Raw genomic sequence first — 47,180 nt, forward strand, 5'->3', positions numbered from 1 at the left:
AGGCATTTTTAGATTGTAAGAACATTGAGAATTTTATAAATATTAGATAACTTTTTTAATTAAAATACATTTAATTAAAATACAGTTACTTAATATTTGTTAACTTGTTCCAAATTTTTAAAGAACTTAAAGAGTCAAATGTAACCATTTAAATTTTTGGCGTCCCCTAGGGGATTCGAACCCCTGTTGCCGCCGTGAAAGGGCGATGTCCTAGGCCTCTAGACGAAGGGGACCACACAATTCATGTTGTTTTTATATTCGCTTGAATTTTTCTGAATACTATTCCTTTTTTATAACTTAGTCAAGTATTTATTAAATAAATCCTTGTTTTCTTATTTGTTGAAAAAAATTAGTAAAAATTTTTACTTGCTCCCAATCAGTATATTCAATATCACATTGAGAATTTGTTTCTCCGCCTGTTATGAACATAATGATTTTAATCATAGCCCTATCTAGCCAATGATATCTTGAATATTGTAATGCACCAGCAAAAACAGCACAACAATCAGGTTTCCATGGAGAACTAACTAAAAATTTATAAGTATACGAATTAGTATGTGGAGAACTTTTTTCATATTTACGCGCTGTAAGATTAACAGAAAAAAAACCACTAATTAATTTCTTTAAGGCTAAAAGGTTACTTTTTATAAATATATCAACTATAGGGTTGAAATAACCATAATAAATCGAAGCACCAATTAAAATACGATTATATTGTTTCCAATCAAAATTTATATGTATAGCATCTCTAATATTTACTAAATCACACAACTGATTAGTTCTCATATGATCTGCTATATAGGAAGCGATTTTTTTTGTCTGTCCATTACGACTATAAAAAATAATTAACGCCTTCATTATAATCCTTGTAAAGAAACATTAGTATTGTATTTTATAATTTATAAAAATAAAATTATGTAATGTCTTGTGTTCTTATTCTTTAAGTATAATCTTAAAAATAAGAAAAAATATCTTTAATATTTATTTTTTTAAAATTATAGCGTCTTTCTGCGATCAAAGTTTAAATTTACATATTTTTTATCAAACTTACTTTGATTAATTTTATTTATAATTCATTATTAATCATTTGTTATTTTAGGGTTTTTCTTTTAATGATTGGTATTTAAAATAGTGATGAGAAAAAAATAAACCAACTTCAAAAAGTAAATACAGAGGAATAGCAAGTAAAATTTGAGATAAAATATCTGGTGTTAATAACATACCAATAATAAAAGTAGCAACAAAAATATAAGGCCGATTTTTTTTAAGATTTACCGTATCAGTAATACCTATCCAGCATAGTAATATTATTACCACTGGTATTTCAAAAGAAATACCACATAAAATAAATAACCATAATGTGAAATCTAAATAATTATTAATATCTGTAGCTAAAGTAACTCCCTTAGGTAAAGTATTAATAAAAAAATTAAATACCATGGGTAAAATAATAAAATAAGCAAATAAAACACCACAATAAAATAAAAAAGTTCCAAAAAATGCTATTATTATTAATAAATTACGTTCATGCTTATAAAGAGCAGGAGCTATAAAAGCCCATATTTGGTACAGAATTATTGGAATTGAAAGAAAAATTGAAACAATAGCTGTAAGCTTAATGGGAGTAACAAATGGAGAAGTGACATCTGTCGCAATCATTTTTGCACCAGCAGGCATTTGCTTCAGTAATGGCAGTGCTACTAAACTATAAATATCATTTGCAAAATACACAAGTGATAAAAAAATTATAATAACTGTTATGATACAAATCAGCAGACGTTTACGGAGTTCTATTAAATGATCAATTAAAAGTTGATTATTTTCTTCAACAATCATTATCGTTTATCACTTTTATCAAAAGAATCATTCTTATAAGAACTAATGTTCTTGTTTTTATATGTTAAGTTTTGAAATTCTGAAAGAATTTTTTTATTAAAATTTATACTCTTTTTATTTATTTTATGAATTATTGTTGATAATTTATAAATGATTCTATTAATATTTTCAAATATCTTAATTGAACTAATACTAAAATTTAATCGTTCAATATCATTCTTGTTTGTGCAATTTTTTATTATCAAATATTTGATATTATTGATTTCTTCTAATATGTTATTGATTTTGAATTCCCAATGGTTTTTATCGTTTTGAATCATACCAATATTCTCTCTTAAATTTGATCTAATTAGAGAAATAATTTTATATTTTATAGTTGTTAATAAGTTGTTAAAAATTTTTATTAGACATTGAGTAGATTGTATAGTAATAACTAATTTTTTTGGTCCTAAGATAATTAACCCAATAATCAGTGTTAATGTTAATTCTCCAAAACTAAAATTTAGCACAAATTATATCCTAATCATTTTTTTCATTATTTGTTTTTTCATCTTCACATAAATTTTTTGATCTATCTATCATGATATTTTTATTAATTTCATCATCTCGTTCTTTTGATATATCATGATCATCATCTTCATTCATAGCTTTCTTAAAACCACGAATAGAAGAACCCAGATCTGAACCAAGATTGCGCAACTTATCAGTACCAAATAATAGTACAACTATCATAGCAATAATTAACAATTGCCAAATACTAATTCCTTCCATTAAGTACCTTCTAAATATATTAAATAATTAAATATTTTTAATATAAAAATAATCAATTTAATTTGATATTAATTATATTAAAACCAATGAATATAAAATAATAAATATGATATTTGATAATAAATTAAAATACAAAAAAAATAATACAATAACTTTTATAATTTAAAATCATATCTAAATATGGAATATTACTAATAATATCAAAAATAAAGTTAATCATAATTCTAAAAAATAATTTAGTTATTTTGTATGTTATTGAATATGAATATAAAAATATATATAAAATTATTTTATATATTATTTAAATAATTATTTTTATTAAAAAAATAATTATTTACTAAAAGTATATACACTAAAAATCGGTAGTAGTACTTATGATAAGTTTAATTATTTGTAAATTGTATTTAATTAAATTAATTTACAAATTGATATTATTTTATTGATATTAAGATACAATCTATTGGTTAACTTAAATAAATAAATCTAAAAATATTAATCAATAAAACACCACTATAAGTATCATTAGTGATACTATCATATTAGCACGTATATAATCTGAATAATAATAGACATTATTCATTTAATATGAGTTTTAGTCAAGAAAGTTCTATATTTTATAATTTTTTCAATTTATCCTTATACTATTATAAATTCTATCTAGGCTATTTCCTATAATGCTGATTGACTCAAAAATCACTGATTTTTATAGGATGCTAATTCTAAAACTAAAATTAAGATAATGTTTTTTGAAGTTTGTTATGAGAATTTAAAAGTGTTTATTAAGGTTAATAAATTTTTAAGTTAATTTAAATGTAAATTATTTTAACCATTGAATTTTTCTTATAACGGATTGATGAAATCATTCATAATTTTTATCTTTCTTTTATTGTTTTTATTAACAGTATCCTTAATATAATTTTCGATTATTTTTATTTTTAATAACTAACTGATTTGAAAACAAAATTTTATTTAATGACTTTGTTTCATTATTATTTTTTACATTAATATATTTTTTTAAATAAAAATTGTCAAATTAAAGATTATATTTTATGTCGAATAATTAAAAATTTTCTTGAAAATTTGAACTAATAAAGATATGGAATTAATTGGATAATATCAATCTATTTTTTAGTAATATATAAAATAAATATTATTCATGAATATAAAAAAGATGAAAATTTTTAATTTATTATGAGTTATAAGTAATAAAATTATATCAATGTTTTATTATGATACCAATTACTTAAAGTAAAATATAATCATCACTGTTTAATGTAATATAGTGTTAAAATACAGCTTTAATGATGAAAAATTAAATATTTTAATATTATGTGAATTTATTTAAGATAGTATCATACTTTACGTAAAATCATTGCTGCTTGAACCATATTTTTTAATGATTGACGTACTTCAGTCCAGTTGCGAGTTTTTAAACCGCAATCAGGATTAACCCATATTCTGTCTACTGGAATATATTTAGACGCTTTCTTTAATAATGATACTATAGATTCTGTACTTGGTATAGTTGGTGAATGAATATCATATACTCCAGGTCCAATGTCATTAGGATATTCAAATGATTCAAATGATTTCAATAAATCCATATTCGAACGTGATGTTTCAATTGTAATAACATCTGCATCTAAAGCTGCTATAGAATGCATTATATCATTAAATTCACAATAACACATATGAGTATGTATTTGAGTATTATCTTTTACAATCGATGAACTAATATGAAAAGCATTAATAGCCCAATCTAAATAATGTTTCCACTTGGATTTATGAAGAGGCAATCCTTCTCGTAAGGCAGGTTCATCGATTTGGATAATTCCAATTCCAATTTTTTCTAAAGATTCAACTTCATCCCTTAGTGATAGGGCTATTTGCTTAGCTATAATATCTCTTGATATATCCTCTCTTATAAATGACCAACAAAGAATAGTTATAGGACCTGTCAGCATTCCTTTTACTGGTTTTTTAGTTAATGATTGTGCATATTTTGCTAATTCTACAGTAATATCTTTTGGACGGGAGACATCACCTATAATTACTGGAGGTTTTACACAACGGGAACCATAACTTTGTATCCAACCATTTTGTGTAAAAACAAAACCATCTAAATGTTGACTAAAATATTCAACCATATCATTTCTTTCTGCTTCACCATGAACTAGTACATCTATACCTAAAAGTTCCTGTTCTTTTATAGTATTTTTGATATTATCAAAAATATAATTTTGATATTGTTTTTTATCTATTTTTCCTTTTTTAAATTTTAGACGTAAACAACGAATTTCATCAGTTTGTGGAAAAGACCCGATAGTAGTAGTAGGCCATGTTGGCAAATTAAATCTTGTACGTTGTTTTTTAATACGATCTTTATATGAAATTTTGCGTTTCATGTTCTTTTTTAAAATACTTTCAACACGTTTTTTTACAACAGGATTAACAACTCTTTTTGAAAAACTATGAGTTTTAATAAATGCACTCCAATTTTCTAATAGTGATTTATCATTATTATTTAAAGCATCTCTTAATAAAGAAAGTTCTGTACATTTCTGTAATGCAAATGAAAACCAACTTTTTACTTCTTCATCTAAGTTTTTTTCAAAATTTAAATCAATTGGAGTATGTAATAATGAACATGAAGTACCAATCCATAAATTTTGACGTTGATTGATTAATGGTAGTAAACGATCGAACCAAAGATTTAAATCACTACGCCAAATATTACGTCCGTTAATTACACCTAGAGATAAAATCCATGATTCTGGAAGTTGATTGTTTACAGACTGGATATTATCTTTTCCATAAATTACATCAATATGAAGACCTTTGATAGGAAGTTGACGAATTAATTCTATATTTTGGCCTATACTATCAAAATAAGTAGTTAGCAATAAATTATTTTTTGATTGCAATATATCATATGATATTTTGACGGCTTTACGCCATTCTTCAGTAAGTTCTAACGATAGTATAGGTTCATCAATCTGAATAAATTTAACGCCCCTTTTCACTAGTTCAAATATAATTTCTTTATAAACTAGTGAAATATTTTCTACTAAAGTAAGACGATTGAAATCGTCACCTCTTATTTTGCCTAACCATAAATAAGTAAGCGGACCGAGTAGCACAGTTTTTATATTATAATTTAATAATAAAGCTTCATTGACTTCATCGAATAGTTGAGTCCAGGTAATTTTAAATTTTTGATTCTTTTCTAATTCAGGTACTATATAGTGATAGTTAGTATTAAACCATTTTGTCATTTCAGAAGCAAGAGCAGATTTACCATTGCAAGAAACACCACGAGCTATGAAAAATAACGTATCTAAATCTACAATATTATTTTTATTTTGATGACGTTTTGGTATATTCCCTAGAAGTAAACTAGTACTTAATACATGATCATACCATGCAAAATCACCTACAGGTATAAAATCTATGCCAGCTTCTTTTTGTTGTTGCCAATGACGGCTACGTAATTTATAACCTACTTTTAATAATTCTTTTTGATTGATATTACCAGACCAATAATTTTCTTGTGCCTTTTTCAGTTCTCGATGTAAACCAATACGAGGAAAACCAAGAGTATGGTTTATAATAGTCATTTTATTTCTCCAAAAAAATTTATTATATTTTAAATTTTCAATAAATATACAAGATATAAATCTTGTTATACATATTTAATTAAAATTTATCTTTTAATTGGTAACTTATGAGAGAGGAGTTATGTTTATTGTTATTAAATTTTATCAATATTTCTTATATATTTTAGAACTTCATTAGACTATAATATCTAATGTTTTAATTAATCAGTATTATTATAAATAATTTAATTAAAAATATTATATCGAAAATTTATATAATAAGAATAATTAAAAAATACTATAATAATTCACAAAAAAATGCTTTTATTTTTATAAACATAGTAGCTATATATTTATAATTATTAAACATCCTAGCATAATAATTTGAGTTTAATTAATAAGATATATATCTTATGTTATAGCCAATTTTTATGTTTAAAGTAAAGGTAGGGTGCTACTCCAACTATAATCATTAAACAAATTGCTGCTGGGTAACCAAATGTCCACTTTAGCTCAGGCATGAATTTAAAATTCATACCATAGCTTGATGCTAAAAGAGTAGGTGGTAAGAACATTACTGAAACAACTGAAAATATTTTAATTATACGGTTTTGTTCAATATTTATTAATCCCATTGCTGCTTGCATTAAGAAATTTACTTTTTGAAACAACGATTCATTGTGAGGTAATAAAGATTCTATATCTCTAAGTATTTCACGAGCTTGTTCTAGTTGATTTGTAGGTAAACGACCTTTTCTTAATAAAAAATTAAGTGCTCTTTGAGTATCCATAAGACATAATCTGACTTTCCAGCTTACGTCTTCTAATTCAGCTAAACATGAAAGTGATGAATCATACTCTTCACCTTGTTTCCCTTTCATTACAACTCTACTGAGTTTTTCTAATGCACTATAAATACTTTCAATTTCATCAGCTAATTGTTCAATTTTAGTCTCAAATAAGTCTAGTAATAATTCAAAAGCATTTCCATCAATTAATGTTTGGTTACGTGCTCGCATACGATATAAACGAAAAGCTGGCAATTCTCTTTCGCGTAAAGTATATAATCTGCCTTCTCTAACAATAAACGCGACCGTAGAATTACCGGCATGATCTTCAGCATCTTCATAAAAAAAGAAGGAATGAATATGTAAACCATCGTGGTCTTCAAAAAAACGAGCTGATGCTTCAATATCTTCTAATTCTGGTCGAGTTGCTAAACTTTGTCCTAATTCAGATTGTACTAATGTACGTTCATTTTCTTCTGGTTCAACAAGATCTACCCAAATTGATGATATTAATTGATCATTTTTATTTTCAAGTTCTAGTCTTGTAAGACGACCAGCATCTAATCTAAATGCATTTAGCATACTAATCTCACATATTGAATTGAAATTTTATTAATTAGATTACATAATTTTAAAAAATAACAATTTAGCTAATTGTCTTTATAATTGTTAATTAAAAAAATAAGCAAACTATTTGTATTATAAGTATAAAAAATTTTAAATGCCTATTAAATATATTTTGTTAATAATCATTAATTTATAAATGAAAATAATTTATTTTTTAGATTGTTACATGACCATTGAATCATTCTAATATCTATACTGATGATAAATAATATATATTACAAACTAAAAATTTTATTATTTCAATAGTTAATTTATTTTTTATATGTATATATTTTTTCTATGCAATCAAAAGGTAACTCTTTAATAAAACGAGATGGACGACAATAAATTTCTTTACCATATAGGCGGCGAGTTTTAGTATAAGTTAATGTAAGTTTAGATATAGCCCTAGTAATTCCAACATAAGCTAATCGACGTTCTTCTTCTATCATATTATTTTCACTCATGGACATCCTAGTTGGTAACATTCCTTCCTCCATACCAACAATATAAACATGATAGAATTCTAACCCTTTTGCTGCATGTAATGTCATAAGTTGTACTACATTATTTTTACATTTGTTAATTTGATTTTTATCCTCTTCTAATATAGAATAAGCCAAAAAAGCTTGTAATGGAGTTAAATTTTCATCATCATATCTAAATTGTTGAGTTGCATTTACTAATTCTTTTAGATTCTCAATACGATCGTGAGACTTTCCTATTTCTTGTTCATACATTGACCATAATCCAGAATCTTTAATAACCTTATCTGTTTGCATATATAAGGACAAACCGGTAGTAGTTGTTGTTAAATGATGTATTAAATCAAAAAAACATACTAATGATAATGATGCACGTTTTGTTAATGATTTAGATTCTATCAGAATATTAGCAGCCTGCCACAAAGTTAATTTTTGTTTTTTGGAAAATTCACGTATGATATTCATAGTACGTTCACCAATACCACGCTGTGGAGTATTAATTATCCTCTCAAAAGCAATATCGTCATTATTATTATCAATAATTCGCAGATATGCAATTACATCTTTGATTTCCTGCCGTTCAAAAAATCTCATACCGCCATAAATTATATATGGAATTTTCTTATATAATAGTGCTTCTTCTAAAACACGAGATTGGGCATTACTACGATAAAGAATTGCACAATTACTTTCATATAGTGATTTTATAGAATTTGTTACGAAATTAGCTTCGTCCATTTCATTAACAGCACAATAAATATATACTGGAGCACCATCTTTACTATCAGTCCATAATTTTTTCCCTAAGCGAACACTATTATTAGCAATTAAAGTATTAGCTGTTTGCAAGATTTTATTAGTAGATCGATAGTTTTGTTCAAGTCTGATAATTTCTGGATTAGGAAAGTCAATTAAAAACCGTTGTATGTTTTTAACTTGTGCACCTCTCCAACCATAGATAGACTGATCGTCATCACCTACTATTATTACACTACTATTTTTACCTGCTAATACACGAGTCCACTCATATTGAATATTATTAGTATCCTGAAATTCATCTACTAAAATATTGCTAAAACGTTTTTGATAACTTAAAAGAATATTAGGTTGATTTAGCCATAGTTCATAACTACGTAAAATTATTTCTGCAAAATCAACTAAGCCTATACGATTACATGCTTCTTGATATTCTTGATAAATATGAGCCCAAATTCTATCTTTTAAATTACTTTGATCAATACTATTTGGACGTAATCCTGCATCTTTTTTACTGTTTATATACCACATAGCTCTATTAGCTGGCCATTTCTTTTCATCAAAATTCATATTTTTTATTAAAGATTTAATAAAACGTAATTGATCTTCACTATCTAAAATTTGAAAATTTCTAGGTAAATGAGCTTCTACATGATGAATACGAAGAATGCGATGAGCTAAACTATGAAAAGTTCCTATCCACATTTGATTTTTAAAATCAATTAATTTATTTATACGGTTTTTTATTTCCATAACAGCTTTGTTAGTAAATGTTACAGCTAGAATTGAATTTGGAGAACAATGATCTATTGAAATTAACCAAGCAATACGATGAACAAGTATTCTTGTTTTACCACTACCTGCACCTGCTAATATCAATAAATTACTTCGTGGTGCTGAAACAGCCTCACGTTGTTTATTATTTAAACCTTCTAAAATTTTATTACTTTCCATTATTGCATTGCTAACAAATTATTAAAATTTATGAAAAAATGAATTATATAAAATATATTATAAATTATTTGTATAAACATTTATTATTAATTTATAGAATTTATATTCAATGTAATATAAAACATATTTACTTATTATTCTAATGTTGAAATTTATTTATAAAATAACAGTAATAAAATATTACTATGTGATATATATTTGACCATCAAATACATGTGTAGCTGGTCCTGTCATATAAATTGATTGACCCTTTCCATTCCATGATACATATAATGTACCTCCAGGTAAATCTACACGTATCTGTGGTGCTTTTAATATACCTTGTTTAATACCATATGCTACAGAAGCACATGCACCACTACCACATGCATAAGTTTCCCCAGCTCCTCGTTCATATACACGTAAACGGATATGTTCAGAATTTACTACTTCCATAAAGTTAACATTTATTGATTCTGGAAAATAATGATGTTTTTCTATTATAGGTCCTAATACATTTATTTTAGTGGTTGTTATGTTTTTTATTGGAATAACACAATGTGGATTGCCAATAGAAACTAAGCCAAACTTAAAATATTCTCCAGCTATTTTCATAAAAAATTTTTTAGATTCATCTATTTTAAACGGTATTTGATCAAGGTCAAATATTGGTTCATTCATATCGACACGCACCATATTATCATGAATTATTTTTAAGATCATAGTTGTCGTTTTAGTACTTATTTGAATCCTATTTTTGTCTGTTAAACCTTTCAATCGAACAAAAAGAGCAAAACATCTAGCTCCATTACCACATTGAAAAACCTCACTACCATTAGGATTAAATATCCTATAATTAAAGTCAATTTCAGGTTTATAAGATGGTTCAACAACTAACAACTGATCAAATCCAACTCCTAAATGACGATCAGACATTTTATTAATTAGTTTTGGAGATAAAGTAAATTTTTGATTGATATTTTCTAATATCATAAAATCATTCCCTAAACCATGCATTTTAGAGAATCGAATTTTTTTCTGTTCCATATATGTACTATACCTATAAATAAATTATCAATAATTTTATCTATGTTAATCAGTAATTACAAATTATAAATTTAAAAATTAGTGTTTTTATAACTTTCTGTAATAAATCATAAAACATAAAATATGAAACTTTATTCTTAATACTTAAAATTTTAATTAAACATGTAATCCCTTAAAATTTATAGTAAATAGCCAATTTTATAAACGTATAAATTATTTATTAATTTAAAAATTTGTTTTTGTAGACACAAAAACAGTTAAAAATAATTATTTTTTTAAAATAAAACATGATTCTTTAAACTAGAGTAGTAATATAAATTCATTAAAATAAAATTGGATTTATAATATTACAATTTATCTTTTATAAAAGAATTTATTATTTAGTTTTTTTATATGTCAAATTAGTTATTTAGCTTGTTTTAACTAAATTTTATAGTTTAAGTTATTACAATATGATTGATTGTATAATCCGGTTGATTGTTAAAAAATGATTATTTAATTATATAAATCATAATAATATTTACTATTTAGTGATTTGAGTATACGATTAAAACTATATGTTATAAATATTAATCAGTATTTATATACATATTAAACTTAATAATTCTTAATATATATATTAAATTTAATTTAAAAGCATTCTGAATTCGATTTATTAAGAATAAAATAAATAAGCTATCATAAAAAATAATTGATTATATGTCACATAGAAAATATTTAAAAATTGCAACTAGAAAAAGTCCTCTTGCTATATGGCAAGCAACGCATATAAAAAATCTTATTAATAATATACATCCACATTTGAGCATTAAATTAGTTCCAGTAATTACTAAAGGCGATATTATACTTGATAAAATAGTATTAAATATAGGTGGTAAAAGTGTTTTTGTTAAAGAACTTGAACAATTAATACTAAAACGTCAAGCTGATTTAGCTGTACATTCAATAAAAGATCTACCTGCATATTTCCCTGAAGGTTTAGGTTTGGTTTCTATTTGTAAAAGAGACATTCCACATGATGTTTTTGTATCTAATAACTATTGCTCTATTGAAGACTTACCAAATGGTGCAATTATTGGAACCTCAAGTCTTCGTAGGAAATGTCAAATTATTTCCTATCGTCCAGATTTGTTAATTCGGTCAATAAGAGGTAATATTGGGACAAGACTCAATAAGTTAGACGAGGGAGAGTATGATGCAATAATTCTTGCAGCTGCCGGATTAAAGAGACTAGGTTTAGAAAATAGGATTAGTCAAATATTACCCACTAATGTTTTATTACCAGCAGTTGGTCAAGGTGCAATAGGTGTTGAATGTTGTTTGGATGACAGCTATTTAATAAATTTGCTACAATTATTAAATCATGAAGATACTGCAGTATGCATCAAAGCAGAACGTGCTATGAATACTTATCTTCAAGGAGGATGTGAATTACCTGTTGCTAGCTTTGCAATTCTAGAGGGCAATGATATATGGTTACGAGGATTGATTGGAAAACCGGATGGAAGTATGATAATTAAAAAAGAAGTACGAGGTTCTAGATTAAAATTTGAAGAAATAGGAATTTCACTAGCAAAAAAACTGCTTATTTCGGGTGGAAAAGATTTTTTTGAACAAATTATTTTCAAATACAATATATAAATGACTATTTTAATAACTCGTCCTGAAATAACTGCTAAAAATCTTATTTCAAATTTAGAACAATTGGGAAAAAAAGTTTATAATTTGCCATTAATAGAATTTATACCAGGAAAAGATCTATATCGCTTACCATATTTACTAAATAATTTATTGAGATCTGAAGATCTGGTTATTATGCTATCACAACAAGCAGTATATTTTGCTAATTTAACATTAAAAAAATTTAATGCATCATGGCCAGTCAACCTAAATTATTATGCAATTGGCTATGCAACAGCTTTATCCTTTCAAATCACCAGTAAATTAAATATAAATTATCCTAAAATTAAAGAAAATAGCGAAGAATTAATTAAATTATTTATATCAAAAAACCTAAAAGATAAAAAAATCATAATATGTGGTGGTAATCCGAGTAGAGAGCTTTTAAAAAATACTCTTTTAAGTTTTAACATATCAGTATTTTTTATAGAATGTTATAAATCCATAAAAAAAGAATATAACGGATATACCGAAGCAAAACGGTTACGTAAGCTTGGAGTTGATACTATAGTAGTAACTAGCGGTTACATGTTACAACAGCTATTTAATTTATTTTCAGATATTGATCGTCAAGAATGGCTACTTGATTGTAAGTTATTAGTAATCAGTGAGCGTTTATCAAAAATAGCTCAAGCATTTGGATGGAAAAATATTTATGTTACTGAAAAAGCTAATAACGACTCTATATTAAAAACACTCTTAAAAAAATAAACAATGGTCGGCGAGAGAGGATTTGAACCTCCGACCCACTGGTCCCAAACCAGTTGCGCTACCAAACTGCGCTACTCGCCGTAACTTGGGTGACTAGTGGGATTCGAACCCACGACAACTGGAATCACAATCCAGGACTCTACCTACTGAGCTATAGTCACCATATAACTAAATTATCATAATTCTATACTGTATTTAGAAAAATAGCAACGCGCCTGACAGGATTTGAACCCGAAATCTCTGTCTTCGGAGGACAGTGCTCTATCCAATTGAGCTACAGGCGCAAATTTTAATAGAAAATCATGTTGTGTTTTATATTATCGTAATATATTTTTATTTACTGTACTTGAAAAGTGTAATCAAATATTTATTAATTAATTTTTATATATAAGATAATAAACAATAATTAATAATGATTTTAATATAAAAAATCATTTTATAACTAGTAATTGATAATATATCACTTAAATAGTTTCTTAAATGAATTATAAAAATAAATATAAATATTTTTATTAAATATATTTTAAGAACGTCTCATCATATCAAAGAAATCGTCATTAGTTTTAGTCATAGCTAATTTATTGATCAAAAATTCCATCGCATCTATTTCTCCCATTGGATGTATTATTTTACGTAAAATCCACATTTTTTGGAGTTCCTCTTGTAAAGTCAACAATTCTTCTTTGCGAGTACCAGAACGGTTATAATCAATCGCTGGAAAGACTCTTTTCTCAGCAATTTTTCTTGATAAATGCAATTCCATATTTCCAGTACCTTTAAATTCTTCATAAATAACCTCATCCATCTTAGAACCAGTGTCTACCAATGCGGTTGCTATTATTGTTAAACTGCCACCTTCTTCTACATTTCTTGCAGCTCCAAAAAAACGTTTTGGACGATGTAACGCGTTTGCATCTACACCGCCAGTTAATACTTTTCCAGAAGCTGGAACTACAGTATTATAGGCTCGTGCAAGACGTGTAATAGAATCAAGTAAAACAACCACGTCTTTTTTATGTTCTACTAGACGTTTAGCTTTTTCAATAACCATTTCAGAAACTTGGACATGACGAGCAGCTGGTTCATCAAAAGTTGAAGCTATAACTTCACCTTTAACCAAACGTTGCATTTCAGTAACTTCTTCTGGTCGTTCATCAATCAATAAAACCATTAATACGCAATTCGGATAATTGTGTGCTAGACTTTGAGCAATATTCTGTAACAATATGGTTTTACCAGCCTTAGGAGGTGCTACTATTAAACCCCGTTGACCTAGACCAATTGGTGATGCTAAATCTAGCACACGAGTAGTTAAATCCTCAGTAGAACCATTACCTCGTTCCATGCGTAGACGATGATTTGCATGTAACGGAGTAAGGTTTTCAAATAAAATTTTATTACGTGAATTTTCAGGTTTATCATAGTTCACTTCATTGACTTTTAATAAAGCAAAATAGCGTTCTCCTTCTTTAGGAGGACGAATTTTACCTGATATAGTATCACCTGTGCGTAGGTTAAATCTACGAATTTGACTAGGAGATACATAAATATCATCTGGACCAGCTAAGTAAGAACTGTCGCCAGAACGAAGAAATCCAAATCCATCTTGTAATATTTCAAGTACTCCATTACCAAAAATATCTTCACCACTCTTTGAATGTTGTTTTAAAATTGAAAAAATGATGTCTTGTTTTCGCATACGAGCTTGATTTTCCAACCCCATTTTTTCGCCTAATTTAATCAATTCAGAAACAGGTGTATTTTTTAATTTGGTAAGGTTCATATTGATGGATTCTTAAAATCGAGGAAGGGAGTTAATAATACTAGCAATATTCTTTATGATAAACATGACAAATGACCTACGATAACTGATCTATCATTGATAGATTATTCATATAACATTCTCAAAACAAAGTTATCGAAAACGTTTAGAGTCAAATTTTTCAATTATCTGCATTAAAATGAAAAATTAATCTATTAAAAAATAACTTAGTCAATTCAATTACTATCAAGTGAATAAAATACCTAATAATACAATAATCTCTAATGTTAAAATCTTTTATTATAATTATTTATTTAAATTATCATCTAAAAATTCTTTTAACTGAGACTTAGATATAGAACCTACTTTTGTTGCTAGGATTTTACCATTCTTAAATAAGGATAGTGTTGGAATACCACGAATGCCATATTTTTGTGCTTTATTAGGATTGTCATCAACATTAAGTTTGGCAACAATTAATTTGCCATCATATTCTTCTGCAATTACATCTAGAATTGGAGACATAGTCTTACATGGACCACACCATTCAGCCCAAAAATCTACTAATGCTGTCACACCATCTTTTAAGATTTTTTCATCAAAATCACTATCGTTAAGATAAATAATCTTATTATTGCTCATTATTTAATACTCCGTTAAGTATATCTAAAAGGAAGAATAATACTGTTTATTATTTTTTATTGAATATTAAAATTAATTGATCTTGATTTTTTAAATGACTAAATCAACGGTAAGATGAATTTTCATTTATTACGATTGCTAACAGGTATGGTTTTAAAGTACTCCAAAAAGCTGTTTGATACTTACCGTAATAAATAATAATAAAAAAATCAAGAAAAACTGCTGGTTTAAAATATTTTTAATTTTTAAAAAATATGGATCAAATATTTTAGTAAAACACCAGTATTATATTTATGTTTGAAACTTCATCTTAGCCTAATTATTGCTAAAAGAAAAGCATCCGTTAATTAAACTTCAATTATCTAACCATTAGTACACATGAATGTTATATGATAATGAAGTAAATCAAATAATTAATAGTAATAAAATATAATGTTAAAACACCACAAATTATTGCAATCAATATAACACAAATTTGAATTATGCATTGCTTTAAAATGTGGTATTTCATTAGAATTAAGACAGTATATTAATTATTTACAATAATTGCAAGTCATCCACTTTATTAAAGTTAAATTAGTTTATCAAAATAGATATCTAAAATACAATCTAAAAGAAAACTAAATTATTATTCTTTAATATCAACATTATCAAAGTGATGTTTACCAAAAGGATCAACTGTATAACCAATCACTTTATCACTTATTGGTTCAAATATCTTAGCGTGTTTTATTACTAAGATAGGTATCTGATTGTGCATAATCATATGTGCATGTCTGTAAAAATCAATTCTTTTACTATGGGAAATAGAGGTACGTGCTGAATTAATTTTTTCATTAAATGGTTTGTAACACCAGTTAGAATAATTAAAACCATATTTTGTAGGATCACATTTAAATAAATTAGAAAAGAAATTGTCAGGATCTCCGTTTTCACCACTCCAATTCGTTACAATACTTTGATATTTATCATTTTTTTTATGTTTTAAGTAATCATGCCAACTATAATTAATGATTTTTGTTTTCACTCCAATTTTTGCCCAATCAGATTTAATCATTGAAGCTATAAGTTGGACTTCAGTATTATTACATTCTTGCTGGTTTGTAGATAATGTCCATAAATCAATTGAAAAACCATTTTTTAAACCAACTTTACTTAAAATATTTCTAGCTTTTATAGGATTGTATTCATAATTTTTAATTAGTTTATTATATCCCCACATAACTGGAGGAATAAGACTATCTGAAATTCGGCTATTGTCTTTATAGATAGAATTAATAATTGCTTCTCTATTTATAGCCATAGCTAGAGCTTTACGTACTTCCAACTTGTTAATTGGTTTACTTGTTGTGTTAAAAGATAGAAAACTAACATTTAATCCTATTTGATTTGCTATTTTTATATTTTTGTTTTCTTTTACATTTTGCAAATCGGAACGATTTGGATAAGCCATAACATGGCATACTCCTTGTTTGATTTTAGCATAACGTAAAGAAGGATTTGGTATGATAGAAAAGATTAAATGATCAATTTTTGGTTTGGTACCCCAATAATTAGGATTTACTTTGTATATTATACGTACATTCTTTTTATATCTTAACAACTGAAATGGTCCTGTACCCACAGGATTTGTATCAATTTTTTCTGGAGTTCCTGTTTTTAATAGATTATCTGCATATTCTTTAGAAAGAATAGACGAAAAATCCATAGCTAAATTAGATACAAATGGCGCCCATGGCTTAGAAAGAAAAAATTTTACTTTATAAGTATCAATTTTTTCAATTTTATTTATTAACTTAGCCATACCCATGTTTTCAAAATATTTATATTGACCTCCAGAAACTTTATGGTATTTATTTTTTTGATAAAGTTGACGTTCAAAACTAAATATTACGTCATCAGCATTAAACTCACGTGTTGGTTTAAAGTATTTAGTTGATTGCCATTTTACTCCTTTTCTTAGATTAAAAGTATATACTTTACCATCTGAATTTACATCCCAAGATTCTGCTAACCCAGGTTGTAATTCAGTTGTTCCTTGTTTAAATTCAATTAAACGATTATATATTGGAACAGAACTGGCATCGTAAGTAGTATTAGAAGTAAATAATTGTGGGTTAAAACCTTTTGGTGAACCTTCAGAACAATATACAAGAGTTTTTGCTTGAACATTAGTAAATGCCAATACAAAAATTACACTTATACACTTTAAAATCATTTTAGAATTCATTAAATTTAAATAATCAATAATATTTTTACTGAAACTAGCATTTTTTTTGCGATTTAAATTTACGAGCATTAACTGATCTCCATTAGAGATATATGTGTTATCACATTAATTTAGAATGCAATTTACCTAAACATCAATAATTTTATATTTTTACGTCTTACTTTAAATAAATAGACAATCTTTCTAACAGAATTTTTATTCATTAATTTAAATAAAATAATCTTGTAAAAATAGTATTGTTTAAATGAAATTAAAGATAATGAATTAATTTTTGTCAAAGAAAATATGTTTAAAATTGATCTTAATAAGGATTTTTATATGTTTTTTTGTTTATTATCACATTTGAATCATTTTTATTGCAGTCATCGATAATATAAAATTAAAAATTTTTCTAGATTTACATTATTTTATGTAATTGTTAAATATCTATAACGCAAATGCTATTAAATGTTTTTAATATTGATACATGATTAATAATAAACATGTATCAATTAATAAACAAAAAATAAGCGGAATTATTTAATAACTTGCTTAATTATATTTTATTTTTATTAATAATTTTGATTTGATTCAAATCTTTCTGTTGCTTTGTTCCAATCAACTACGTTCCAAAATGCTTTTACATAATCAATACGTCTATTTTGATATTTAAGGTAATAGGCATGTTCCCATAAATCTAAACCAATAATTGGGTTACCATCAACACCAGCGATTGCATTGCCCATTAATGGATTATCTTGATTCGCAGTAGAAACAATTGATAAATTGTTATCTTTGTTTATTAACCATGCCCAACCAGATCCAAAACGTGATAGGGCAACTTTTTCAAATTCTTTTTGAAAAATCAACAAATTACCAAAAGTATTTTCAATAGCTATTTTTAAATTTCCTTTTAAAATAGTATTAATTTTCAATCCTTTCCAAAAAAAGGAATGATTAGCATGACCACCAGCATTATTACGTATGGTTTCTCTTATTTTAACAGGTAATTTATTTAATTTAGTTATTAAAATATTCACTGGTAAAGAAGAAAATTCTGATCCTTCTAGTATAGAATTAGTATTATTTATGTAAGTTTGATGATGTTTAATATGATGTATTTCCATTGTTTGTTTATCAATAAATGGTTCTAAAGCGTCATATGAATACGATAGTTGTGGAAGTGAATAACCCATTATTATATCTCCATTAAGTATAATTTTTATTGATTTATATTTATTAAAAGTATCATCAAATTATAGATTCTATAATCTTTCAACAGAAATGATTGATCTATCATAAGCAATAATGTTTTCAAATTTAAAAATTTTCATTAAGATGTATTATAATGAATTGGTGATGAAAGGTTCATTGACTATAACAATACATTATAAACCAAAGATTATTATATTTACAATAATATAATCATTATTACCAATGATCACTTATTTGAAAAATAACTAAAGAATAATATATCATATTAACCTTTTAGGATGAGTATAAACTGTATAGCAACCTGATTTAGCAAAACCAACTAAAGTTATATTACATCTTTCTGCTACTTCAACTGCTAATGCTGTCGCTGCAGAAATAGCAAAAATGATTTCAATTAAGCACATAGCTGATTTCTGTATTATTTCATAACTAGCACGACTAGATATTAAAATTGCACCATTATGTATATCTTGAATTTTCATAATGTGACCTAACAATTTGTCTAATGCTACATGACGACCTACATCTTCATATCCGCAAAGAATGTTCCCATCATGTTGAACCCATGCTGCAATATGAGTACAATGCGTTTTTTTCCCAATTGGTTGGTAATTTTTTAATTGTTTAATTGCAGAATCAATATTCTTAAGTTCAATTTTTTGAGTAAAAGGTAATTTTTCAATATTTGTAGAGTAAATATCAATTTGATTTAGTTGTTCAATGCCGCATATTCCACATCCAGTTCTACCAACGAATCCTCTTCTTTTCATTTTTAACCTTTCAAAACAACGTGAAGAAATTTGAATTTGAATTTCAATACCATTATCATTAAATATTTTATCTATACCTAAAATATCACTGTAATAATCAACAATACCTTCAGAAAAAGAAAAACCAATTGCAAATAAATCTAAATGTTTTGGTGTGACCATCATAACAACATGGGATATACCATTATAAACTAATACAGTTGGCACTTCTTTTGCTAATATATCAACACTTGATGTAAAATTAATAGTATTGTTTTTCCATATTTTTTTTATTATCGTATCAACATACATCATATTTATAATAAAAATTTTAGTTATTTACATTAATGTAATTAGTTTTTTAATAAAGTAATGAATTATATCTTATAAAATGGATTTTTTTACTACAAGTAAAAAAATTATATTCCTCTAATTTTTATTCTTTAATAATGATATATCTGCAACTTTAAGAAAAAGAAATCTTAATTTTGATAATAAAATTAGACGATTAACATATATATTCATATTACTTGTATTAATTATGACTTTATTAAAAAATTTATCTATGACGTTTTTCAATTTAGATAGTTCAATTAAAATTTCTTTGTATAAGTATTGATTAAAATAAGGTTCTAATTTAACTGTTAATGTTAATATATTATTTGCTAGTACAATTTCTTCTTCTTGATTTAATAAAGATAAATTTATATCACTATCTGGTAGTTTTCTCTTAGATTTTATTAAAAAATTAGCTACGCGTTTATTTGCTATTATTAATGAATTTGATTCTTTAAGTGATAAAAAGTAGGTTAATGCTTTGATACGTAAATCAAAATCTATTGGATATAGTGGGCGAACAGATAAAACAGCTTGACAAATATCAACACTGTACCCATCTCTAAGATATAATTTTTGAAGACGGCTGAACATAAAATTTAAAAAATCACTAACGGTATTACTATTGGTCAATTGATCCTTAAATTGATCTTTATATAGGACTACAGCTGCTTCAGCAATATCATGTAAACTTAATGGTAATTGTCTTTCAAGAATAATACGCAATATTCCAAATGCAGCACGGCGAAGAGCTAAAGGATCTGCACTGCCTTTAGGAAACTGATTGATGCTAAACATACCAATTAAAGTATCTATTTTATCAGATATCGCTAAAGTACATCCTATTAAACTAGAAGGTATTACATCTGTAGAATTGCAAGGTTTGTATTGTTCACCTAATGCAAGTGCAACATCTTCGGTTTCACCGTTGTAACGTGCATAATACATACCCATAATTCCTTGCATTTCAGTAAATTCAAACACTATACTACTAACTAAATCACATTTTGATAGTAAAGCTGCACGCATAGAATTTTTTATGTCAGCACCTATCTTAACAGCAATAAATTTACATAAATTTACAACTCTTTTTGTTTTATCCTTTAAAGAACCTAATTGTCTGTGAAATATAACTTTATCCAAAAATACTAAATTATCTTCTAACCATTTTTTTCGATCATGATCGAAAAAAAATTTAGCATCTACTAAACGGGAATTTAAAATTTTCTCATTACCAATGATTACACTATTCATATCATTAGATTCTATATTGCTAACAAAAATAAATTTGGATAATAATATACCTTGACTATCATATAATGGAAAATACTTTTGTACATGCTTCATAATATGAATTAATATTTCTTTAGGAAGATCTAGAAAAAATTTTTCAAAATTTGCATATAATACAACTGGCCATTCAACTAGCGATGTAACTTCTTCTAATAAATCATCATTTGTATCCACTTGACCACCTAATTTATAGGCAATCAATTCAATATTATTTTTAATGATTTTTTTCCTTTCCTTATGATCTGCAATAACCTTACCAAGGTCTAAAATAATTTGAGGATATTGATCTGCATTAGCTAAAGTAATCTTACTTTTACCCATAAAACGATGGCCATAAACAATTCTTGTAGTTTTAATTCCTAAAATAATACCTGGAACTAATTTATTACCAAATACTACAGTAATATTACGAATGGGACGAATAAACTTTATGCTACTTTCTCCCCATTTCATGGATTTTGGTGATGATATATTTTTTAATGATTTTTCAATTATCAATGGTAATAATAATTGTACCTTTTCACCTTTCAATACTTTACGATAAATCAACCATTTACCTTTAATAGTATGCAGAGTTGCAACTTGATCAATAACTATATTATTATTTTTTAACCACTTCATGGCTACTTGGGTCAAGTTACCTTTAATATCAAAAGCATCAATTAATGTAGGACCACGTTTTTCAATTACTATATCAAGTTGATATGGTTGTAAATTTATTGTTTTTATTGCTAATCGTCTGGGAGATGCAAACCAGAAAACTGTTTCAAAAGTAAAGCGAAAATTATTAAATTCATTTATGATATTATCATAAAATAGCTGTGCTAAGACACGAAGTTTTTTTGGTGGCAATTCTTCTGTGCCAATTTCTATTAATAAGGTTTTTCCATTCATTATCACCTCTTGATTTTTTTTATGTTACATAGTGGAAAACCTAATTTTTTACGAGAAAAATAATAAGCCTCAGCCACAGCTTTAGTTAAATTCCGGATTCGTAAAATATAACACTGTCGTTCAGTTACTGAAATAGCTTTACGTGCATCTAATAAATTAAAATGATGAATTGCCTTTAAAATACATTCAAAAGCTGGTATTGGTAAAGGTTTTTTAAGCTTAAGTAGAAACATAACTTCTTTTTCATACTGTTCAAAACGTACTAGTAAAAAATCAATATTAGCAAATTCAAAATTATAAGCCGATTGCTCTAATTCATTTTTATAAAAAATATCTCCATAAGTAATCGGACCATTTAAACCACTGCTCCATATTAAATCATAAACATTATCAATGTTTTGTATAAACATTGCAATTCTCTCTAATCCATAAGTTATTTCACCTGTAATAGGGTTACAATCAAGGCATCCAATTTGCTGAAAGTAAGTGAACTGAGTTATTTCCATGCCATTGAGTAATACTTCCCAACCTATTCCCCAAGCTCCTAAAGTTGGATTCTCCCAATTATCTTCTACAAAACGAATATCTTGTATAGAAGTATTTATACCTATTTCTTTGAGAGAACTTAGATATAAGTCTTGGATGTTATTTGGAGAAGGTTTAATAATAACTTGAAATTGAAAATAATATTGTAAACGATTTGGATTTTGACCATAACGTCCATCAGTAGGTCTACGTGAAGGTTGAACATAAGCAGCTGCAATAGGTTCAGGACCTAATGCATTTAAACAAGTTATTGGATGTGAAGTCCCAGCACCTACTTCTATATCTAATGGTTGAATAATCATAAGGCCATGACGCATCCAATATGCCTGTAAAGTAAAAATTAAACCTTGAAATGTTTTTATATCAAATTTTTTCATTCTAAATTTGAAATCAATTAAACGTTAAACACAAAAATATTACTTACCTATGCAAAAATTGGAAAAAATTTCATTTAATAAATCTTCAGAAGTAAATTCTCCAGTAATTTTATCAAGTTCTATTTGAGCAACACGTAGATCTTCAGCTATAAATTCATTATTAAAAATTTGTAACATTTTTTGCTTACTTTTTATTAAATAATTATGTGCTATTTTTAATGATTGCAGATGACGTCTTCTAGCAATAAAATTACCTTCTACAGTGTTTACAAATCCTGCTGTTTCCTTAAGATGTTTAAGTAAATATTGTATTCCAGCATTAGTTAATGCTGATATATGGATTATCGTAAAACTATTTAATTTAGTTAAACCTAAAGCTTCTTTAGTAAGATCTGCTTTATTTCTTACTATAGTAACGGATATTTCTTTTGATAAGCTTGATAGAAAATCCAGTAACATTTTCACAGATTTAGCATTATTTATTTCTGTTCCATCTACCACAAATAAAACATGATCAGCTTTTTCAATTTCGTATAAAGCTCGTTTAATGCCAATACATTCTACTTCATCATACGCTTCGCGTAAACCAGCAGTATCTAATATATGTAACGGCATACCATCAATGTTAATATGTTCGTGTAAGACATCACGAGTAGTTCCAGCTTGACTAGTTACTATTGCGGTTTCTGTTTTTGTTAAAGCATTAAATAAACTAGATTTTCCAGCATTTGGATGTCCAGCGATTACTATTTTCATTCCTTCATTTAATAAAAAACCTTGTTGTGCTTCAGAAAGTAATTGTTGTAAGTTTTTTATAATTATACTAAGTCTTTTTTTGATTGTATCATTAGATAAACTACTGATTTCCTCTTCAGGAAATTCAATTTGAGCTTCTATATGAACTCTTAATTTAATTAGATCTTTTATAATTTTATTTATGCGATTTGAAAATACACCTTGTAGAGAATTGATCGCAGAACGTGCTGCTTGCTCTGAACTAGCATTAATCAGGTCTGAAATTGCTTCAGCTTGAGCTAAATCAATTTTACTATTTAAAAAAGCACGTTCAGAAAATTCCCCAGGATTTGCAAGACGTACTGTAGGAAAAGTTAAAATACATGTTAATAATAGATCTAAAACAACTGGTCCACCATGACAATGAAGCTCTAATACATCTTCCCCAGTAAAAGAATTAGGATTTGGAAACCATAAAGCAATACCTTTATCTAATATTTTGTTATTAAAATCACTAAAAGCTAAGTAATCAGCATAACGCGGCTTAGGAACTTTACCTAGTATTTTTTTTGCTATTTCTGAAGCTTTATTTCCAGATATACGTAAAATTCCTACACTACCCTGTCCAACAGGCGTTGCTTGAGCAACAATAGTATCATTTATATTCATGGGTTATGAGCTAAACTTATCATGAGTATATTAAAATGTTTTCAGTAATATAGAATATATAATTTTGCATTTTTATTATAAAATACCATATTTTTTTAAACTACGATATATCATTTGTTGTTGTAAGATAGTTACTAAATTACTAATAATGTAATATATGACTAAACCTGATGGAAACCATAAAAAGAAGATTGTAAATATTATTGGCATATACATCATTACTTTCTGTTGCAATGGATCACTAACGTTTATTGGAGACATTTTTTGTATAAACCACATAGTTCCACCCATCAAAATTGGTAGAACATAATATGGATCTTGTGTTGATAAATCATGTATCCAAAAAATAAAAGGAGCTTGTCTTAATTCCACTGAATTTGAAAGCATATAATATAAAGCAAGAAAAATAGGCATTTGAATTAATATCGGTAAACAGCCACCTAAAGGATTAACTTTTTCTTCCTTATATAAATTCATCATTGCTTGACCCATTTTTTGTTTATCATTATCAAAACGTTCACGTATAATCTGAATTTTAGGTTGTATCATACGCATTTTAGCCATTGATATATATTGAGCTTTAGTAAGTGGATACATTAATCCACGAACAATAAACGTAATAATTATAATAGAAAAACCCCAATTGTTAACAAAACTATATATAAATTTCAATAATTTGAATAATGGTTTTGCAATAAACCATAACCAGCCATAATCGACAGTCAGATCAAGATTAGGAGCAACAAGAGCCATTTTATCTTGAAGTTCTGGACCTAGCCAAACAGTGCTAGCAATATCTTTTGTAGTTCCAGGTGGTATAACTAATTCTTCAGATTGGAAACCTATAGCTACCGTATTATTATTAATATTATTTGTGTAAATAGTATTAAGATTTCCAGTAGTATTGAGTATCAAAGCTGTTACAAAATATTGTTGAAGCATTGCTATCCAACCGGTTTTTGTTTTTACATTTAAATTTTCATTTTCTACTATATTATCAAATTTATATTTTTTATATTTTATATCATCTGTGGAGTAAGCAGCTCCACGAAATGTATGCAAAGCAAAATTGTTATTAGCTTGCTTGTATTTTGGTAGTTCTAATGTTTGTTTTAACTGACCAAAGACTGATAATCTAATATATTTTTTGGTAAAATTATGAATTTTATAACGAATATTAATGAAATATTCTCCTCTTTTAAATGTAAAAATCTTATCATAAATTACCCCAAATTTATTTTTATAAGACATTGATACTTCTAATATATTTTTATCTTTTGACATTTTAAAATATTGTTTTTTTGTAATAAACATAGGTCTTATTTGTTTATCTATATTATCTGGTCCGTCAATACCATTTAAACCTGTCTGTATCTGATAAAGAAAATCTTTGTTAGTTTCAAGTATTTTAGTAGGTTTATGAGAACCAATTTTTTCTGGAAAAGCTAATAATTCTGCTTGATAAATATCTCCACCATAATTACTGATCTTTAAAGATAACACATCAGTTTTTACAAAAATATTTTGATCTTTTTTATTGATCAAAATATTTTTGTCTTCGTCTATATTAATTTTACTGTTATTAGATGTATTTTCATTATTAATTTGTTGATCATTAAATAGTTGTAAGTTATGATCTGTTTGCCAAGTTTGCCAAAGGATAATGAACAAGACTAAGAAAACAATCAAAAAAAGATTACGTTGTGAATCCATCTTTAATATTCTCTAGTATAAAAAATTTTTAATAATACAGGTAATAGCTACCTGTTGTAATATGGTAATACTTAAATGCACATTTAAATATTATTTTGTTTTGTTTAATCTTCATTAAAAATATTAAAAATATATTTAAAATAGTTTAAATAAAAATTGCAATATGGTTGTATAAATGAGCTAACAAAAATCTGGTAAATATATCTTATTATTAATAAGATAATTGATAGTAACGCATCCATAGTTTATCCAGTTTTTTCAATAAAGCATAGTTATCTAAATCAGAAACTCCTTTTTTTGTTACTACCACAAAATCCATTAGTGGTAATTTATACTGATTTAAACGAAAACTTTCCCTAATTAATCTTTTAATTCTATTTCGTTCATGGGCGAGTTTAATATGTCTTTTTGCAACAGTAAGCCCAATACGTGGATATTTTAATTTATTATTACGCCCGAATATAGTGGCCTGCGGACAATAGACACGTTGAGACTCTTGGAATACGAGAAAAAACTCACTGGAATTTAATAAACGTAATTTTTTAGGAAAAGATAAATTAATCATGATATAAATCATATCAAAATTTTTTAGAAATGGTTAAATAAATTCTTCCTTTTGCACGTCTATGAGCTAAAATCTTACGACCATTTTTAGTAGACATACGAGCACGAAAACCATGTGAACGATTACGTTTTATTAAAGAAGGTTGGTATGTTCTTTTCATATTCTGTTTCACCTTAAAATTAATTACAAAATGTATTTTTTATAATGACGAATTATAATGTTTTTTTAATTAATTCAAAAGATATAATATTTATTTTTTATATCAATACAAGGTATATTTTAATAAAAGATGAACGATATTTAAAATATTTATAATTTACAATTTTATGTAAATTAGTTAATATATTTCCCAAAGAAACATAATTAATATATTTTGACATATTAAAAATTTGTATGGGAAACAATTATGAATAAACAATTTTCCTATTGCAAATATTTTTTTGTTATTTCTATTCACTGAATTTTAATTTCATATCAATATAATACTAGAACCAAAATAAATACTATAATATATTTTACTCTAATTACTCTAAAAATTTAGATTTATTTTAATGAAAAGTTTTTACTTATGCAGATAGTTTATTTTCTATCATTAACTTTTAATAAACAGTCAGAATATTGGAGTGTGAAGTGTCAATTACGCTTTGGCAACGATGCCTTATCCGTTTGCAGGATCAACTTCCTGCTACTGAATTTAGCATGTGGATTCGTCCATTACAAGCTAAACTAAGTAAAAATACTCTTGCCTTATATGCTCCAAATCGATTCGTACTTGACTGGGTTAAAGATAAGTATTATAAAGATATAAGTGAATTAATGAAAGAATTATGTGGAATTAATGCACCTTTATTAAATTTCGAAGTTGGATTGTGTAATATAGATAACGTAGAAAATAGTATTACAAACAATATTGGAATATCAATCAATTCGATAAGAGGTTCTGTTCATAATAAATTAAATTCTTCAATTTGTAATAATATTTTACTAAAATCTAATGTTGTTTATCATTCAAATTTAAATCAAAAATATAATTTTGACAATTTCATTGAAGGTAAATCTAATAAATTAGCACGCACAATTGCATATCAAGTTGCAAATCATGGAGTTGTTAAGTATAACCCATTATTTATATATGGCGATACTGGTATTGGAAAAACACATCTACTCCATGCTATAGGAAATAAAATTATTAACAAATTATTAGATATAAAATTAGTTTATATACATTCAGAATTATTTGTTCAAAACATGATAAAAGCAATAAAAAATAATGCAATAGAAGACTTCAAATATTACTATCGTTCAGCTGATACATTGATTATTGATGATGTACAGTTTCTTTCAAACAAAGAAAGATCCCAAGAAGAACTATTTCATACCTTTAATGTATTATTGGAAAATAATAAACAAATTATTCTTACTTCAGATCGGTATCCTAAAGAACTTTATGGTGTTCAAGATCGCTTAAAATCACGTTTTGATTGCGGTTTAACTATAGCAATCAATCCTCCTGAGTTGGAAACTCGTATAGCAATATTAATGAAAAAAGCTGGTGAAAACGATATTATCCTATCAAATGACGTGGCATTATTTATTGCGAAACATTTAAATTCTAACATACGTGAATTAGAAGGTGCTTTAAATCGTATAATTGTGAATGCTAATTTTATAGGGTGTGTAATTAGTATTAATTTTGTAGAAAAAATCTTAAAAGACTTATTTTCTTCACAAGAAAAGATAATAACAATTTATAATATTCAACAAAAAGTAGCTGAATATTACAAAATAAAAATAACGGATATGATTTCTAAAAAAAGATCACGCTTATTCACTCGTCCTCGACAAATTGCTATGGCAATAGCTAAGGAAATTACTAATCATAGTTTACCTGATATAGGTAGCGCTTTTGGTGGGAGAGATCATACTACAGTAATTCATTCTTGTCGTAAAATTCGTCAATTATGCAAAAAAGATTTTGATCTTAAAAAAGATTTTTATAGTCTTATTAAATTTTTATCTTCTTAAACATATAAACTTTATGCAACTAATTATTGAAAGAGAAAAATTAATTAAACCTTTACAACAAATAAGTAATTTATTAAATGGACGTCCAATACAACCCATTCTAGGCAATATATTAATAGAAGTAAATAATAAATTATTATCTCTTACGGTAACTGATTTAGAAATAGATATGGTAACTCATATACTATTATTAAAATCAGATAAACAGGGATCTACCACAGTACCAGCACGAAAATTTTTAGCAATATGTCGAAATCTTCCAAAAGAATCAATTATTAATATCTTTTCTAAAGATAATCATATATTTATAAATTCTGGTAATAGTCGTTTTTCTTTATTAACTTTACCTTCTACTAATTTTCCTAATATAGATAATTGGCATATTGAGATTGAATTCAATCTAATACAAGGTAGTTTAAAACAACTTATTGCATTCACTCAATTCTCAATGGCATATCAAGATATACGTTACTATTTGAATGGCATTATGTTTGAAACTTCTAGTGAAGGAATTAGAGCAGTAGCTACAGATGGCCACCGTTTAGCAACTTGCTTTATTAAAACACATAATAAATTACCAAATTATTCCGTAATAGTACCTCGTAAAGGTATAACTGAATTAATGAGATTGTTAAATGGAGAAAACACAAATCTAAAAATACAAATAGGTTCTAATAATATTAGAGTATATACTAACGAAATTATTTTTACATCAAGATTAATTAATGCCTCCTTTCCTGATTATCATCAAGTATTACAAAAACACTTAGATAAAAGTTTAGAAGTAGACTGTATTTTATTAAAGCAAGCCCTTTCTCGTGCAGCTATTCTTTCTAATGAACAATTTATGGGTATCCGACTGAACATCAGTAAAAATCAACTAATAATTAAAGCAAACAACCCTGATAATGAAGAATCAGAAGAAAAATTAAAAGTTATTTATAATAGTGATAAATTGGAAATTTGTTTAAATGTTATATATATTCTAGATATATTGAATATATTAAAAAATGGAGTGGTACGTCTATCATTTAAAGATTCTATGTCTAGTGTACGTATACAAAATATTGCAAATGAAAATATTTGTTATGTAATTATGCCAATGCGTATGTGAATTTATATTCATTTATTTCTTAAACAAGAATGATTTACCAAAAATATAAATAGTTGTATTGATAATTTTTTAAAAATATTAATAAATAAAATTTTCATTATTTACTCAAAATTAACGAGAAACATCAATGTCTAATTCTTATAATTCTTCTAATATTCAAATCCTGCGAGGACTAGATGCTGTACGTAAACGTCCAGGTATGTATATCGGTAATACAGATGATGGAACTGGCTTACATCATTTAGTATTTGAAATTGTTGATAATGCAATTGATGAATCACTTGCTGGTTACTGTAATGAAATTAAAGTAATAATACATTGTGATAATTCAATTTCTGTTATAGATAATGGACGCGGCATCCCCACTGATCTGCATGAAGAAGAAGGGATTTCTGCTGCTGAAGTTATAATGACGGTATTACATGCTGGTGGTAAGTTTGATGATACTTCTTATAAAGTATCTGGAGGTCTTCACGGCGTTGGCGTATCAGTTGTTAATGCTTTATCACAAAAATTAGAGCTAACTATATACCGAGAAAAAAAAATATACCAACAAACTTACTTTTTTGGTGTACCTCAATCTCCTTTAAAAGTTGTTGGCAAAACTGAATTAAATGGCACTAAAATACATTTCTGGCCTGACTATAAAGTTTTTACTAACATAAATAAATTTGAATATGTTATTTTAGCAAAACGTTTACGTGAATTATCTTTTTTAAATTCTGGTATTTCGATTTATTTAATAGATCAACGTGACAATAAAAATGACTGTTTTCTTTATAATGGAGGAATTAAAGCTTTTATAAACTATTTAAATAAAAATAGAAATCCAATACACCCTAATATTTTTCATTTTGCTAGTGAAAAAGATCATATTAATGTAGAAGTAGCAATGCAATGGAACGATAGTTTTCAAGAAAATATTTATTGTTTTACTAATAATATTCCACAACAAGATGGAGGAACACACCTTGCAGGTTTTCGTACAGCAATGACACGTACATTAAACACTTATATGGATAAAGAAGGTTATATTAAAAAATATAAAGTTACTACTACAGGAGAGGATGCACGTGAAGGTTTAGTTGCTATTATTGCAGTAAAAATTATGGACCCAAAGTTTTCTTCTCAAACTAAAGAAAAACTAGTATCTTCAGAAGTAAAATCTGCAGTAGAACAACAGATGAACGAACAACTTCTAGATTATTTATTAGAACATCCTAATGATGCAAAGATTATAGTTAATAAAATAATTGATGCAGCCCGTGCTCGAGAAGCTGCACGCCGTGTACGTGAAATGACTAGACGTAAAGGTATATTAGAATTAGTAGGTTTACCAGGTAAATTAGCAGATTGTCAAGAACATAATCCAGCATTATCGGAAATTTATTTAGTGGAAGGAGATTCTGCAGGTGGTTCAGCAAAACAAGGGCGTAATCGTAAAAACCAAGCGATATTACCTTTAAAAGGAAAAATTTTAAATATTGAGAAAGCGAAATTTGATAAAATGTTGACTTCGCAAGAAGTAATAACATTAATTACTGCTTTAGGTTGTGGTATTGGTCGCAATGAATATAATCCAGATAAACTTCGATATCATAGAGTAATTATAATGACTGATGCTGATGTTGATGGTGCTCATATTCGTACTTTACTTTTAACTTTTTTTTATCGTCAAATGCCAGAAATCATTGAACGTGGTCATGTTTATATTGCCCAACCTCCACTATATAAAATTCAGAAAGGAAAAAAAGAATGTTATATTAAAGATGAACTCGAAATGAATGAATATCAAATGAAAAATGCACTTGATGGAGCTATGTTATATTTTAAATCTGGAATTTCACCTATAACAGGAAAAGATTTGGAAAAACTGGCGTATAAATTTGATAAAATGACACAAGCGATGAAAGCAGTAGATCGTTCGTTTCCTCTTAATTTATTGCAAGCTTTTATTAATCAAGATAATATTATTGACTTTGGTAATAAACATGGGGTTAATCAGTGGTTACTAAAATTGGTTATATATTTAAATAAATATTCAAAAGATGATAGTCATTATACATTTAAAATTATTAATAACAATGAAAATAATATTTATGATCCTGTGTTAAATATTTGTACGTATGGTATTAATCAAGAGTACGTGATCGACAAGACAATTTTTGATACTCAAGAATATAAAAAAATTTATGAAATGAATAATGATTTTCGTGATCTTATACAAGAAGGTGCATATATCAAAAGGGGAGAAAATTATCAATTAATTGATAATTTTGAACAAGCTATTAATTGGTTAGTTAAAGAATTTAATAATAATATATCAATCCAACGTTATAAAGGTTTAGGAGAAATGAATCCTGAACAGTTATGGAAAACTACTATGAACCCAGATAGCCGTCGTATGTTACGTGTAACAATTAAAGATGCTGCAATTGCTGATCAGTTATTTAGTACACTTATGGGTGATGCAGTTGAACCTAGACGAATATTTATTGAAAACAATGCATTAACAGTTACCAATATTGATATTTAATAATCTTGTACAGTTTATTTTTATAAATATTAGTAAAACTCAACATAATAAATAAATATACTAGATCTGTTAACTATCATCCATTAATGCAATATAGTATTATTGTTTAATAGACATTATGATTTTATATAAATATTTTACATAAAAATCTTATATTATATTTATTCATATTCACATATTATTATTAACATCAGGTTTCTTAATGCCAAAAAAAATTTTAACCCCTAAAATTATAAGTTTAAGTTCATTTTGTCAAAATCCAATTAATTCTTTAAAAGATAGTGATACAGGTATTTTAGCTATACTACAAAATTATACGCCGGTTATGTATGCTATTACACCAGAACGTTTAACACAACTATTAGCTTTAGAAAATCGATTTAAACAAAAAAATAATATTTTAATGAAAAGCAGTTTTTATAATAATTTAAACCTAAATACATTTACACCCATAGGTAAATATGCGATGTATGATGGTTGGAAACCAGACTCTGATTTTATACGTCAAGCAGCCATCTGGGGTATACCATTAAATAAATCAGTAACAAATACTGAACTATCAGCTTTTACATCATATTGGCATGCGGAAGGTAGTTTGTTTCATCATGTTCAATGGCAACAAAAATTAGCACGTCATTTACAAATGACCCGTACCAATAATTTTGACAAATCAAAAAATAATATTACGCAATTACCGAATTCAAATTTTAATATTCCTGAAGGTTTTCGAGGGTAATCTAATGAAGACACTTAGTGATCTTTTAGATAGATTACAAAAGATAATACCTATAGGTACTCAACCAAAATTTACTAAAGCTGAAGATCTTTTAGCATGGAATCAAGAACAAGGCCTTTTAAATTCCGCAGCTATCGCACGCGAAAATAAAGCAATGAAAATGCAGCGTATTATGTATCGTTCTGGAATTCGTGAATTACATATAAATTGTTCGTTTGATAATTACAATATAGAAAATGAAGGTCAGCATAAAGCTGTTAAATTAGCAAGACAATATTCTGCTGAATTTGATCACAGTATAGCTAGTTTTGTATTTTCAGGACGCCCTGGAACAGGTAAAAATCACTTAGCAGCAGCTATCGGCAATGATCTAATTTTGCGTGGAAAAAGTGTATTAATTATCACAGTAGCAGATTTAATGTCTAATATAAAAGCCAGTTTTCATGAAAATAGCGATATAACTGAAGAACAATTAATTAATAATCTGAGTAAAGTTGATTTATTAGTCATTGATGAAATAGGCATACAAAGTGAATCAAAATATGAAAAAATTATAATCAATCAAATAGTAGACAGAAGGTCTTCATCGAAGCGACCAACTGGGATGTTGTCCAATTTAGATCATACAAGTATGAATATTCTTTTGGGAGAAAGAGTTATGGATAGAATGCGTCTTGGTAAGGGAATATGGATATATTTTGATTGGGAAAGCTATCGTAGTCGTATCAAAGGTGATGAATATTAAAAACTATTTGATTTAATCATGCATAATTGAATTATTCAACAGTAACTGATTTAGCTAAATTTCGTGGTTGATCTATGTTCCTACATTTAATTAACGCAACATAGTAAGAAAGTAATTGCAACGGAATAGTATAAAAAATAGGTGCAGTTACACTTTCAACATAAGGCAACTGAATTATCTTCATATTATATTCATTATTTTTAAATCCTATATCTTGGTTAGTGAAAATATATAATAAACCACCACGTGTTCTTACTTCTTCAATATTATATTTTAATTTTTTTAAAAGTTTATTATTAGGTGCAATTACAATTACAGGCATTTTATTATCAATTAATGCTAGTGGACCGTGTTTTAATTCTCCTGCTGCATAAGCTTCAGCATGAATATAAGATATTTCTTTGAGTTTTAGTGCTCCTTCCATTGCTATTGGATAATGATCTCCTCTACCTATAAATAACGCATGATTTTTATCAAAAAAATCCTTAGCTATTGCTTTTATCAATTTATCTTTAGTTAAAACCTGTTCTATACGATGTGGTAACATTTTAATCGCTTTAATAATATTATGTTGAAGTTCTAGTTGCATACCATTCAAACTTCCTAACTTGATTACTAACATTAATAAGACTGTTAATTGAGTACTAAAAGTTTTAGTAGATGCTACACCAATTTCTACGCCAGATTTAGTTATAAGATATAAATCCGATTCACGTACTATAGAAGAACATAATACATTACATATTGCTAAAGAACCTATATAATTTAATCTTTTTGATAAACGTAATGCTGCTAAAGTATCAGCAGTTTCCCCTGACTGAGATAGAGCAATTAATAAACTATTTTTTCTCACTTGAAGTGTACGATAGCGAAATTCAGATGCAATTTCAACATCACAAGGAATCTTTGCTAAAGATTCAAACCAATAGCGTGATACCATGCCAGAATTATACGATGTACCACAAGCGACAATCTGAATATGCTTAACCTTTTTTAGAAATATTCCAATATTGACACCTAACTCACTAAAATCTATTTCTTTATTTGTACAACGGCCGATTAATGTATTTTTAATTGCTATTGGTTGTTCGTATATTTCTTTTTGCATATAATGGTTATAAATACCTTTACTAGTTATATCATGACTTATATTTGATTTAATTAAATCACGATTAACAATTTTTCCTCTGATATTAAAAATGCTAATTTTATTTTGGCTAATTTCTGCAATATCACCTTCTTCTAAGTGTATAAAACTATTTACTAATGGTAATAAAGCTAACTGATCAGAAGCAACAAAGTTTTCTCCTGTACCACAACCAATAACTAAAGGGTTACCCACTCTTACAGCAACAAGTATAGATGGATTTCTACTATCCATAATAACCATACCAAAAGATCCACGTATTTGAGGAATTGTTTTTAAAACCACCTCAAGTAAAGATCCTCCTTGTTGTTTTTGTTTTAAATGCAATAAATGCGCTATTACTTCAGTATCAGTTTCAGAAGTAAAATAATATCCGTAAGATATCAGTTTTTTTCTTAATTGCTCGTGATTTTCAATTATACCATTATGAACAACAAATATATATTCAGATATATGTGGATGTGCGTTAATTTCTGAAGGAATACCGTGGGTTGCCCAACGTGTATGAGCTAATCCTATTACACCCATTAAATTTTCTTTTTCTGTCTTTTTTATTAAGTTTTTAACTTTACCTAAACAACGTAAGCGCTTTACATTACCATGTTTATCAACTATAGCTAAACCAGCTGAATCATATCCACGATACTCAAGACGTAATAAACCTTGTAATAAAATTTTTGTGATATTACATTTTGCTACTGCCGCTATAATTCCACACATGATAATATTTTTCTTAAAACACTTTTAAATTGACTATTAAACGTCTGTTTAGAAATATCATTTTTTTAATGGACGTTTCCAATGTTTTTTATGAATTTGTTTTTTGATATTTAATACTAAATCCGCATCTTTAACATCCTTTAAAACAGTTGTACCAGCAGCGATAGTTGCATTTTCTGCTATGGTTACTGGAGCAATTAATTGTGAATCTGAACCAACAAATACATTATTACCTATAATGGTTTTCAATTTGTTTGTTCCATCATAATTACATGTTATTGTACCGGCACCAATATTAACATTAGAACCAATTTCTGAATTACCTAAATAAGAAAGATGCTTCGTTTTAGATGAACTACCTAAAGAAACATCTTTTATTTCAACAAAATTTCCTATACATACATCTCTTTTTAAATTAGCTTTCATGCGAAGATGAGAAAATGGTCCGATATTGCATCTTATAGATAATTTTGAGTTTTTAATTATAGAATAAGGATAGATATGACAATCATCACCTATGTAACTATCCTTAATAATACAACCAGCCCCAATTTTAACTCTGTTACCTAGAACTACATTTCCTTCAATAATAACATTAATATCAATTTCAACATCAACACCGCATTTCAGCGTTCCTCTAAGGTCAAAACGATTTGGATCTCTTATGGTAATTCCGTCAATTATCAATTTTTGTACTTGCTTCAATTGATAACTACGTTCTAAATGTACTAACTGTAATTTATTATTTATACCTGTAATTTCATATAATTCTACTGGACATATTGATTTAGTAAAACAATGCTTCTGATAGGCAATTTTGATGATATCTGTAAGATAATATTCTTTTTTAGTATTATTATTATCGATTTTTTTAAACCAATATTTCATATCTCCCACATTAGCAATCATAATGCCTGTATTGATTTCTTTTATATTAAGCTGATGAAAATTAGCATCTTCATGCTCAATAATTTCTGTAATAACTTCATTCTTTCTAACAATTCTACCGTATCCGTTTGGATTATCTGATATTGCTGTTAATAATCCAATGCCATTTTTTATTTTTATGTTGCATAAATTTTCTAATGTATCTTTAGAAATCAATGGTACATCACCATATAATACTAATATATATTCGTTATCTTTAAGATATGGTAAAACTTGAGCAACTGCATTTGCAGTTCCTAGTTGTTCATTTTGTAATACCCAGTTTATTAAAGGTTCATTTAATTGTCTTTTAAGTAAATTACCTTTGAAACCATATACAATATAAATTTTTTTTTCATTAATATACTTAGCTATATCAATAACGTAACTTATGATAGGTTTTCCTGCTAATGTATGAAGAACTTTTGGTATGTCAGAGCACATACGAGTGCCCTTGCCTGCTGCAAGAATAACTACATTGATTAAATTATTTTGCATAGTCTAACTTAAGTTGAAATAACTGTTTATATTATATACGATTTTAAATTATTTAATTGATTTTCTAGTGAGTTCAATAACACGTAGTTGCGCAATAGCTTGTTCTAATTTAATAGAAGCCCTTAAATAATTAAAATCCTTATCTCTATCTTTTATTGTTTGTTTTGCTTTATTTACAGCTTGTAAAGCACGTTTTTCATCTAAATCATTAGCTCTAATTGCAATATCAGCTAAAACTAAACTATGATTTGGTTGTACTTCCAATATGCCTCCAGAAAGATAAATAAATTCTTCATCTCCTTCTTTTTTTACTAAATAAATCATTCCTGGTTTGATAATAGTTAATAATGGTGAATGTCCAGGAAAAATTCCTAATTCTCCTTCAATACCAGAAATTTGAATTTTTCTTACTAAACCAGAAAATAACTTTTTTTCTGAGCTAACTATATCTAACTGATAGGTTTTAACCATAATGAATGGTACTCTTAAAATTATAGTGTTTTTGCTTTCTGTATGGCTTCTTCAATAGTCCCAACCATATAAAAGGCTTGTTCAGGTAAAGAATCGAATTCGCCTTCTATTATACCTTTAAATCCACGAATAGTATCTTTTAACAAAACGTATTTTCCTGGAAAGCTAGTAAATACTTCAGCAACAAAAAAAGGTTGCGATAAAAACCTTTCAATTTTACGAGCACGTGCCACTAATTGTTTATCTTCCTCTGACAATTCATCCATACCTAGTATAACTATAATATCCTTTAATTCTTGATACCTTTGTAAAATAGATTTAACTCCAGTAGCTACTAAGTAATGTTCTTGACCAACAAAAAATGGATCTAATTGACGACTAGTAGAATCAAGAGGATCTACTGCAGGATAAATACCCAAAGAAGCAATTTGGCGACTAAGTGTAATAGTTGAATCCAAATGAGCAAAAGTAGCTGCTGGAGCAGGATCAGTTAAATCATCTGCAGGTACATAAATTGCTTGTACTGACGTAATGGAACCAATCTTAGTAGAAGTAATACGTTCTTGAAATAATCCTATTTCTTCTGATAGAGTTGGTTGATAACCTACAGCAGAAGGCATCCTACCTAATAACGCTGATACTTCTGTACCTGCTAAAATATATCTATATATATTGTCAATAAATAATAATACATTACGTCCTTCATCACGAAATTTTTCAGCTATAGTAAGACCTGTAAGAGCAACTCTTAAACGATTACCTGGAGGTTCATTCATTTGACCATACACTAAAGATACTTTATCAATAACATTAGAAAAGATCATTTCTTGATAAAAATCATTCCCCTCACGAGTACGTTCACCTACACCAGTAAATACTGAGTAACCAGAATGTTCAGCTGCAATATTACGAATTAATTCCATCATATTTACTGTTTTTCCTACTCCAGCACCTCCAAATAATCCAATTTTTCCTCCTTTTATGAATGGACATATAAGATCAATCACTTTAATACCGGTTTCTAATAATTCTTGAGAATTAGATTGATCTATATAGGTAGGTGCAGATTGATGAATAGAACGATATTCCGGCATACTACCATCTTTTTGCTTAAAATCACCTTTCATATCTATTGGTTCACCTAAAACATTCATGATACGACCTAAGGTAGCTTTGCCAACTGGAATTTGAATTTGTTGATTTAAATTTACTACTTTTAAACCTCTTTTTAGACCATCTGATGAACCCATGGCTATAGCACGAACGACTCCCCCACCTAAATGTTGCTGTACTTCAAGTATTAACTTAGTATTATCGCATTTTACCTCAAGAGCATTATAGATCAGCGGAACTGCATCTTGAGGAAATTCTATATCAATAACAGCGCCAATAATCTGGATAATTTTTCCAGTTATCATTTTAAATCCTCTAGTGAATTATAATTGTTTTATTAAACTGCAGAAGCTCCTGAAACAATTTCCATTAATTCTTGGGTAATATTAGCTTGGCGAACTTTATTATATAATAAATCCAAATCACGTATCAAATTACCACAGTTATCAGTCGCAGCTTTCATTGCTATCATCCTAGCAGCTTGTTCACTAGCTAAATTTTCTAATACTGCTTGATAAAACTGTGATTCAACATATCTACATAATAAATTGCTTAATAGCAATTTTGAATCAGGTTCATATAAATAATCCCAATTAGATCTTGTGTGGTTTTTTTCTTCAATTGATATTACTGGAATTAATTGATTAATATTTGGTATTTGGTTAACTGTATTGCGAAATATATTGCTAACTATATATAATTTATCGATATTACATTCATCATAAGCATGTAACATAACTTTAATTAATCCAATTAATTTAGATAAAGAAAAATCATCTCCTATATTACTAACTTGAGCAACAATATTGATATTAGATATAGAATTAAAAAACAAAACTCCTTTAGAACCCAGAATTGCTAATCTACTTTTTATATTTCTTTTTTCATAGGATTTAATATGTAATAGTAATTTTTTAAATAAATTTATATTTAAACCACCGCACAGTCCACGATCAGTTGAAATTACTAAATAACCAACTTCTTTAATTGCACGTTGTTTTAAGTATGAATGTTTGTATTCTAAACTACCTAACATAACATTATTGATAATCTTTGTTATCATTTCATGATATGGACGGCTAGATAATACACGTTCTTGAGTTTTTCGCATTTTAGATGCAGCAACCATCTCCATTGCTTTTGTTATTTTTTGAGTATTCCTTATACTTTCTATTTTATTATGTATTTTTTTTATACTAGCCATTGATATATTATGAATTCCTATCTAATCAATATTTTATAATTAAAAATTAATAAAAAAGCATTACCATGATTGATTTTTTGTAAATGTATCAAGAATATCCTTTAATTTTAAATGAATATCTTCATTATAGTTACCATGCTGATTAATTTCTTGTATTAAATCAGCATAATTTATTTCAGCAAAATTAATTAATGATTCTTCAAATTTATTTATGTCTATAATTTCAATATCATCTAGATAATTGTTTACAGCTGCAAATAAAAGCAAACTTTGATTTGCAATTGACATTGGAGTGTATTGTTTTTGTTTCATTAATTCAGTAATTTTTTGGCCGTGCTTTATTTGTTTTTGAGTTATTTCATCTAAGTCAGAAGTAAATTGTGAAAAAGCAGCAAGTTCACGATATTGAGCTAATGCAGTTCTAATACCAGATGATAATTTCTTTATAATTTCAGTCTGTGCTGCATTGCCAACTCTTGATACAGAGATACCAGGATTAACAGCAGGACGAATACCAGAATTAAATAAGTTAGATTCTAAGAAAATCTGACCATCTGTAATTGAAATTACGTTAGTAGGAACAAATGCTGAAACATCTCCTAATTGCGTTTCAATTATGGGCAAAGCTGTCAAAGAACCCGTAAGTCCTGTAATTTTTCCTTTCGTTGTTTTTTCTACATAACTAGAAGTTACACGAGATGCTCGTTCCAACAACCTTGAATGTAAGTAAAAAATATCTCCAGGATAAGCTTCTCTACCAGGAGGGCGACGTAGTAGCAACGAAATCTGCCTATAAGCAATTGCCTGTTTAGATAAATCATCATATACGATCAATGCATCTTGACCTCGATCACGAAAATACTCAGCCATTGTACAGCCTGCATATGGAGCAAGATATTGCAGTGTAGCAGATTCAGAAGCAGAAGCTATAACTACTATAGTGTTTTTTAGTGAATCATGTTCTTCTAACTTACGGATAACACTAGAAGTAGTTGACATTTTTTGACCAATTGCAACGTAAACACATTTTATCCCAGAATTTCGCTGATTAATAATAGTATCAATGGCCATTGCGGTTTTACCAGTTTGACGATCACCAATAATTAATTCACGTTGACCTCGTCCAATAGGAATCATGGCATCAATAGATTTATAACCAGTATGCATAGGTTGATTAACTGTTTTCCGGTCTATAACACCTGGTGCAATCACTTCAACAGATGAAAATCCATCATTAATAATAGAACCATTACCGTCTAAAGGAATACCCAATGTATTTACTACTCTACCTAATAAGCCATTACCTACTGGAACTTCAAATATACGCCCTGTACATCTAACTTTCATTCCTTCAACAAGTTTATCTGAAGGACCCATAACTACCGCACCGATACAATCACGTTCCAAATTTAGTGCTATGGCATAAATATCATCTGGTAAAGCAATCATTTCTCCTTGCATAACATTGCTTAAACCATATATACGAATAATACCATCAATTACAGAAATAATAATACCTTCTTCATGATATTGGGTTTTAACATTAAAATCAGCAATACGTTGTTTTATTAATTCACTGATCTCTGTAGAATTTAGTTGCATATGTTTAGAGCCTTTAAGATTTCAAAATTTTTGTTAAATTAGATAGACGACCACTTATACTATTATCAATTACTAGGTCACCTAACTTAATAACAAAACCAGATATTAAAGAGATATCAATTCGATGATTCAATGTGACTTTACAAGATAAAAATTTTTCCAATATATTTTCAATATCTGTTAACTGTTTACTATTTAAGTTAATAGCAGAAATTACACTAACTTTTGCAAGTGATTCATGTATGTTTCTTAGTTTAATAAACTCATCTAATACAGTAGGTAAAATTTCTAAACGTCTATTTTCAGCCATTAATTTTATTAAATTTTTAGCTGATTTATTTAACTTTTTACCACATATTGCATTAAATATAGTATACATATCTTTAGGTGATAAACCTCTAGGAAAAATTTTTTTTATTTTTTTATCAACAACTACTTTTGCAATGAATGTCAATGTTTGTTGCCAATATTCAATATCTTTATTTGCAAGAGAAAAATCAAAAATAGCTTTAGCGTAGGGACGAGCTATTGTTATGAACTCAAACATAACTTAATTCCTTATTTTAGTTCAGCTATTAATCTATTTATGATGTCCTGATGAATATTTTTGTCAATAGAACGTTCTATGACTTTTTCAGCACCAGCTATTACTAAAGTAGCTAATTGTTTATGTAACTCTTTACAAACAATATCTCTTTTGAGATTAATTTCATTTTGAGCATTATTTATAATACGAATACGTTCTTTATTAGCTTCAATTTTAGCTTTCTCTAAAATTTGTATACGATTTATATTAACTTGATCTATAATACATCGAGCTTCTTCCTTTGCTTTTTTTAAATAATTATCTGCATTAGCTAATGCTAAATCTACATCTTTTTTCGCATTATTAATAGATATTAAACTTTTGTTGATGTCTTGTTGTCTTGTTTCAATTGCAGTAATAATTGGTGGCCATATGTACTTCATACAGAATGCGACAAATAAAATAAAAGATATAGTTTGACCAAGTATAGTTGCATTAATATTCAATTTGTCAAATACCTCTAATCTAAATATTAATTAAGTATACATCTGTGATCTTCATAGATGTTTAGTGATTTTGTTCTCAAAAATTTTTAAACCTAAATAAAAATTTATTAGATCTTATTATGTAAGAGCAAATAATAAATACAGTGCTATGCCAATAGTTATCATTGGAACAGCATCAACCAAACCCATTACAATAAAAAATTGAGTGCGAAGTACAGGAATCAAATCAGGTTGACGTGCCGCTCCTTCTAAAAATTTACCTCCAAGAATACTTATACCAATTGCAGCTCCAACAGATGCTAAACCCATCATTATCGCAGCAGATAAATAAAGAAAGTCAATGCTTAATTTTCCCATATCAATCCCCAATTTATTGTTAATAAATAATTACATTAACGAATACTATAAGTTAGTATATTAATGTTTTTCAGATGCCATAGATAAATATACAATTGTAAGAACCATAAAAATAAAAGACTGTAACAAAATAATTAATATATGAAATATAGCCCATGGCACATTAAAAGACCATTGTAACCACCACGGTAAGAGGCCATTGATAAGAATAAAAATCAGTTCACTAGAATACATATTACCAAACAATCTAAGACTTAAAGAAACTGGTTTAGAAATAATGCTAACGCTCTCTAAAATTAAATTAATAGGAATAAATATAGGATTATTAAAAGGATATAAGGTAAGTTCTTTTGTAAAACCATAAGCACCTTTTATTTTTATACTATAAAATAATATTAGAGCAAAAACACCTATCGCTAATGCTGTAGTAATATTTATATCTGCAGAAGGAACTATACGAAGAGCAGGTAATCCTATCCAATACTTACTAATATAAGGTAGAATATCAGTTGGAATTAAATCCATTAAATTCATTAAAAAACACCAAACAAAAATTGTTAATGATAGAGGAGCAATAAGCTTACTTTTACCATGATAAATATCATTAATATTTTTATTAATGAAAATAATAATTAATTCTATTCCTGATTGTAATTTTCCTGGAACTCCAGTTGTAATTTTTTTTGCAGCAATATAAAAAACCATTGAAAATAGTATTCCTAACAATAAAGAAAAAAATATTGAATCAATATTTAGTACCCAAAAATTTTTAGAAAAATTAATAGAATCAGGATTTATTAATTTAAAATTATGCATATCCAATTGAAGATTCATAAGATGATGACTTATATATTCTTGCGAATTAGAAATTTTATTTATAGCCATAGTGGCTTTTATACCTTATGTTGTTATTAATACTGATTTAAATATTGTTAATAAAATTTGAGAATATCATTTAACCTAAAAAACAACATCTTTATAAAACTGTTAAATAAAAATTTAATGTAACAAATATAGTCGGTATCTGTTTCCTCAAAACCTAGATGCCAATAAACAAAATTTTTTTAACAATTGATTATTTTTTTCAAGTAACTTGTTTGAAATGATAATTTGTTAAATCATCATAATTAAATTAATTTTTAATAACATTAGATTTTAATTAATTGTTTATAGTGTTTAATCTTTCAATTCAAATATACTTTGATAATTGCAACGTTTGTAACATTCTTTACAAGAACACTATATTATCAAATGAAGTATATAATATTAAACTCAATACAACAATCAATAGTAATATGTTTAGATTTTTGTATGATCTGTAAATATGTACTGTTACTATATTAACATCCTAGATGTAATAACTAAATAACCTTTTTAAAATAATACAAAAATTTCGTTTCTCACTGTAAATTATTATAATAATATATCATTATAATTAATGATAATATATAATTAATTCTAGAAAAATAAAAATAAATTATAAGTCTAAAAATTGATAAAATAACTACCTTGTTTATTTACAGCTTATTTGTATCAATAACAATATAAAAAAACATTTACTGTTGTAATAAAAATACTTTTAACATATAAATAAGATCAAAATTAAATAATTAAAATATTATTTAATTTTGATTAATTATGGATAACTTCCTGTTTAATTTTATCAAAATTATAAGAATTTTTTTTATGTTTTTTTAAATAAATTAATAAAATAGATATTGTCGAAGGAGTAATTCCTGAAATATTTAAAGCTTCACCAATTGAATTTGGCTTATAATAATTTAATTTCATAGCTGCTTCATTAGAAAGTCCTTTGATTTTATAATAATCGATATTACAAGGAAGATGTATATTTAAATTTTTTTGTTGACGGTTAATTTCTTCTTGTTGACGTTTAATATAACCTTCGTATTTTATTTGAATTTCTACTTGTTCTGCTGCTTGTTCATTCAGTAATTTAGGACCGAGTTCTTTAATTTTCATTAACTTTAAATAAGTTATTTCCGGACGACGTAAAAGTGTTTTTATATTAGTTTTTTTAGTGATTGGACTGTTAAGCATAAAATTTATATCCTTAACAAAATTAGAGTGAGGGTTTATATTTATACCTCTAAGACGTTGATTTTCCTTTTCAATTAATTCTTGTTTTTGACTAAAATGATTCCACCTATCATCATTTACTAAACCTAAATCACGTCCTATTTTAGTTAATCTCAAATCAGCATTATCTTCACGCAAAACTAATCTATATTCAGCACGTGCAGTGAACATACGATAAGGTTCTTTAGTTCCTAGAGTACAAAGATCATTAATTAACACACCAATATAAGATTCAGTACGAGTAGGTATCCAAGCTTCTTTATTTATAGATTTTCTTGCAGCATTTAATCCAGCTATTAACCCTTGTGCAGCTGCTTCTTCATAACCTGTAGTTCCATTAATTTGGCCAGCAAAAAATAATCCTTCAATATTTTTGTTTTCTAAAGTCTGCTTTAAATCACGTGGATCAAAAAAATCATATTCTATAGCATAACCAGGTTTTACTATCTTTGCTTTTTGCATGCCTTTTATTGATCTGATAAATTCAATTTGTACATCGTAAGGCAAGCTTGTAGACACTCCATTTGGATAAATTTCATTACTATTTAATCCTTCTGGCTCAAGAAAAATCTGATGTGAAGTGCGATCTGAAAAACGTATTATTTTATCTTCAATAGAAGGACAATAACGTGGACCTATACTTTTTATTTTGCCATTATATATTGGACTTTTATTGATATTATTACGTATGATATCATGAGTGTGATCATTGGTGTGAGTTATCCAACATGGTAATTGTGGAGGGTGTTGCAGTACATTTCCCATAAATGAAAATATAGGTAATATATCATCACTATATTGTGGAGTTAAAATGTTAAAATCTATAGTACGAGCATCTATACGGGGAGGTGTTCCTGTCTTTAATCTATTGACGTTAATTCCTAAATTCCGTAAACAATTAGCTAAAGGAATAGAAGGTAAATCACCAGCACGTCCTCCATCATAATTAACCGATCCCATATGTATTTTTCCATTAAGAAAAGTACCTGTTGTCAATACAATAGTTTTTGTTTTAAATTTTAATCCATTATGAGCTATAACACCAACAGCCTGATTATTTTTAATAATTAAATCATTGATTTCAGCTTGCAATATCGTAAGATTAGACTGATTTTTTAATTCATTAAGTACAACCTTACGGTAAAGGAAACTATCAGCTTGTGCTCGAGTTGCTCTGACTGCTGGTCCTTTACTTGAGTTTAATATTCTAAATTGAATACCAGAACAGTCTATCGCTTTAGCCATTAAACCACCTAAAGCATCTATTTCTTTAACTAACTGTCCTTTACCTATACCCCCAATTGAAGGATTACAAGACATTTGTCCTATTGTATCAATGTTTTGGGTAATCAATATAGTTTTCTGACCTATACGAGAAGCTGCCATTGCAGCTTCTATACCTGCATGACCACCACCTATGACTATAACATCAAAATTATCTTGATGAGACATAACAATAATACTCCATATTTATTGTTTAGAACATTATATTATACTTGAAGACAATAAAGTGAAAATATTTAATTTAAATAAATATAAAAAATATTTATCATATAGAAATATTTAATAAAATGAGTTACAATCTTAAAAAACTAAATTTTATTTAAGAAAACAAGGATTTATTTAATAAATACTTGACTAAGTTATAAAAAAGGAATAGTATTCAGAAAAATTCAAGCGAATATAAAAACAACATGAATTGTGTGGTCCCCTTCGTCTAGAGGCCTAGGACATCGCCCTTTCACGGCGGCAACAGGGGTTCGAATCCCCTAGGGGACGCCAAAAATTTAAATGGTTACATTTGACTCTTTAAGTTCTTTAAAAATTTGGAACAAGTTAACAAATATTAAGTAACTGTATTTTAATTAAATGTATTTTAATTAAAAAAGTTATCTAATATTTATAAAATTCTCAATGTTCTTACAATCTAAAAATGCCT

General features: G+C 27.0%; 36 protein-coding genes, 5 tRNA genes and 1 pseudogene. 8 read left to right on the plus strand and 34 right to left on the minus strand.

The window, feature by feature from the left end; translation table 11 throughout:
- Positions 1-157: 157 nt before the first annotated feature.
- From CRV10_RS03485 to dapF, 9 genes and pseudogenes are all read right to left on the minus strand, one after another.
- Positions 158-233 (minus strand) — tRNA-Glu (locus CRV10_RS03485).
- Between the two features lie 79 nt (positions 234-312).
- On the minus strand, positions 313-858 hold the full coding sequence (gene hemG, locus CRV10_RS03490) for a menaquinone-dependent protoporphyrinogen IX dehydrogenase (RefSeq protein WP_136130435.1): 546 nt from the start codon (positions 856-858) through the stop codon (positions 313-315).
- Between the two features lie 237 nt (positions 859-1,095).
- Positions 1,096-1,836 (minus strand): twin-arginine translocase subunit TatC, encoded by a 741-nt coding sequence (tatC, locus tag CRV10_RS03495; protein ID WP_422386887.1) that lies wholly within the window; start codon positions 1,834-1,836, stop codon positions 1,096-1,098.
- On the minus strand, positions 1,836-2,345 hold the full coding sequence (locus tag CRV10_RS03500) for a twin-arginine translocase TatA/TatE family subunit (protein ID WP_136130436.1): 510 nt from the start codon (positions 2,343-2,345) through the stop codon (positions 1,836-1,838). The genes tatC and CRV10_RS03500 overlap by 1 nt, the downstream gene beginning before the upstream one ends.
- A gap of 10 nt (positions 2,346-2,355) precedes the next feature.
- Positions 2,356-2,607 (minus strand): twin-arginine translocase TatA/TatE family subunit, encoded by a 252-nt coding sequence (gene tatA / locus CRV10_RS03720; RefSeq protein WP_136130437.1) that lies wholly within the window; start codon positions 2,605-2,607, stop codon positions 2,356-2,358.
- A gap of 1,352 nt (positions 2,608-3,959) precedes the next feature.
- Positions 3,960-6,224 carry a 5-methyltetrahydropteroyltriglutamate--homocysteine S-methyltransferase gene (metE, locus tag CRV10_RS03510; RefSeq protein ID WP_136130438.1) on the minus strand — a complete coding sequence of 755 codons (2,265 nt, stop codon included), beginning with the start codon at positions 6,222-6,224 and terminating at the stop codon, positions 3,960-3,962.
- Between the two features lie 395 nt (positions 6,225-6,619).
- A complete protein-coding gene (gene corA, locus CRV10_RS03515) occupies positions 6,620-7,573 on the minus strand; it encodes a magnesium/cobalt transporter CorA (protein WP_136130439.1) in 954 nt (317 codons plus the stop codon).
- A gap of 314 nt (positions 7,574-7,887) precedes the next feature.
- Positions 7,888-9,792: pseudogene (uvrD, locus tag CRV10_RS03520) on the minus strand (DNA helicase II); the annotation flags it as partial.
- Positions 9,793-9,975: 183 nt separating this feature from the next.
- A complete protein-coding gene (dapF, locus tag CRV10_RS03525; RefSeq protein WP_199733844.1) occupies positions 9,976-10,803 on the minus strand; it encodes a diaminopimelate epimerase in 828 nt (275 codons plus the stop codon).
- A 714-nt stretch (positions 10,804-11,517) separates the two neighbouring features.
- Between dapF and hemC the strand changes: the two genes are divergently transcribed.
- Together hemC and CRV10_RS03535 are read left to right on the plus strand one after the other, a co-directional pair.
- Complete coding sequence (hemC, locus tag CRV10_RS03530) at positions 11,518-12,459, plus strand: hydroxymethylbilane synthase (RefSeq protein ID WP_136130442.1); 942 nt, start codon at positions 11,518-11,520, stop codon at positions 12,457-12,459.
- A complete protein-coding gene (locus CRV10_RS03535; protein ID WP_136130443.1) occupies positions 12,460-13,209 on the plus strand; it encodes a uroporphyrinogen-III synthase in 750 nt (249 codons plus the stop codon).
- A gap of 4 nt (positions 13,210-13,213) precedes the next feature.
- Here the strand turns inward: CRV10_RS03535 and CRV10_RS03540 are convergent.
- The 14 genes from CRV10_RS03540 to rpmH form a co-directional block, all read right to left on the minus strand.
- Positions 13,214-13,290, minus strand: a tRNA-Pro gene (locus CRV10_RS03540).
- A gap of 7 nt (positions 13,291-13,297) precedes the next feature.
- Positions 13,298-13,370 (minus strand) — tRNA-His (locus tag CRV10_RS03545).
- A 49-nt stretch (positions 13,371-13,419) separates the two neighbouring features.
- Positions 13,420-13,493, minus strand: a tRNA-Arg gene (locus CRV10_RS03550).
- 239 nt (positions 13,494-13,732) lie between these two features.
- Positions 13,733-14,992 carry a transcription termination factor Rho gene (gene rho, locus CRV10_RS03555; RefSeq protein WP_136130444.1) on the minus strand — a complete coding sequence of 420 codons (1,260 nt, stop codon included), beginning with the start codon at positions 14,990-14,992 and terminating at the stop codon, positions 13,733-13,735.
- Between the two features lie 285 nt (positions 14,993-15,277).
- A complete protein-coding gene (gene trxA, locus CRV10_RS03560; protein ID WP_136130445.1) occupies positions 15,278-15,613 on the minus strand; it encodes a thioredoxin TrxA in 336 nt (111 codons plus the stop codon).
- Between the two features lie 628 nt (positions 15,614-16,241).
- Positions 16,242-17,843, minus strand: coding sequence for an ABC transporter substrate-binding protein (locus tag CRV10_RS03565; RefSeq protein WP_422386888.1), 1,602 nt, complete (start codon positions 17,841-17,843; stop codon positions 16,242-16,244).
- Between the two features lie 551 nt (positions 17,844-18,394).
- Entirely contained in the window at positions 18,395-19,018 is a 624-nt protein-coding gene (locus CRV10_RS03570) for a Fe-Mn family superoxide dismutase (protein WP_136130447.1), read from the minus strand.
- A gap of 279 nt (positions 19,019-19,297) precedes the next feature.
- The gene (fdhD, locus tag CRV10_RS03575; protein WP_136130448.1) at positions 19,298-20,101 is read right to left on the minus strand and encodes a formate dehydrogenase accessory sulfurtransferase FdhD; all 804 of its coding nucleotides are present in this window, start codon (positions 20,099-20,101) and stop codon (positions 19,298-19,300) included.
- Positions 20,102-20,215: 114 nt separating this feature from the next.
- The gene (gene glyS, locus CRV10_RS03580) at positions 20,216-22,309 is read right to left on the minus strand and encodes a glycine--tRNA ligase subunit beta (protein ID WP_136130449.1); all 2,094 of its coding nucleotides are present in this window, start codon (positions 22,307-22,309) and stop codon (positions 20,216-20,218) included.
- 2 nt (positions 22,310-22,311) lie between these two features.
- Complete coding sequence (glyQ, locus tag CRV10_RS03585) at positions 22,312-23,232, minus strand: glycine--tRNA ligase subunit alpha (protein ID WP_136130450.1); 921 nt, start codon at positions 23,230-23,232, stop codon at positions 22,312-22,314.
- 39 nt (positions 23,233-23,271) lie between these two features.
- Positions 23,272-24,636: a tRNA uridine-5-carboxymethylaminomethyl(34) synthesis GTPase MnmE gene (mnmE, locus tag CRV10_RS03590; RefSeq protein WP_136130451.1), complete on the minus strand. Its 1,365-nt coding sequence runs from the start codon at positions 24,634-24,636 to the stop codon at positions 23,272-23,274.
- A 75-nt stretch (positions 24,637-24,711) separates the two neighbouring features.
- Positions 24,712-26,349 carry a membrane protein insertase YidC gene (yidC, locus tag CRV10_RS03595; RefSeq protein WP_136130452.1) on the minus strand — a complete coding sequence of 546 codons (1,638 nt, stop codon included), beginning with the start codon at positions 26,347-26,349 and terminating at the stop codon, positions 24,712-24,714.
- Between the two features lie 211 nt (positions 26,350-26,560).
- Positions 26,561-26,914 (minus strand): ribonuclease P protein component, encoded by a 354-nt coding sequence (gene rnpA, locus CRV10_RS03600; protein WP_136130453.1) that lies wholly within the window; start codon positions 26,912-26,914, stop codon positions 26,561-26,563.
- A 13-nt stretch (positions 26,915-26,927) separates the two neighbouring features.
- A complete protein-coding gene (gene rpmH, locus CRV10_RS03605; RefSeq protein ID WP_136130454.1) occupies positions 26,928-27,074 on the minus strand; it encodes a 50S ribosomal protein L34 in 147 nt (48 codons plus the stop codon).
- Positions 27,075-27,544: 470 nt separating this feature from the next.
- On the opposite strand from rpmH, the gene dnaA reads away from it, so the two are divergent.
- The 5 genes from dnaA (at position 27,545) to dnaC (ending at position 34,070) form a co-directional block, all read left to right on the plus strand.
- Positions 27,545-28,939, plus strand: a complete 1,395-nt coding sequence (dnaA, locus tag CRV10_RS03610) for a chromosomal replication initiator protein DnaA (RefSeq protein ID WP_136130455.1) — start codon at positions 27,545-27,547, stop codon at positions 28,937-28,939.
- A gap of 13 nt (positions 28,940-28,952) precedes the next feature.
- Positions 28,953-30,053, plus strand: coding sequence for a DNA polymerase III subunit beta (gene dnaN / locus CRV10_RS03615; RefSeq protein WP_136130456.1), 1,101 nt, complete (start codon positions 28,953-28,955; stop codon positions 30,051-30,053).
- Between the two features lie 127 nt (positions 30,054-30,180).
- Entirely contained in the window at positions 30,181-32,589 is a 2,409-nt protein-coding gene (gene gyrB / locus CRV10_RS03620) for a DNA topoisomerase (ATP-hydrolyzing) subunit B (RefSeq protein WP_136130457.1), read from the plus strand.
- Between the two features lie 202 nt (positions 32,590-32,791).
- Complete coding sequence (gene dnaT / locus CRV10_RS03625; protein ID WP_136130458.1) at positions 32,792-33,325, plus strand: primosomal protein DnaT; 534 nt, start codon at positions 32,792-32,794, stop codon at positions 33,323-33,325.
- Positions 33,326-33,329: 4 nt separating this feature from the next.
- Entirely contained in the window at positions 33,330-34,070 is a 741-nt protein-coding gene (dnaC, locus tag CRV10_RS03630; RefSeq protein ID WP_136130459.1) for a replicative helicase loader DnaC, read from the plus strand.
- A gap of 31 nt (positions 34,071-34,101) precedes the next feature.
- Here the strand turns inward: dnaC and glmS are convergent, their stop codons facing one another.
- The 11 genes from glmS to mnmG form a co-directional block, all read right to left on the minus strand.
- Positions 34,102-35,937, minus strand: coding sequence for a glutamine--fructose-6-phosphate transaminase (isomerizing) (glmS, locus tag CRV10_RS03635; RefSeq protein WP_136130460.1), 1,836 nt, complete (start codon positions 35,935-35,937; stop codon positions 34,102-34,104).
- 57 nt (positions 35,938-35,994) lie between these two features.
- A complete protein-coding gene (glmU, locus tag CRV10_RS03640; RefSeq protein WP_136130461.1) occupies positions 35,995-37,362 on the minus strand; it encodes a bifunctional UDP-N-acetylglucosamine diphosphorylase/glucosamine-1-phosphate N-acetyltransferase GlmU in 1,368 nt (455 codons plus the stop codon).
- A 48-nt stretch (positions 37,363-37,410) separates the two neighbouring features.
- Positions 37,411-37,833, minus strand: coding sequence for a F0F1 ATP synthase subunit epsilon (locus CRV10_RS03645; protein ID WP_136130462.1), 423 nt, complete (start codon positions 37,831-37,833; stop codon positions 37,411-37,413).
- 20 nt (positions 37,834-37,853) lie between these two features.
- Positions 37,854-39,251, minus strand: coding sequence for a F0F1 ATP synthase subunit beta (gene atpD / locus CRV10_RS03650; protein WP_136130463.1), 1,398 nt, complete (start codon positions 39,249-39,251; stop codon positions 37,854-37,856).
- A gap of 32 nt (positions 39,252-39,283) precedes the next feature.
- Positions 39,284-40,150, minus strand: a complete 867-nt coding sequence (gene atpG / locus CRV10_RS03655; protein WP_136130464.1) for a F0F1 ATP synthase subunit gamma — start codon at positions 40,148-40,150, stop codon at positions 39,284-39,286.
- Between the two features lie 60 nt (positions 40,151-40,210).
- Complete coding sequence (atpA, locus tag CRV10_RS03660; protein WP_136130465.1) at positions 40,211-41,752, minus strand: F0F1 ATP synthase subunit alpha; 1,542 nt, start codon at positions 41,750-41,752, stop codon at positions 40,211-40,213.
- A gap of 13 nt (positions 41,753-41,765) precedes the next feature.
- A complete protein-coding gene (locus tag CRV10_RS03665) occupies positions 41,766-42,299 on the minus strand; it encodes a F0F1 ATP synthase subunit delta (RefSeq protein WP_136130466.1) in 534 nt (177 codons plus the stop codon).
- A gap of 11 nt (positions 42,300-42,310) precedes the next feature.
- Positions 42,311-42,784, minus strand: coding sequence for a F0F1 ATP synthase subunit B (atpF, locus tag CRV10_RS03670; protein ID WP_136130467.1), 474 nt, complete (start codon positions 42,782-42,784; stop codon positions 42,311-42,313).
- Between the two features lie 117 nt (positions 42,785-42,901).
- Positions 42,902-43,141: a F0F1 ATP synthase subunit C gene (atpE, locus tag CRV10_RS03675; RefSeq protein ID WP_136130468.1), complete on the minus strand. Its 240-nt coding sequence runs from the start codon at positions 43,139-43,141 to the stop codon at positions 42,902-42,904.
- A gap of 60 nt (positions 43,142-43,201) precedes the next feature.
- Complete coding sequence (gene atpB / locus CRV10_RS03680) at positions 43,202-44,026, minus strand: F0F1 ATP synthase subunit A (RefSeq protein WP_136130469.1); 825 nt, start codon at positions 44,024-44,026, stop codon at positions 43,202-43,204.
- 747 nt (positions 44,027-44,773) lie between these two features.
- The gene (mnmG, locus tag CRV10_RS03685) at positions 44,774-46,693 is read right to left on the minus strand and encodes a tRNA uridine-5-carboxymethylaminomethyl(34) synthesis enzyme MnmG (protein ID WP_136130470.1); all 1,920 of its coding nucleotides are present in this window, start codon (positions 46,691-46,693) and stop codon (positions 44,774-44,776) included.
- 254 nt (positions 46,694-46,947) lie between these two features.
- Between mnmG and CRV10_RS03690 the strand changes: the two genes are divergently transcribed.
- Positions 46,948-47,023, plus strand: a tRNA-Glu gene (locus CRV10_RS03690).
- Positions 47,024-47,180 lie beyond the last annotated feature (157 nt).

The organism is Candidatus Pantoea edessiphila (assembly GCF_002933355.1).
GTDB classification, from domain to species: Bacteria; Pseudomonadota; Gammaproteobacteria; order Enterobacterales; family Enterobacteriaceae; genus Pantoea_C; species Pantoea_C edessiphila.

Coding starts and splice junctions, on each gene's coding strand:
- hemG (WP_136130435.1), bottom strand. CDS start 858: ATGAAGGCGTTAATTATTTTTTATAGTCGTAATGGACAGACAAAAAAA.
- tatC (WP_422386887.1), bottom strand. CDS start 1,836: ATGATTGTTGAAGAAAATAATCAACTTTTAATTGATCATTTAATAGAA.
- tatA (WP_136130437.1), bottom strand. CDS start 2,607: ATGGAAGGAATTAGTATTTGGCAATTGTTAATTATTGCTATGATAGTT.
- metE (WP_136130438.1), bottom strand. CDS start 6,224: ATGACTATTATAAACCATACTCTTGGTTTTCCTCGTATTGGTTTACAT.
- corA (WP_136130439.1), bottom strand. CDS start 7,573: ATGCTAAATGCATTTAGATTAGATGCTGGTCGTCTTACAAGACTAGAA.
- hemC (WP_136130442.1), top strand. CDS start 11,518: ATGTCACATAGAAAATATTTAAAAATTGCAACTAGAAAAAGTCCTCTT.
- CRV10_RS03535 (WP_136130443.1), top strand. CDS start 12,460: ATGACTATTTTAATAACTCGTCCTGAAATAACTGCTAAAAATCTTATT.
- rho (WP_136130444.1), bottom strand. CDS start 14,992: ATGAACCTTACCAAATTAAAAAATACACCTGTTTCTGAATTGATTAAA.
- trxA (WP_136130445.1), bottom strand. CDS start 15,613: ATGAGCAATAATAAGATTATTTATCTTAACGATAGTGATTTTGATGAA.
- CRV10_RS03565 (WP_422386888.1), bottom strand. CDS start 17,843: ATGAATTCTAAAATGATTTTAAAGTGTATAAGTGTAATTTTTGTATTG.
- CRV10_RS03570 (WP_136130447.1), bottom strand. CDS start 19,018: ATGGGTTATTCACTTCCACAACTATCGTATTCATATGACGCTTTAGAA.
- fdhD (WP_136130448.1), bottom strand. CDS start 20,101: ATGATGTATGTTGATACGATAATAAAAAAAATATGGAAAAACAATACT.
- glyS (WP_136130449.1), bottom strand. CDS start 22,309: ATGAATGGAAAAACCTTATTAATAGAAATTGGCACAGAAGAATTGCCA.
- glyQ (WP_136130450.1), bottom strand. CDS start 23,232: ATGAAAAAATTTGATATAAAAACATTTCAAGGTTTAATTTTTACTTTA.
- mnmE (WP_136130451.1), bottom strand. CDS start 24,636: ATGAATATAAATGATACTATTGTTGCTCAAGCAACGCCTGTTGGACAG.
- yidC (WP_136130452.1), bottom strand. CDS start 26,349: ATGGATTCACAACGTAATCTTTTTTTGATTGTTTTCTTAGTCTTGTTC.
- rnpA (WP_136130453.1), bottom strand. CDS start 26,914: ATGATTAATTTATCTTTTCCTAAAAAATTACGTTTATTAAATTCCAGT.
- rpmH (WP_136130454.1), bottom strand. CDS start 27,074: ATGAAAAGAACATACCAACCTTCTTTAATAAAACGTAATCGTTCACAT.
- dnaN (WP_136130456.1), top strand. CDS start 28,953: ATGCAACTAATTATTGAAAGAGAAAAATTAATTAAACCTTTACAACAA.
- gyrB (WP_136130457.1), top strand. CDS start 30,181: ATGTCTAATTCTTATAATTCTTCTAATATTCAAATCCTGCGAGGACTA.
- dnaT (WP_136130458.1), top strand. CDS start 32,792: ATGCCAAAAAAAATTTTAACCCCTAAAATTATAAGTTTAAGTTCATTT.
- dnaC (WP_136130459.1), top strand. CDS start 33,330: ATGAAGACACTTAGTGATCTTTTAGATAGATTACAAAAGATAATACCT.
- glmS (WP_136130460.1), bottom strand. CDS start 35,937: ATGTGTGGAATTATAGCGGCAGTAGCAAAATGTAATATCACAAAAATT.
- glmU (WP_136130461.1), bottom strand. CDS start 37,362: ATGCAAAATAATTTAATCAATGTAGTTATTCTTGCAGCAGGCAAGGGC.
- CRV10_RS03645 (WP_136130462.1), bottom strand. CDS start 37,833: ATGGTTAAAACCTATCAGTTAGATATAGTTAGCTCAGAAAAAAAGTTA.
- atpD (WP_136130463.1), bottom strand. CDS start 39,251: ATGATAACTGGAAAAATTATCCAGATTATTGGCGCTGTTATTGATATA.
- atpG (WP_136130464.1), bottom strand. CDS start 40,150: ATGGCTAGTATAAAAAAAATACATAATAAAATAGAAAGTATAAGGAAT.
- atpA (WP_136130465.1), bottom strand. CDS start 41,752: ATGCAACTAAATTCTACAGAGATCAGTGAATTAATAAAACAACGTATT.
- CRV10_RS03665 (WP_136130466.1), bottom strand. CDS start 42,299: ATGTTTGAGTTCATAACAATAGCTCGTCCCTACGCTAAAGCTATTTTT.
- atpE (WP_136130468.1), bottom strand. CDS start 43,141: ATGGGAAAATTAAGCATTGACTTTCTTTATTTATCTGCTGCGATAATG.
- atpB (WP_136130469.1), bottom strand. CDS start 44,026: ATGGCTATAAATAAAATTTCTAATTCGCAAGAATATATAAGTCATCAT.
- mnmG (WP_136130470.1), bottom strand. CDS start 46,693: ATGTCTCATCAAGATAATTTTGATGTTATAGTCATAGGTGGTGGTCAT.